The following is a 44,978-nucleotide window of genomic DNA, read 5'->3' on the forward strand; positions in this document are numbered from 1 at the left end:
CTGTCTTGTGGAGTTTCCTTTCAGCCCAGTATTTCTGCCACTTCAGCTCTATTTCGTTGAAGTCGTATCGCTCTTTCATTATTCCTCTTAAAACTTGATCCCGATGTCAGGGAAGAGTGCTGAAAGCTGTCCCATTTTATTTGTCAGGAGCATGATACCAAAGGCGATCAAAATGAGACCGCTGATGATCATAATCGCCCTCATGAATTTGTGTATCTTTCTGGTATAAGTAAAAAACACATTTATGGCAAGGGTTGCCAGTATGAATGGTATTGCAAGTCCGAGGGAATATACAGCAAGGAGTTTCAAGCCATAGGTTGCAGATGCCTGCGAGCTTGCATAAATCAGGATGGTTCCGAGGATCGGGCCTATGCAGGGGGTCCAGCCTGCTGCAAAGCTCATCCCTATAAAGAATGCTCCGAGATGACCTGCAGGGCCTTTATTGATGTGGAACCTCTTTTCCTTCATGAGGAAATCGAACTTTATAAAGCCTGCTATAAAGAAACCGAATATTATTGTGAGGATTCCGCCGCCGATCCTCAGATAATCCTGGTATTTAAGAAGGAGATTGCCGAGCAAAGACGAAGAAGTGCCCAGAGAAACAAAGATCGTCGAAAAACCGAGGATGAATGCGATTGTATTCGGCATTGTTTTGACAACTATTTTTGATATGCGTGGAGAGTGTTTTAGTTCATCCAGAGACACTCCTGTTATAAACGATACATAAGCAGGCACAAGGGGCAAGACGCAAGGCGAAAGAAATGACAATACCCCTGCTAAAAATGCCAGTGTAAAAGAAACGTCTTTCATCGGCTACACTCCATATTTATCTTGCACATTCTTTTGTATCTCCTTTAATTTTCTCGATTGCGTGCGGAATAACATCTATAATCACTTCTAAATTCTCTCTAACCGCAGTCGGGCTGCCCGGAAGATTTATTATTAGGGTCTGCCCCTTCACACCTGCAACAGCCCTTGAGAGCATTGCCCTGTTTGTCTTTTTTAAACTCTCCATCCTCATCGTTTCTGCTATGCCGGGAATCTCCCTTTCAATGACATCAATGGTTGCCTCTGGGGTAACATCCCTTGGAGAAAGCCCTGTTCCGCCTGTGGTAAGGATAAGATCAACCTCATTAACATATTCCAAGAGTCTCTGCTTTATCAAATCCCTTTCGTCAGGCAGTATATCGTAATATTTAACCTCACCCAATCCTTTAAGCATATCGGCAATAGCGGGCCCGCTTTTATCTTCCCTCTCTCCCTTTGCGCCCTTGTCGCTCAATGTAAGAACCGCAATGGTTATCATAAGACTTCTATATTGTCGCCGACCTTAATACTGCCGCCTTTTAAAATCTTAATAAAAATGCCCTCCTTCGGCATAACACAATCCCCTGCCTGATAATATATTGCGCATCTTGCATGGCATTCCTTGCCGATCTGGCTAACTTCACCGACAACCTCGCTGCCGATATTCACTCTTGTGCCGATGGGAAGTGAAAGGAGGTCAATACCCTCTGTTGTTATATTCTCTGCGAAATCTCCTGGCTTTACATCGAGCCCCGTCGCCTGCATCTTCTTTATGCTTTCCAGTGCAAGTAAACTCACCTGCCTGTGCCACGTGGACGAGGCGTGGGCATCCCCTTCTATACCGGAATTTTCGTTTATAATTGCCTCGTCAACAGGCTTCTTTCTGATACCCTTTTTTTCGCTGATGTTTATCGAAACGATTTTGCCTGTCATTGAATCCTCCAAAATCTTTATTTCCTAAAATAACACAAACAGTTAGTGTAAGTCAGCAGTTTGCCCTCTATATCAAGAACAATGTAATGGCCAGAGGGGCCTTTTGAGGGACTTTGGTGATAGTGTCTCGCGAGGTATGGGGAATATCTCGTTAAAGGACTCTCGATTCTTGAGATCCCTAAGGACTTCCCGCGCTTCATGGTAATTCGACACCTCTTTGATGTTTTTCATTCCAATGGCCTTTGCATCTACATTGAGCACGGTCTCATTTTCTTTTACCGCAATAACAGGAATGCCTCTCTGGATCGCTGTTAGTGCAGGAACCCCTCCAAGACACCCGGCAGGAAGGATTACAGCGCATACATCTGAGACCGTCACATCAGCCTCATGGATTGGACAGGGAAGGGGAGCACGGTGGAGCCCTCCAAGTACTGATCCGAGAAATCCATGGGGCGCAACGCACTCTGCCGCTGCACGGGGATCCACTATGTCCCGCTTTAAGAGTTCCTGTGCCTCCTCATTGGCCAACATAGGAGCATGTGCCGCAGGAATACTCCGGAGATGTCCTATGCTGTGGGAGATGATAGCCTCGGTCCCGCCATAAGGGTCAGGGGCTTTCCCGCTATGAAAGAGGTCCATGATCCCCGGAGGAATTTTAATATGTGTTGCAACTGCAATGGTACGCGCACCATCTCCAATAAGCTCATCGGTTGCATCGAATAATACTTCAGGATTGCTCACCTCGCCCACGAGGATTCCGCTCTCGCTGAGGTATGATTTTCCTCCCACAGGCATTTTCGTCCTCACCACTCCCACCACCTCCACCCCGCGCACTGCATTGTATGCTTCAATGGTGCGGAGCATTCCCTTTTCAGCATCGCTGCCAGCTCCAGGGGTATCGAGTATAACCCCTATCGGATTCCTATCGACAATGCGCAGGCCGATTCTCCCTTTTAGGAACTCATCAAGCCAGAACCCTTCAATGTAGAGCGAGTTATTCGGCATGAAGTTGAGGAAACCAGTATTCACTACATTGGGATGGGTGATCACCAATGCACATTCTTGCGAGACCTCTCTCAGGGCCGGCGTCGCGTCTCCAATATAGCCGCCGATGGATGCCCTCACCCCTGTAGGGACAACGAATACAGCGATAAATGGTCGTTGAGGTTTTTCATGCACGACAGATGGAGGAGATGGGCGAAGATCTCCTCTCATATTGCCATTTCCACCTTTAAGGATCGTTGCTTCAATAATGTATCCGTATGCCGTCCTATTTACAATGGCAAATCTAAGTGCTGTTTCATCGGGCTTCAATGTCGTCCTGAAGAACTCATCGACCCTTTCAAGAAGCAGTTCCGGAGGGATGAGCTTTTGGGATGGCATTTCGTAGTGATCAGTGAAGATCCTAAACAATCACCCCTCCACCTATAACCGTGTCTTCATCGTAAAAAACCGCACTCTGACCAGGAGCCGGCGCCCACTGGGGTTCATCATAAATAACCTTTGCCATATTATCATCAAGAATTGAAATAGTTGCAGGCTCATCCTTCATCATGGAGCGCACTTTAACAGTAGCCCTAAAATGCTCCAGTCCCTCTTGCGTGCTAAGCCAATTAACATCTTCCACTACAAACTCCTTCATCATTGCTGCTTCACGCGGCCCCACGTATATAGCATTTTTTGAAGGGTCTATTCTCGTCACAAACAATGGCTTGCCTGTTGCAATACCGAGCCTTTTCCTCTGCCCAATGGTGTACAGATGTAATCCCTTGTGGCTGCCGAGGATATTGCCTGTCTCCACATCAATGATCGGGCCCTCTTTAGACTCTGTCAGATGTTCTAAAAACTTGAAATAATTCCTGTCCTCTATGAAGCATATCTCCTGACTTTCAGGCCTCTTTGCAGCAGGGAGATTAAGCATCCTCGCTATCTCCCGCACCTCATCCTTTCTCTTTTCTCCAAGGGGCAGTTTAAGGCGACTAAGTTCTTCCTGCCTCAAAACATAAAGTACATAAGACTGGTCTTTTTTAGCATCAAGTCCTTTTTTTAATAAACACCCTTGACCTTTGACCCTTGACCCTTGACCCGATTCTACCCTCGCATAATGTCCTGTTGCTATAAAATCAGCACCCTTCTCATCAGCTATTTTCAAGAGATATGGGAACTTTATGTATTTGTTGCAGAGGATGCATGGATTGGGAGTGATCCCCTGCGAATACGCTTCGATAAACGGTTCTATGACCTTCTGGATAAACTCATTCCGCAGATCCACTGCCGCATGTGTTACTCCCATATGTTCAGCGGTCCGTCTTGCATCATTGATGGCCTCGATGGAGCAGCACCCGGTAAAGGTATTTTTCAGCCGGGCCTCGTACAGGATAAAGCTTATTCCTTCGACGCTGTATCCCTGTTCCTTTAAAAGATAGGCGGTGACCGAGGAATCAACGCCTCCGCTCATTCCCACTATTACCTTTTTCATAACATTAGGATATAGCTTTTTGCTTTTGTTCTTCAAATATGTTACAGTGATAAAATCTTTAAATTTAAAAAGGAGAATCGGAATGAAGAGATTTTTATTGGTGCCCATTACCCTTATTGTTGCCCTCGTTTTTGTTGCTTCATGTGCAAAGGAAAGCGGACAGAAAGGCGGCTATGTGCTGAAAATAGACGGCAATGTGTATACTCAGGAGGATGTGCAGGCGGAGATGAATACTCTTCCTGAAATGGCTAAGGAATTCTTCCAGGGGCCTGAAGGCACTGCAAGATTTGTGGACGAACTGGTTAAGAAGGAGCTGCTTTATATAGAGGCAAAGAACAAGGGATTGGACAAAAGCAAGGATTTCCAGAAAAAGGTGGAGGAGTTCAAAAAGATAACCCTCATTAACCAGATACTCGAAAAGGAGATAGAATCAGCAGCAAAGGTTACGGACAAGGATATAAAGGATTACTATGACAAACACAAGGAAGACTTTATGGTGAACACACAGGTTAGGTTGAGCCATATAGTGGTAAAAGCAGACGATGATGCTAAAAAGGTTTATGAGAGGCTCAAAAAGGGAGAGGACTTCGCAAAGGTTGCTTCCGAGGTGTCTCTTGACAAGGCGTCTGCAAAGGCAGGAGGAGACATCGGGAATTTCAAAAGGGGCGAGATGAAGCCGGAGCTGGAAGATGTTGCCTTCAGATTGAAAAAAGGCGAGGTAAGCATGCCCATAAGACTTAAAGACGGCATACATATAATCAAGGTGACAGACGCAAAGGGTTCTATGCTAGAATTTGACAAAGTAAAAGGGCTTATCGGCCAGAGAATGGCTGCTGAAAAGCAAAGGGAAAGCTTTGATAAATTCATCGAGAATCTAAAGAAGAAGCATAAGATTGACATAAACAAGGATGCACTGGCAAAGATAACATTCGCGCCAACGCCGGCACCAGCAGCACCTGCACACAAATAAAATAATTAAGTAAGGGCTTGGCAAACAAGCCCTTACTTTCCTATGCAAAACTCGCTGAATATCTTATTTAAGATATCTTCTGTAGTAACCGCACCTATGATCTCCCCGAGGCTGTCGAGGGATTCCCTTAGAAAAAGTGCTACAACCTCAAGTGGCTCGTTTCTTTTTAATGCATCTTCTGCATCCTTTAGGGATTTCAATGCCCTGTCTATGGATTGCTTGTGTCTGAGGTTTGTTATGATTATATCTTCAGCATCCGAAGCCTTGCCTGCTGTTATGCAGAGGGAATAAATGGCATCCTTTAAATCATCGATACCGTCACCTTTTAAAGCAGAAACTTTTACTATTGGAAAATTAGGGACACATCCCATATTTCTGAAAGCATATGTCGAAAGGTGAATGCAGATATGGGATGTGTCCCTAATTTTCAGTAGGGCTGGACTCTCTATATCGGATTTATTAATTACAATCACTGCCCTTTTATCCTTCACCTTATCGATTACCTCTTTATCCGCTTCGTCAAATGGCCTGCTGGCATCGAGCACTGCCAGCACAATATCCGCACCCTCGATAGCCTTAAGGCTCCTCCTTACGCCCTCAATCTCTGCAAGGTCATGGGTCTCCCTTATTCCTGCAGTATCCATTATCCTTAACGGCAGACCGTTGATGTTCAGGTAATCCTCTATTACATCCCGTGTTGTTCCAGGCATTTCCGTAACTATTGCCCTGTCTTTTTGCAGAAGGCTATTTAGAAGGGAAGACTTCCCCACATTAGGCTTGCCGACAATGGCAGTGGAAACCCCTTCCCTGAAAAATCTCCCTTCATCATATCTCTTTGAGATGCTTAGCAGTTCACGTCCTATGGACTGCATCGAGTCCAGCAGGTCTCCTTTTTCGATGACCTCGATCTCGTCCTCTGGAAAATCTATATACGCCTCTATGTGCATGCAGAGTTCCGTGACTTTATCCCTCATATCAGTTATCTTTGCGGAAAGCCTTCCCTCAAGCTGCCGGAGCGCAAGCCTTTCTGCCTGTTCTGTCTTTGCCCTGATAACATCTATAACAGCCTCTGCCTGTGAGAGGTCTATCCTGCCGTTTAAAAAAGCCCTCTTTGTAAACTCGCCCGGCTCTGCAAGCCTCGCGCCTTCTCTTAAGAGGAGCTGAAGGGTTACGCGCAATGGAAGCATACCGCCGTGGCAGTTGATTTCCACGACATCCTCCCTTGTATATGTCTTTGGAGCTTTCATAACTGTGGCAATGACTTCGTCTATCTTCTCGTTTTTGGCAGGATCAATTACAAATCCATAAACAACAGTGTGGGATTTTGCATCCCTGAGTTTCCTGTCTTTTGGAGAAAAAAATACTTTGTCGGCGATAGGAATTGCATCCTTGCCGCTCAGGCGCACAATGCCTATGCCGCCTTCGCCTATGGGGGTTGATATCGCAACTATTGTGTCTTCGAGATGGTTCATATAAGGGATGGTGCCGGTGGGGAGGGTCGAACTCCCACGGGGTTGCCCCCAACGGATTTTGAGTCCGTCGCGTCTGCCAGTTCCACCACACCGGCTGTCAAATAGTATAACACAAAAACCGCTTACTCCGACGGCTCTATGTGAACCACCACATCAACAACCTCTGAAATCTTGCTCTTTATCTCCTTTTCTACTGTTTCCGCAATTCTATGGGCATTTTCTACTGATAGGGATGGATCAACAAGCACATGCAGGTCAACGAATATATGGCTTTTTGTTCCTCTTGTCCTGATCTCGTGACATTCCATGACCCCATCGACTGTGCATGCAATCTCTTTAATGATGGATATGTTCATCTGAGTCCTGTCTACAAGGGTTTCTGTGGATTCCCTGATTATATCTATACCTGCCTTTGCAATGAATATACCTACAATTACGCCTGTGATGGGATCTGCTATTGGAAATCCTAATTTTATAAAGACGAGACTGACTATAACGCCTATGGACACATATATATCACTCTTTGTGTGCCTTGAATCAGCAATAAGGAATTCGCTGTTCAGCTTCTCTCCCTTTCGTTTTTCGTAGGTGGAGACGAAGATGTTAATCGCCATAGTAATTAACATCACTAAAAAGCTTTCCGCGGCAACTACTGTTAAATGCTTGCCAATTAATGATTCATAGACTTTTTTAAAGACCTCGAAGCATGTCAGGAGCATCAGAAGCCCCACAAAGATGGTGAAGACTGTTTCGTACCTCCTGTGTCCGTAGGGGTGTTTTTCATCGGGTGGATGCGAAGCTATGTATATACCTGCAAGTCCAACAATATTGGATACACCGTCAAACAGGGAATGGAACCCGTCGGAGAATATGGATATGGAATGTGTAATATAGCCGTAAAAGACCTTTGCCGCAGAAACAAGGAGGTTCAATGCAAGGGTGATTAATAATACCTTTCTTATCTCGGATGTCCTGTCCAAACCTCCTCCCAATATTTCTTGAATTGCTTAAATGTCCTGTTATCTATAGCTTCCCTCATTTTTCTGAAAAAGTCGAGATAAAAGTATAGGTTATGGATTGTATTGAGTCTCATGGACAGTATCTCTTTTGAGAGAAAGAGATGTCTCAAATACGCCTTCGAATAGTTTCTGCATGTGTAACAATTGCAGTCAGGGTCCAAAGGATCGGGGTCTGCCTTGAATTCTGTCCTTTTAATGCTTATTCTTCCTCTGCTTGTAAATAGAGTGCCGTTTCTCGCATTTCTTGTGGGCATTACGCAGTCAAACATGTCAAATCCGTTTTCGACTGCAACCAGCACATCCACGAGATCGCCAACTCCCATCAAGTATCTCGGCCTGTCTTCAGGCATCAAAGGTGCGATGAATTCAATGATCTCATACATCTCTTCTTTTGGCTCTCCAACGCTCAATCCTCCTGCTGCATATCCATCAAACCCTATCTCCATAAGCTCTTCGAGGCTTCTCTTTCGTAAATCCTTGTACATGCCTCCCTGAATGATGCCGAAGAGAGACTGAATGGGTGAATGGGTGAATGGGTGAATGGGTGAATTTCCCGAATCTTCGTATCTCTTTATCTCCGTTTCAGCGATTCTCCGTTTCACCGATTCGCAATATTCCTTACACCTCCCTGCCCATTTTGTCGTTAGCTCAAGGGACTTGACTGCATACTCGTATTCTGCGGGATATGGCGTGCATTCATCGAATGCCATTGCAATGTCCGAGCCAAGCATTGCCTGTATCTCCATTGCCTTTTCAGGCCCTATAAAGTGAAGCGAGCCGTCAATGTGCGACCTGAATTCTACGCCGTCCTCCCTGATCCTCCTCAATGAAGAGAGGCTGTAAACCTGAAAACCGCCGCTGTCAGTGAGTATGGGGCCGCTCCAGTTAATGAATTTATGGAGCCCGCCCAGTTGGTGGATTATCTCATGCCCGGGTCTCAGATACAGATGGTATGTATTGCTCAGTATGATTTCAGCGCCTATCTCTTTTAATTCCTCCGGGAACATGGCCTTGACAGTCCCCTGTGTGCCAACAGGCATGAATGCAGGGGTATTAACTACACCTCTTGCAGTCTCTATTGCTCCTGTTCTGGATTTATTATCGATATGTTTAATGTAAAATCTCACTGTTTAAAATCCTAAATACGAATTTCTAAATTCTAAACAAATTCGAAATCAAAAATCCAAATGTTTAAAGCTTTTTTGATTTAATATTGTTTAGAGTTTAGGATTTAGAGTTTGGGATTTTTCTCCTCTATCGGCAGATAGATTGTAAATGTAGAGCCCTTATCGGGAATGCTTTCTGCTATAACATATCCATGGTGGGCCTTTATAATTGAATATACCGTTGCAAGCCCCAATCCTGTGCCTTTGTCAACAGGCTTTGTCGTGAAGAACGGCTCGAAGATATGGCTTAGAGTAGCCTCATCCATGCCTGTCCCTGTATCTGATATCTGTATTGCAACGTATTTTCCGGCTTTGAGATAATGGTATTTAGAATTCCCGTTAACAATATCGGTGACAAATGTTTTCATAGTCAGTTTTCCACCATCGGGCATGGCATCCTTGCTGTTTATGGCTATGTTTAAAAGTGCCTGCTCAAGCTGCATGATGTCGCCTTTAATTGCAGGCAGGCCGTCATTCATTTTCGCTGTAATCTCTATGTTCTTTGGGAACGTACCAGAAAGGAGTCTCTGGAGTTCTGTTATTAATTTATTGATGTCGATAGGCATGACAGACTCTTTTTCCAGCATCCTTTTTCTTGACAGGCCTGCCAGATCCCTCGCAAGCCCGCTTGCCTTCTGGGCAGATGACTCGATGGTTTCTGTGTATTTCAATAGTTCGTCTATGTCTTCTCCTTGTAATGTCTGTTTTCCCCTTTTGGCATCTTCAAGCTTCATGCTGATAAGGGATGCATATCCCAGGACCCCCACAAGCATATTATTGAAATTGTGGGCAACGCCTGTGGCGAGCACCCTTATGCCCTTCAGTTTCTGCTCCTCTATTATCTGCTTCATCAGCCTCTGTCTTTCGGCCGTCATTTCGCTTATGCTTTTGCTTAGAAATTCAAACTCGTATATGCCCTCATATTCAGGCTGTTCACCCGCTTTAAGGGAGGCGATGATTTTATTTATGGGGTATTTTATTGACCTGTTCAGATAGAAAAGAATCAACAAGGCCGTAATTGAAAGTATGGCTCCGGTGGCCATGTATGCAAGCCTTACATTGTTTATCAGGGAGGAGTATTCGGCAGCGTCCTTTATAAATACTATCTGCCAGTCCCATGGCTCAAACTGCATCCGGTATGCATAGTGCTTTTTATCATCGTATTCTAAAGACGAGACTGTGTTATGCTCTGCATTTTTTCCAACAATTTTTAAAAGTCCCGGTGAAAGGCCATAGGCAAGGAGCACTTCATTGTCTTTTTCTGCAATAATGCCTTTAAGATTATTCTGCTGCATGAAGTCCTCTATCATGCCGATGGTTAGACCCCTTTTAATCCTTGCAGCCTTCTCATCGCTTGCTGCGCCTGTTTTTAAAAGCTCGTTCAGATTTCTAGCACAGATATTATAGATCTCGCGGGACATTCCCATAAGGGCATCCTTGATATGTCTGTCTGTAAAATCCGAGACAGAACTGAGGACAAATATGTAAAGTCCAATGCCTGCCAGTATGACCAATGCAATTACAGGCATTATGATTCTGAATGCAAGGCTGCGGGTTATGTTTCTGAGGACTTTCATTTGAATACGGGTTTTGCTGTTCTCAGGTCTTCAGGCCAGACAATCTCCTTTTTGCCCTTCTGCCACTGGATGATAAAATTAAAGTGTTTTATCTGCATTCCTGTCCTGTCAACGCCGTACCTGCCTATAATGGTCATTGTATCCATTGCAGATAGAATATCCCTTAGTCTATTCCTGTCAAGGTTCCCTGACCTTTTCAGTGCAGTCTCCAGTATCTGTCCTGCAGCATAGGCAACTGCAGCATGGTATGAGGGGTCTTCTTTATATGCCTTTGTGTATGAGCTATAAAACTCATGACAGCCGGGAGGGGTTGAACTGCCATGGTGTTCCCACTGGGATGAAGAAAAGACATAATTTGCATCAGCCTTAAGCACATCAAGGAATTTGCGAATGACAGGGCCAACAGAGGCGTAGTATGCCTTTGGCTGCCATTTGATGTTTTTGAGGGAAAGCCGCATATTCACAGCCTCATCAAAATGACCGCACACAATCAAGACCTGCGCCCTTGACGCCTTTACCCTTTGTGCCATATCGTCAAGATTTTTTGTCCCTTTTTTAAAACCCTCAAATAAAAGGACATTAAGTCCAAACCTCAATGCCCATTTTTTTGCGCCGCTGGCAACATCCTTTGAAAAGGAGTCATCCGCATGCACAATGGCAATGTCTCTATAACCATTCATAGCCAACATTTCAAGAAAACCTGCAGCATATTTGCTTGCAGGGGCATAGACGCCAAAGACATATTCATAGCCCTTCTGCCATAGTCTGTCTGAAGATGCACCTGCTACAAGAACAGGATAGCCGTATTGTTCCGTTACCGGCAGTACTGCCTCTGTTATCTCGCTCGAATAGGGTCCAAAGACAAGGTCAACCTTATCCCTCAGGATAAGATGCTCATAAAGCGCCTTTGCAATCCGGGGATCGCCTTTGTCATCATATATAACGAGGCGAACCTTTCTCCCCAGGATGCCGCCTTTGCTGTTTACATGATCCTCCCAGAGCTTGAAGCCCTTCATCTGTATATTGGACATTTCTGAATATTTACCCGTAAGACCAAGTGTGAGGCCGATCTCGATGGGTTCCGATGCGTTGGCAGGCTTTAGTAAAAGGCACGGCAGAAAAATAATAAGTAGAACTAATAAATTTAACCCTTTCATAAAGGTATTATATCAGATTATTTTTGTGAACAAGCTGTTCACACATACTTCACAGAAAAAGTTTTTATAAATCATGGAATTGTTAAAAATTCATTTTTTGCTTGACAAGCACAATATATTGTGGTTTAATTTCTGATGCAATACTAAATATGTGGATTGCAAATGGTTTTTAAATCATTAAGATCATTAAACCAACAAACCATAAATCATAAAAGGGGAGTCCTATGAAGGAAACAGCAGTCGCTCTTAATCTGTCGCAAAATGCCTTAACAGTCCTTGAAAAGAGGTATCTCAAAAAAAACGAGGAAGGAAAGGTCATAGAGACCCCTGCAGATCTCTTCCGCAGGGTTGCAAGGCATGTCGCGTCTGCGGATGGCCTTTATGGCAAGGCAGAGGTGGAGGTAAAGCGTGTTGAGGAAGAATTTTATGAATTGATGTCATCCCTATCATTCCTTCCCAACAGCCCCACGCTTATGAATGCAGGAAGGAGGCTCGGCCAGCTCTCTGCATGCTTTGTCCTGCCTGTGGACGACTCCATGGAATCAATATTCGATGCAGTTAAGTATGCTGCAATTATCCATAAATCAGGCGGCGGAACAGGCTTCAGCTTTTCGAGGTTAAGGCCAAAGGGCGATGTTGTCGGCTCCACAAAGGGCATATCCTCCGGGCCAGTATCATTCATGACAGTCTTTGATGCGGCAACAGAGGCTGTCAAGCAGGGCGGCACGAGGAGGGGCGCCAATATGGGCATGCTCAGGGTTGACCATCCTGATATCCTCGAATTCATCACCTGCAAGGACAGCAACCACAGGCTCAATAACTTTAATATCTCCGTAGGACTTACAGAGGCATTCATGAAGGCAGTCGAAGATGACGGAGAATATGACCTCATTAATCCGAGGACAAAAAAGGTTGTGAGCAGGCTAAAGGCACGGGAGGTCTTTGATAAGATCGTGAAACAGGCATGGAAGAACGGAGAGCCCGGAATAGTATTCCTTGACAGGATAAATGCATCAAACCCAACGCCCATGCTCGGCGAGATAGAGTCCACAAACCCATGCGGCGAGCAGCCCCTAATGCCTTATGAATCATGCAACCTCGGCTCAATAAACCTTGCAAAGATGGTAAGAGAAGTCAAAAGTCAGGAGTCAGGGGTCAAGAGTTATGAAGTTGATTGGGCAAAGCTCAAAGAGACCACATGGAAGGCAGTGCACTTCCTGGATAATGTCATAGATGTCAATAAATATCCATTGAAGGTGATAGACGAGATGACAAAGGCCAACAGGAAGATAGGCCTCGGTGTTATGGGATGGGCTGACATGCTCATCCAGCTTAAGATTCCGTACAACTCAGAAAGTGCAATAAAGCTTGCAGAAAAGGTGATGGGATACATCCAGACAGAGGGAAGGATAGCATCGAGCGCACTTGCAGAGGAAAGGGGAGTATTCCCGAATTACGAACACAGCATATACAACGGCGAGATGGCTGTAAGAAATGCAACAGTAACAACCATAGCGCCAACAGGAAGCCTCTCCATTATTGCCGGGTGCTCATCCGGAATAGAGCCGCTCTTTGCAGTATCCTTTGTCAGGAATGTAATGGAGGGCACAAAGCTCATAGAGGTCAATCCATACTTCGAACAAGAGGCAAAGGCAAGGGGGGTGTGGAGCAGGGAACTCATGGAAAAGATTGCAGATTCTGGCTCTGTAGCGCATTTTGTAGAATTCCCGGAAGAAATGAGGGAAGTATTTGTAACAGCTCATGACATCACACCCACAGACCATATAAAGATGCAGTCTGCATTCCAGAAATATGTGGACAATGCCGTTTCAAAGACCGTGAACTTCCCTCATGCGGCAACGACAAAGGATGTTGAGGATGTCTACATGCTTGCATACAAAACAGGCTGCAAGGGCGTGACCGTTTACAGGGACGGATCGAGAGAGGAGCAGGTTCTTAGCACAAAGAAGGCAGATAAAAAGGCAAAGCAGGAAACAGGCGGAAAGGTTGTGCCCAAAAAGAGGCCGTCTGTCATCAAGGGTGCAACAAGGCTTCTAAAGACAGGCTGTGGTCATCTCTATGTGACGATCAATGAGGATGAAAACGGCAGGCCATTTGAGGTATTCACGAATATCGGCAAGGCTGGCGGCTGTGCATCGAGCCAGTCAGAGGCAATCGGAAGGCTCATATCCCTTTCTCTCAGGTCTAATATCGAGCCTGAAGAGATAGTTAAACAGTTGAAGGGAATATCGTGCCACCAGCCCTCATGGACAGAAGACGGGAAGATACTCTCATGCTCTGATGCAATTGCAAAGGCAATAGAGAAATACGCACATGCTGCAAAAGGCGACAATGGAAACGGCAAGTCCAAATACAATGAGGTTATGCTCATAGGTGCATGCCCTGAGTGCGGCGGCACTGTGGAGCATGAGGGCGGCTGCGCAGTCTGCCATAACTGCGGATTTACTAAGTGTGGGTAGAGGCAGCTTGAAGCATGGTGCGACTGGCTTTCGCAAAATTGAATAGTCCTTTTGCGCCAGTGGTCATGAGTAATAGAATAAAAGCGTTTTCTGTCTGCAAAGGATGGGGGCAGGGTGTTACCTGCCCCCTACCGAGAACCCGGCAATCTTGCTTCGATCCAGCCGCACCCTGCTTCCAAAATATTTTATCTGTAGGAGAAAAATATGAGTAAAAATAACGGTGGTCATAAATTTACCCGCCCCTCTTGGGATGAATACTTTTTAGAGATCGCAAAGGTCGTCTCCTCTCGCTCCACTTGCCTGAGGAGAAGGTATGGCGCTGTAATTGTGAAGGACAATGTCATCGTAAGCACTGGATATAACGGCGCACCAAGAGGCTCTGTGAACTGCGTTGACAGGGGAAGCTGCAGGAGAAAGGAGCTTAATGTTCCTGCCGGAGAACGATATGAGCTGTGCGAAGCAGTCCATGCAGAGCAGAATGCAGTAATCAATGGCTCCCCTGAGAGGATGAAAGAGGCAACTATTTACATAGCAGGATTTGAAGAGGATGAAACCTTTGCAGACGGCAAACCATGTTTGTTATGCCGGCGCATGATACAGAATGCCATGATAAAGGAAGTCGTTTATCTCAAAAAAGACGGCAGCATCGTGAAGGTAGGGGATGTGAGGGATCTGGAGGGAGCAGCTATAATCAGGTAGAAAATGGTGGCAATTATCGCCATAAAAATTGCTGGCTATTTTAGCCTCCTTGTGGTATGATTTGAAAATCAAGGTTAAGGAGGATGAGTTAATGGGGGGAAAAGGCGACTTTTGTTCTTGATGAACAAATAATGGCAGAGGCTAAGGAAATTGTCGGAAAGGGTTTCTTTAAATCCGTGAATGTTTTTGTTGAGACAGCAGTAAAAGATGAAATTGAAAAGATAAAGAAGGAACAAATTAGGACTGCTATCAGAGCAGCCGCTCGGGACCCTCTTTTTCTTGCAGACATTAAAGAAATAGAGAAAGATTTTGAATACGCAGATTTTGAAGTATCAGAAAAATGAATTATAAGTAGAGAATATTTACAGCAGACCTTAGTCCTGTTGTCGGTTCGGAACAAAAGGGCAAAAGACCTGTCCTTATTATTAGCGATGAAGATTTTAATAATGTTATGCCTGTCGTAACAGTTTTGCCTATAACCTCCCTAAAAAAAGACAGAAAAGCTTATCCCAATGAAGTTATGTTAAAAGAAGGAACCGGAGGACTATCTCATAACTCAATTGTTCTTGCTCACCAAATAAGAACGATATCAAAACAAAGGCTGAAAGATTTAATTGGATTTATTAATGATCACAATACGCAAGAGGCTATAAATGAAGCATTGAGAGTGCATTTGAATTTGTGAAGATGTTTTTGGTTGAGAGAATAGAGAAGGAGTTTAAAAAGGCGGGGTAATGACTGTAATGTTTTTATCTTCAATTGATAGAAGTTTAGAGGAAAAGTTTGCCAGTGCCGTTGTATCCTATTTCCAGCAGGAAAATTATAAATTAGGGCTTGGAATTTTCAGATTTTCAGATAGATGCAATATGCAAAATTCTTCTTTACGGCAATGAAAGCGATTCGAACAGTTTCCCCTCATGGCATATAAGCGAAAAGACAATATTTGATGAGTACCACAAAGAAAGCCTTGAAATACTTGACTACCTGCATTTAACTTCTCTTGAACTGCGAAAACAGTTAGGCCAATATGCTACACCAATAAACATAGTCAAGCACATTCTTAAATCTGCCGGCTACTCTCACTCAAAAGATATTTTAGATAAAAAACTGATAGATCCAGCTTGCGGGTCAGGCGCTTTCCTGGCAGAATCAGTCCGTATTTACCTGCACTCTTTGAAAAAAGCCGGTATTCCCATTCACAAATGGTATGCAATGGTCATTTCTGCTGTCTGCGGGATAGATATAGACCCTGCGGCATGTTTCTTCGCACGTCTAAACCTTTCAATGCTGCTTGCTCCGGCTGTGCTTGAATCCGCCGCAAAATACGGCATTAGGGCTATAAAGCCCCTGCCTGTTTATTGTGTCGACACTTTGAAAATAACCGCCTCGGAACTGAAAGGAATGCTCTATACAGAACAGAAGACTATCACCTTAACAAACAGGTTTGATTTTGTTGTGGGGAATCCGCCTTACTTCAAGGTAAAAGACTTGCATGATGATTTAAAGGAGGTGTTCTCGGATTCTGTTTATGGACATCCTAATGCATATGCGCTTTTCCTTCATGCAGGGATTGAGATGTTGAGAGAGAGAGGGGGGGGAGATTAGGTTTTATAATTCCGAGGTCGATGCTCTCAGGCTTATATTTCAAAAACCTTAGAAGTTTCATAGAGCAAAAAACATCGGTAAGAGAAATTGTGTATATATCCGACAGAAAGAAAGTATTTGATGATGTCCTCCACGGCACAATGGTGCTGTGCCTTGAGCGTAATAAGCATCATCGCAGGACTGTTAATATCTCTTACGCTCAAACAACAAAAGAGCTTGAGGACAACATATCCTTTAATGTCGAAAGAGAAAAGGTAATCCAGCGGCTTAACGGCACAACTGTTTGGTTCGTTTCGGACTCTCAGGAGACGTATGATATTATTAATCGCATAATCAAAAGGTATCCCTTGCTGTCAGGACACGAAGTTAACTGTAAGGCAAAAACAGGCCAGATTGTCTGGAACAAGGTGAAGCCTTTGCTGGCAAAGGATGCAAAGAAAGACAGCCTTCCCCTTATATGGGCTACTGATGTAAGCAAATTCGGCTTCTCCTTTAACAGGATGGGTGAAGATCGTCCCTCTTTCTTACGTGTTAATGAGAAAACAAAAGGACTTATTGTAAAAGACCCCTGTATATTGGTGCAAAGGATAACTGCCGATGAGCAGCCTTATAGGATTGTTGCCAGCATTCCTGAAGAATTCTGCAAGAAGAATAAAGATGGCTATTTTGTAGAGAATCATTTAAATATTATTCAGCCTGTTGCGACTCATTCCACCGCTGACCTGTATTTTATTTTAGGCGTTCTTAATTCCGAGATTGCAGATTTCTTCTTTTCGTGCTATGAATGGCAACACTCAAGTATCTGCAACCGAATTAAACCTCCTGCCGATACCGACAGGAAAATACGAGCAAAGCGTAGCTGAAATCGCAAAAGAGATGCAAAAAACCACTGATGAAGGAAAAAGAAATAGACTCCTCAATGAATTGAACCGATTGACAGCAACGGCTTACGGTTTAACAGCAAAGGAGCATGACTTTATAAAAGGAGCGCCTTACTTATAAATACAAAGGCAAAAACAGGAGACATAATGCCTCTTGAAAAAATTAAGGAAGTTTTACACAAGTTAAATTTTGCAGAGAAATATATTTCCGACCAAACAGCTATATGTGTGCAAGCAATGCTCGATGAAACCGAAAGGAAAGGGTTGCTGCCAGGTCATAAAACCCTCAGCGAAGGCGCAAGAATCCATGACATTTTAAACTATGCAAGAAATGTAATAGGCAGAAAAGTTGCCGAGAATACCAGAGAGGCATATAGGAAAACCTCCCTTGCTCCTCTTATGAATTATGGCATTGTGGTCAGGCACCAGCTCACCACCAATGACCCAAATACATATTACCGCCTTCATCCTGACTTTGCACGTTTGTTTTTAGAAAGAGACATTGAAGAGCAAAATAAATTAATCAGCCAGCTTCAGAGGCAACTAACAAAACGGAAAGTTAAGAAAGCATCCCAGAATAAAGAAATTTCAGTTAAAATCAATAATGAACAGAATTTCCTTTAGGCCCTGGTGAACATAATCTACTTGAGAAGTCCATTGTTGAAATATTTGGCCATGCCTTCTTAAACGAACATCAGGTTGTTTATCTTGGTGATACATCTCCAAGGAAAGGCTATCAAAACCGAACACTGATGAGACGGTTGAACCTCCCGATAGATACGACTGCATCTTTGCCAGATGTCATTCTTTTTTTCAGAACTGGAATCCCATCTTGTTATTATTGAAGCAGTAACAAGCAGCGGCCCAGTTAATTCAATCCGTCTCGATCAACTGCATAAGTTTACAAAGGGGCCAAGAAAATTAGGAATTAAAATAACCTATGTTTCTGCCTTCCCTTCTCGTGCTGTATTCAGGAAGTTCGTTGAGGACATTGCATGGGGCAGCAGTGTGTGGATCGAAAACGAGCCGAATAATATTGTGCATTTTGAGGGGATGGAAAAAAGTTGATGAAGGAATAAAATGGGATGTGTCCCTCACGGGCTACTAAGGTTCTTACACGGGATATTATCTCTCCTGTAAAGAGATCGGTGGAAGGGTTGAGCGACCTCATCAAGGAATATGAGAAGGAGCAGATGGAGCGGGAGATATATGCCCTCCTTCCTATAGAATGGCATGAGGAGATGAGAATATACACTGAGAATGAGTTCGCAAGTGTGATCACCCGGGATAGAGGGATGGAGGTCGTCTCCTTTGATGAGATCAACAAGAACTACAACAGTAATGAATTTAATCCCAGAGATGGAGAATTAATTGAAGCTGCAGACCACCTGGCTGCATTCATTGAAGCATACATGTCTATTAAAAATGGCATGATTTCAGAGGAACTCGAAGATGCGAAAAGCTCTTTGAAATCCCGTTACAAGCATTTTGTCAAGGCAGAGATACGATTCGGAGAAATATATGCAGACTTTGAATGACTCATCTTATGATGCCAGATTACCTAAAACTTAAGGAATATTCCTTATGATCGACCGGTTAGACAAAGATTTAAAAGGCATAAGAAACAGACAACTTACTCCTACCATAATCCTCGGCGATAGCCGCAATATGAGCGAGCTTAAGGATGAGAGCGTTCATCTCGTCGTTACTTCACCTCCATATTGGCAGTTGAAGGATTACGGCAACGGCAATCAGATAGGATTTAACGACAGTTATGAAGATTATATCAATAATTTAAATCTTGTCTGGAAGGAATGTTATAGAGTTCTGTATAAGGGTTGTCGTTTATGCATTAACATCGGCGACCAGTTTGCACGGTCTGTTTATTACGGCCGTTACAAGATCATTTCTATCAGGGAAAAGATAATTAGATTCTGCGAGACAATTGGCTTTGATTATATGGGCGCTATTATCTGGCAGAAGGTTACGACATGCAATACAACAGGCGGCGCAACAATCATGGGGTCTTTTCCTTATCCACGAAATGGAATAATCAAGCTCGACTATGAGTTCATCCTGATTTTTAAAAAGCTCGGCGACCCGCCGAAGGTAAGCAGGGATATAAAAGAAAAATCAAAGCTGACTGCTGAGGAATGGAACGAGTATTTTTACGGCCACTGGAATTTTCCGGGCGAAAGACAGGACAAGCATCTTGCAATGTTTCCGGAAGAATTGCCTAAGAGATTAATAAAGATGTTCTCTTTTGTAGGCGATACTGTTCTCGACCCTTTGGGGAGCGGGACAACCTGCCTTGCCGCAAAGAATCTGAACAGGAATTCTATCTGATACGAGATTAATAAGGATTTCCTGCCTGCAATCAAAGAAAAAATAAAGAGAGATATTAGCGTAATAAAGCAAGACAAAAAGTGCATAGATTTTAAGTAAAGAAATCCAAAAACTTCCTTATATCTTCAAAGACCCTGTTAAATTCGATAAAAAGATTGACCCTAAAAAATTAAAATTCGGCTCAAGGATAGATGATTCAGATAATCAGAGAGAGACCTACTATTCTGTCAAAGAAATCATAAGCCCTGAAATGGTTATTCTGGACAATGATTTGAAGGTCAGGCTTATAGGCGTAAAAGAGAATAAGGCGATAAACGGCAAGGCGCTTCAGTTCTTAAAGGAAAAGCTGAAAGGGCAAAAGGTGTTTCTGAAATTTGACGCCACAAAGTATGACAGTGAGGGTAATTTGTTGTGCTATCTTTATTTGAAAAACAAAACCTTTATCAATGCTCATTTGATTAAGAATAAGCTGGCGGGTATTGATACTTCAATGGACTACAAATATAAGAGCAGCTTCTTAAAATATAAAGGGACGATCTGATGCTAAAGGAATGGATAATCCTCGGCGACAGCCGGAACATGAGCGAGATGAATGCTATTGACAGAAGCGATATCATTCCTTACAATAAAAGTAAGGAATGATATCCTTACTGGAGGGCTGTATGCTGACGGCAAAATTAACTTCTAAAGGCCAGATAACAATACCTAAAAAGGTGAGGGAGAAGTTAGGTGTTCAGGCCGGAGAGGGAATAGGCTTTGAGGAAAAAGACGGGGTGTTTTATATCAAAAAATCCTTAAAAAAATCCCCTTTTGACAAATGGGTTGGTAAACTGAAAGGGCGGCAGAGGCAAAAAACCGACGATATTATCAGCGACCTCAGGGGACAATGATCACTGCGGTCGATACCAATATCCTCTTTGACATACTGCTCCCGGATGAAAGCCATGTTTTGAGTTCAAAAAGGCTGCTTGATGAGCATGCATCAAAAGGACAATTAATAATATGCGAAATCGTCTATGCCGAACTTGCCTCTCAATTCGGCTCCGAAAAAGAGACAAAGGCTTTTTTATCCGATACCGGCATCAGGCTCGTTAATTCCAGCGAGAAATCGCTTGTCGCGGCAGGAGAGCGCTGGCGGGCATATGCAAAAAACAGAAAACCTTCTGCATGCCCGCAATGCAATCATCCTGTTCATTTGAGACAACGGGTGTTGAGCAATTTCATTATCGGCGCACACGCCTTTATGCATGCGGAACAGCTTCTTTCGAGGGACAGAGGGTTTTATAGGACATATTTTAAGGATTTGAAGGTAAAAGGATAAGGCAAAAGCGATAAATGTTAACCCTCAGAGGCCATCATCTCATCTGTCTCCACTTCTTTTCAGGCGAGGGTTATGACGCCCCGTTTGTTGAAAATCTGAGAGATGTCCTAAAAAGGGCGGAAGATGAAGAGATAGAGATTATCTCAACTGCTGATAATATCTGCACAAAATGTCTTTATCTTGAGGATTACAGATGCACATATGACGAAAAGGCTGATGAAGAGATAAGAGAGATGGATGAAACAGCCCTCAAGCTTCTCAATCTTACTGCAGGTCAAAAGATAACATGGCAGGATCTAAAAAATCTTATTCCAGACATATTCCTTCAGTGGCATGACAGATACTGCAATGAGTGTGACTGGAAGCAGGCCTGCGAGAAGAGCGATTTTTATCAGGAAATGAAAAGAAGATAAAATGCTCGAAAATATTTTAAAATATTTTAAAATATCCTTTATGAAAGCGAAGAAGAATCTTATTGTTGTGGGCGACAGGGTGCTTGTGGAGGGATAGGGGAGATCTTATGATGGAAATAATATTTTTAGTCGCAGGTTTGGTAATAGGCGGGATAGCCGCATGGTTTGTTGCCAAATCACGTTTGCAGGAAGCCTATTCTCAGAAGATTTCGCAGGTCCAGTCCGATTATTCGGGCAAGATTGCAGAGATCGAGGGAAGGGCAAAGAGCGCAGAGGCAGTTGTCAATGAACTCAGGCAGCAGGTTCAGCAAAGGGAATCGGATATTAATCAGATTAGAAGCGAGCTTGATAATGAGAGGCAGCAAAGGATAGAGACTACAACCAGACTGGACGAGGCGCAGAAGAGGCTTGAGGATTCGTACAAGAACCTTGAGGAGCAGAAGGCGCTCATCGAAGTGATGAAGACCGAGCTGACAGATACGTTCAAGGCACATGCGTCAGCAGCATTAAAGAGCAGCAATGAGGATTTTCTCAAGCTTGCATCAGAGCACCTCGGGAAGATACTTGCAGAGACAAAAGGAAAGCTCGGAGAGCATAGAGAGGCGTTGGACGGAACCATAAAGCCGCTTCAGGAAATGCTCAAGAGATACGAAGAACAGATCCAGCAGATAGAGAAACACAGGCATGAAAGCTTTGGCAGTCTGACTCAGCAAATCCGCTCGCTCTCATCCATGCAGGAGCAGTTGCAGAAGGAGACGAGCAATCTCGTCACTGTTCTTAGAAGGCCAAAGGTGAGCGGCTCATGGGGAGAGATAGGGCTGAGGAGGGTTGCAGAGCTTGCCGGGATGACAGCGTACTGCGATTTCTACGAGCAGGAGTCGGTCTCCACAGATACAGGAAGGCTCAGGCCAGACATGGTTGTGCGCCTCCCGAATGGCAGAGAGATTGTTGTTGATGCAAAGGCGCCTGTTGATGCTTACCTTAATGCAGTCTCCGCATCCTCTGAAGATGAGAGGAAAAAGGCTATAAGCAATTACATAACTCAGGTAAGGAATCATATGAACATCCTCGGATCAAAGGCATACTGGGATCAGTTCAAGCAGTCACCTGAGATTGTTGTGATGTATCTTCCCGGTGAATCGTTTTTCAGCGCTGCTTTGGAGCATGATCATAAGTTGATAGAAGACGGCAGTGCTAAAAAAGTGATACTTTCCACACCGACGACATTTATAGCCCTTCTTAAGGCTATTGCTTACGGCTGGCAGCAGGAGCAGGTTACAAAAAGCGCGCAGGAGATAAATAATTTGGGGAAAGATTTGTATGATAGATTTTCTATTGTGCTTGAGCATTTTGCAGATATAGGAGCTGCAATCGGAAAGGCTGTAGAGTCTTACAACAAAGGGGTGAGTTCCATGGAATCGAGGCTTATCCCTTCTGTAAGGAAGTTCAAGGAGCTTGGGATTTCGAGCCAGAAGGAGATAAAATCTCCTTCTGAAATCAGCCAGAGCACAAAGAATATCGAGCATCTTGCACTGGAATTTGATGATGATAAAAGCAGATAAACGGCATGCACCTAAGTTAAGCGGTTTTATATGTCAGGCACGGCTCAAAGCCTTTAAAAAGTGTTGCTTCAAGTGTATATGAAAGATAATAAATGCATTATCCATCAAGTATCCAATGTAGTAGATGACGGATACAAGATAAATGTTAATACAAGTGCGGCGTTTAAAGTCTTTTCGCCGCACCTGACATATATTTATGGCTAAGAGTCGCTCAATTTGGGATGCATAAATTCATATTTGGAGGTTTCTGTGATTGAGGATTTAAGGAAGTCTGAGACGTGGAGGGTATTCAGGATACAGTCGGAGCTGGTCGATGGATTTGAGACCCTTTTTGAGATTGGTCCAGCAGTTACCATATTCGGCAGTGCAAGACTTACCGAAGATACGTATTATTACCACCAGGCAATAAAAGTAGGAAAGATGCTCTCCAGCGCTGGATTTTCTGTTATCACAGGCGGCGGGGCAGGGATCATGGAGGCTGCGAATAAAGGCGCTAAGATGGGCAATAAGGGAAAGTCGGTTGGGCTTAATATCGAGATCCCGCATGAGCAACATCCCAACAAATATCTGGATGTAAACATTTCCTTCAGATACTTTTTTGTGAGAAAGCTCATGTTCATAAAATATGCCATGGCCTTTGTCATATTTCCCGGCGGGTTCGGCACAATGGACGAACTGTTCGAGGCATTGACCCTTGTGCAGACAGGCAAGATACAGTCATTCCCCATAATACTGTTCGGCTCTGATTACTGGAAGGGACTTATAGAATGGATGAAGCATACCCTTGTTCCTGAAGGCACGATAGGCAGGGAGGACTTTGCCCTTTTCAGTATTGTGGACACGCCTGAAGAGGTCTGCGAACTGCTCAAGGAGCACTACAGGGTATTCGGAGGCCCTGTACCAATTGGAGAGTGTAAGAATACTAAATAACTACTTGGAGTAGTGGAGTGCGCTCCATTACTCCAATACTCCATCACTCCATTTGCAGTTTGTTTGTCACTTTCTTTATCTCTTCCAGTTTTTGTAAGGCCTTTTTGGAGTCTATGCTTTCCTCTGCAATCTCCCTTGCTGTCTTGAAGTCCTGTGCGAGTCCTGCTACAACAATGGCTGCTGCGGAGTTCATGAGAACAATGTCCCGTTTCGGCCCTTTCTCTCCATTTAGTATGGATATTGTTATTCCTGCATTTTCATTTTTGCTGCCTCCTGCAAGATCCTTGCAGTCAGCCTTTTTAAAGCCGAAGTCCTCCGGCGTTATGTAATATGTCTCTACTTTCCCGTCTTTGTATCTCGAAACCCTTGTGCCGTCGCATACGGTTATCTCGTCCAGTCCGTCCTCTCCATGGACAACCATTGCATCAACGGCACCAAGATTTCCGAGCACTGATGCCATGGGCTCGGTCAACCTGTCCGCAAATACCCCTAATATCTGGCGTTTTGCATTTGCAGGATTAGTAAGGGGGCCGAGGATATTGAATATTGTCCTTATGCCTATTTCCCTGCGCGGGCCGATGGCGAACTTCATTGCAGGATGGAACAATGGTGCAAAGAGAAAACCGAAGTTTGTCTCGAAAAGGCATTTCTCAACCTTTTCAGGGGGCAGTTCGATATTTACCCCGAGGGCCTCAAGCACATCAGCGCTACCTGATTGGCTCGATACAGAGCGGTTGCCGTGCTTTGCAACAGGAACGCCAGATGCAGCAACAACAATGGCAGTGGTTGTCGAGATATTAAATGTTCCAGACATGTCTCCGCCTGTGCCGCATGTGTCGATAACACCTTCAGGGGCATTGATCTTAGTTGCCTTCTCCCTCATTATCCTCGCAGCGGCTGTTATCTCTTCTATTGTTTCGCCCTTTATTCTTAAGGCTGTTAGGAATGCGCCTATCTGTGCATCTGTTGCCCTGCCTTCCATTATCTCTGTCATGCATTCTGCCATTTCTGATTCAGAAAGGCTTATGTTCTGGATTATGATGCTTATGGCTTCCTTTATCATCTATCTTCCCCCTCTATGAGCCATCTGCAGTTTTATGAAATTCCTCAAAAGGTCTTTGCCCACAGTGGTAAGTATAGACTCGGGGTGGAATTGCACACCCTCTATTATGAACTCCTTGTGCCTTACTCCCATTATTATCCCGTTGTCTCTGTTTCCGTCGCTCCATGCGGTTATTTCAAGACAGTCCGGGATGGTCTCCCGCTTGATTACGAGCGAATGGTATCTTGTCGCTTCGAACGGATTGGGAAGTCCTTCAAATATTGTCTTGCCATCATGATATACGAGCGATGTCTTTCCATGCATCAGGTTTGGCGCCCTGACAATCTCTCCGCCAAAGGCAGCGCCGATGGACTGATGCCCGAGGCATACGCCCAAAATTGGGATTTTGCCTGCGAAGTGTTTTATAACATCAATGGATATTCCTGCCTCTTTTGGCGTGCATGGCCCGGGAGATATGACAATCCTCTCTGGATTCATCTTTTCTATATCTTCAATGGTTATTTTATCGTTTCTGTATACCAGGACATCCTCGCCCAGCTCTCCAAGATACTGGACGAGGTTGTATGTAAATGAGTCGTAGTTGTCAATCATCAAAAGCATATTGCCTCCCTTAATTCTTTTCAGGGGGTTTTCGCAAGGGGGATGGAATCCCACTTGCGTGCTCCACTGCCTTCATCATTGCCATTGCCTTGTTTAGTGTCTCCATGTATTCGTTCTCAGGCACAGAATCGGCAACTATGCCGGCTCCTGCCTGAACATATACCTTGCCATCTTTTATAATAAGCGTCCTTATTGTGATGCATGTATCCATATTGCCTGAATATCCGAAATATCCCACTGCCCCTGCATATGCCCCTCTCTTTGTGGGTTCCAGTTCTTCTATGATCTCCATTGCCCTGACCTTCGGCGCTCCTGACACAGTGCCGGCAGGGAAACATGCCCTGAATACATCAAAGGCATCGAAACCCTTCTTGAGCCTGCCTTCCACATTCGAAACCATGTGCATCACGTGGCTGTAACGCTCTACAGTCATCAGCTCTGTAACATTTACAGAGCCTATCTCTGCGACCCTTCCCACATCATTCCTGCCGAGGTCAACGAGCATTATATGCTCTGCGATTTCCTTCGGGTCTTTTTTCAAATCATCTTCAAGGGCTTTATCCTCTTCTTCGGTCTCCCCTCTTTTCCTTGTGCCTGCAATTGGCCTCAGAGTTATCTTATCGCCTTCAAGCCTCACAAGGATTTCTGGAGAAGAGCCGACAATCTGTGATTCTCCTATGTCGAGGTAATACATGTACGGCGAAGGGTTTATTATCCTGAGCGAGCGGTAAATGTCAAAAGGAGATGCGCTTGCCTGTTTCTCGAACCTCTGTGACAGGACTACCTGCACGACATCTCCTGACATTACATACTCCTTTGCCTTTTCAACGGCATTCAGAAAATCTTCCTTTGTAAAATTGGAAGAAAAGTTTTCTGTTTGGGCAAGAGGCGATAGGCCATGGGCAATAGGTGCTGAGGAATAAGCCCCTTGCCTTAACTCGTCTATGATTTTATCTATCCTTGCCTCTGCCTCTGCATACGATTCTTTAATATCCTTTCCTTCTGTATGGGTGTTGCACACAACCTTTATCGTTTGCCTGAGATTGTCAAATATGAGGACTATATCGGCAAGCATGAGGAATATATCGGGCATGTCGATCTCGGGTTTGGGATTGTCAGGAACCCTCTCAAAGAACTTCACGGCATCATATCCTATGTATCCAACAAGTCCGCCTGAAAACCTCGGCAGTCCTTTTGTATCAACAGGTCTGAACTTTGAAAGGATGTCCTTTATGACGTTCAGAGGATCGCTGGTTTCTGTTTCTATGACAACCCCTCCGTTTTTTATCTCCACTTTTTTGCCTTTGCATGTTACGGTCATGGAGGGTTCTATGCCGATGAAGGAGTATCTCGCCCATTTTTCACCGCCCACAACGCTTTCGAGGAGAAATGACGGTTTTTTATTCAGCTTGATAAAGGCGCTTACAGGGGTCTCCACATCCCCTAGTATCTCTTTGTAGACGGGGATCAGGTTGCCCTGTCTGGCTAACTCCTTAAATTCATTGAAATTCAAATTCATTTTTTTATTTTAATGGAATCGTGTGTTTTTAGCAATTGATTTGACATAGTTCACATGATTATGATAAGTTTTTCTGTTATCAATTAATTGCGGGTGTAGCTCAGTTGGTAGAGCACAACCTTGCCAAGGTTGGGGTCGCGGGTTCGAATCCCGTCGCCCGCTCCATAAAATCTAAGATGACAGAATACAGATTTCAAAATCAAAAATAAATAATTTAAAGTCTGTCTTCTGATAGACTGGCTTCTATGTTCTGATAATCGGCGGCGTACCCAAGTGGCTAAGGGAGAGGTCTGCAAAACCTCGATGCAGCGGTTCGAATCCGCTCGCCGCCTCCAGAATTAATACCTCATTATCTCCAGATAATCCCTGAAGTCCATCTCTTCTTCTCCCTTTGCAGTGAGAAGTCTTTGTTTTATTTCCTCTATGAATTTCTTCCTGTCACCTTTATAGGCCGGGTCTATTTCTATTGCCCGTGCGATTATTGCCGCAGCATCTCCATATCTGCTTTCCCTGTTATAGGCGAGTGCAAGCCCGTAATACGGCAATGCAAAGAAGGGAGACCTCTTTATGGAATCCTTGAATGCATTTATGGCGGGCTCGTATTGCCCCACCCTGTAATAGGAAATGCCGAGATTGTAGAATGCCGTTTCAGGCGTTCTGTACAGTGGATTTGATAATGCCCTTTTAAATGCATCTATCGCCTCTGTCCACTGCCTTCTCTTTGAATATGTTACACCAAGATTGTTGTATGCCTCTGAAAATTCGGAATCAATGGATACTGCCCTTAGAAACAGGTCCTTTGCCTTTTCGAGTTCATCCAGTTGGAGGTAGACGAGTCCAAGGCTGTTAAGGGTCTCTTTATTGTCGGGGTTGAGCTGATATGCCTTCTGAAGCTCCACAAATGCCATCTGGATATTGCCCTCATTCAGGTGGGAAATGCCCATTTTATAATGGAACTCGGCTTCCTTTCGCTCCTCCACAGGAACAGTGGCGCAGCCGACCAAAAAAGTAAGAAATATAAAACATGGGAGTAATGGAGTAATGGAGTAATGGAGTAATGAAAAGGCCTTTTTCCCCCGCAACACTCCAATGCTCCAATACTCCATTTTCTCTATCTTCTGTTTTCTGTTCTTCATGCCTTCCAGTTTAAATTATTTTGACAATCTTGTCCATAAGGACTGCAGTATCTCCTCGACCTTTGTTATTCTGTCTTTTGACGGTATCACCTGCGTATCAAATTCAAAACCGTCCGGCAGGAAACGAATCCCCCTCTCTTTCTTCTGCAGTTCAAACAATGTCTTTAAGAGTTTATCAAAAAAGTTTTCAGGAATTTTATATTTATCCTCTGCATCGGAGACAAAGAAAAACCTGTATCTGCCGTCTATATCAGAAACCGTAGAGATATATAAGAGCCTTGACAATATTTTTACCTTTATGACATGCATTAGATTATTCACCTCTTCTGGCATGCTGCCGAATCTGTCGAGGAGTTCTTCTTTTAACTCTGTCAGGGCATTCAGGGATTTTACCGACGATATTCTCCTGTAAATGCTCAATCTCAAGGCGATGTCCGGTATGTAGTCCTCGGGTATAAATGCAGAAAGCCTCAGTCTTATCTGGGGTTCTATTTCTTCCTTTATCTCTTCTCCCTTGAGTTCTGAGACAGCCTTTTCCAGCATCTCCATGTACATGTCGAAACCAACTTTGTAGATATGACCTGACTGCTCTGCACCGAGGAGATTTCCTGCCCCTCTTATTTCGAGATCTTTTAGCGCAAGCCTGAAACCTGCGCCTAAATAGCTCATTTCCTGTATTGCCTGAAGCCTCTTTTTTGCATCATCTGTAATGATGTCTTCTCCTGGTATCAGGAAGTATGCATATGCCTGTGTGTTTCCCCTTCCGACCCTTCCCCTGAGCTGGTAGAGGTCTGACAGTCCGAACGTGTCCGCCCTGTCAACGATTATTGTGTTGGCTGTTGTAATGTCGAGGCCTGCACCGATTATTGCAGTGCATACGAGGACATCTGTTTCCTTATTCAGAAAGCCCAGCATGATCCTTTCGAGATCTACCTTCCTCATCTGTCCATGGGCTGTTGCGATCCTCGCATCTGGAACCAGTTTTTTGATATGGACGGATATTTTTTCTATATCTTTTATCCTGTTGTGGACAAAAAATATCTGTCCGTTCCTCTGCATTTCCTTTTCTATTGCCTCTTTTATTATCCTGTCATTGAATGTTGCAACAATGCTTTTCACCGAGAGCCTTTCTTCTGGAGGTGTCTCTATGGTGCACATTTCCCTTATCCCTGACAGGGACATATGCAGCGTCCTCGGAATCGGCGTTGCTGTGAGTGTGAGGATATCGACGCCCTTTTTGAGCTCTTTCAGCCTCTCCTTTTGGGCAACTCCGAACCTGTGCTCTTCGTCTATAATCAGAAGGCCGAGGTTGTGGAGCTGGACTTTTTTGTTCAAGAGCATATGCGTGCCTATAACTATGTCGACCTCTCCTTTTGCAATTGCCGTAATGGAGTTATTCAAATCACCTTTATTTTTAAATCTGCTGAGATAATCTATCCTTACAGGGAATCCCGAAAACCTTGCCTTGAATGTCCTGAAATGCTGCTCTGCAAGCAATGTTGTTGGGACAAGCACAGCCACCTGTTTTCCATCATAGACAGCCCTGAATGCAGCCCTGACAGCCACTTCTGTTTTCCCGTATCCAACATCTCCGCAGAGGAGCATATCCATTGGCATTTCTGAATGCATATGCCTTTTTATCTCTTCTATGGACTTTGTCTGGTCCGGTGTTTCTTCGTAAGGAAAGAAATCATCGAATTCCCTGTGCATGGGAGTGTCCTCGCTGAATTTATAGCCCCTAGCAATCCTCCTCTCAGCATACAGTTTCAGGAGTTTTTCTGCCATCTCCCTGATCCCCTTCTTTACCTTCTGTTTTGTCCTGATCCATGCCTTGCCGCCGAGTTTTTCGAGGGATGGGATGTGTCCTTCTGCTGCGCTGTATTTCTGCAGCCTGTCTATGCTGTGAAACGGGACATATAACCTGCCGTTTGCATACTCTATGGTTATTAAATCCTGTTCATAATCTTCTGCCCTCTGCCTTTGCAATCCGGCGAACCTTCCTATGCCATGGTCTTTGTGCACAACGAAATCGCCGGGTTTTAAATCATCGATGCTGAGGAGGAGCCTCGAGACCTTTGATTTTTTAATGGGCCTGTATGAGGGTCTTTCGCCAAAGATTTCCCTGTCAGTTACTATCAGGAGTTCAGGAAGATTTATTCCTGAAGACAGCCTGCCTGTGGTTATGCAAAACATTCCTTCATAGGATTTTAAGTCCTGCCTGTCTATTATTGGCGCTACAATGCCGCCATCCGACATGATCTCTTTGAGGCGCTCTGCCTGAGCCTTTGAAGACATTACAGCAATAATTTTAGAGTTTGGAGTTAAGAGTTTAGAGTTTTGAACTGTTTGTAAAGCCGCTGGTATGTCGCTTATCTCCTTTCTTTCTTCAGGGAGAATGCCCAGACCTTTGATTGTCATTTCGCCTGCATCAATCCCTTCACCAACAAAGGGGAGATGCGAAATGAGAATGGATTTTTGGAGTGATGGAGTAATGGAGTGATGATCGACAACAAAGACATCGAAATCTCTTAAGCCGGTTAAATCGTCTATCAGATTATGTGTCGGCTCTCCTTCTTCTGCAGGAAAAATTTCTATATCATTTATCTCTTTTATCGACCTCTGTGTTTCGATGTCGAATGTCCTTATGAGGTCTATCTCGTCTCCGAAAAACTCTACCCTCACAGGAGAGGCTTCAGTTGCAGGATATATATCAAAGAGCCATCCCCTCTGACTGTATTCACCCTTTTCCATCACAACGCTCACATTTCTGTAGCCGTGCGATGTGAGCCATGTCTCCAATTTTCCCCTCCCGATTTCAATTCCTTTTTTAAGGGCTAAAATGCTGCTTTCTATATCCGAGATGCTGAAACCGGTCTTGTATGCGTCTTTTGAGGTTATTATTGACCCCGTTAGAAAAAAGGGCTTTTCTAACGGGGTTGACCCTTGACCCTTGACCCTGTGTAGTGCCTTTGCCCTTTCTCCAATGGCTTCTGGACCGGATGGGGGAGGAAAATAGGCGATTGCTGATTGCTGATTGCTGATTGCTGAATTTAAAAACAGAAAGTCATTATAAAGCATTGATGCGGACTCGTCAGAATCTTCGACTACGATAAACGGTTTTTCATTAAATAAGAGCAGCAATGCGAGGTGGGAGATGGAGATATTGTAAATCCTTTTTGTCTCGCTGATTTTCAGACGCTTGCTTATTTGTCCTGCATGGCTTTTTAATAAATGAAATACATTAGGCATGGTTTTATTTTAACTCAAATCTTATATAATATTTCCTATGCTTATACTTATGCTGTCTTTTGCCTTTTATCTCTTTGCAACATGGAAAAGGCATTTCTTATATATCGGTCTTATATTTCAAATCGCCTATCTGATTATGCGTGGGCTTCAACTGGGAAGGCTTCCCCTTGTAGGACCCCACGATACAATTACCTTTCTCTCGGCATCTGTCGTGGCATTCTCAATCCCGTTCAATGTTGTATTAAAGAGGCATCAATTTCAGGGCATCATTGCGGTAATGGGTTCGGTCTTCACTGCATTTGCCCTCGCATCAAAACAGCATAATGCACCCCTTCCGCCTGTTTTAAGGACATTGTGGTTCGAATCCCATGTTGTGCTGGCGTTTCTTTCGTATGCGCTTTTTTGGAATAGCTGCTGTATTAGGTGCCCTTTTCTTGAAAGAACAGGATAATTCTTTTGATGGTCTTCAATACAGGGCGGTGCTTATCGGCTACTGCTTGTTCTCCATATCCATGGTATTCGGCGGTATATGGGCATATCTTGCATGGGGGACTTACTGGCTATAGACACCAAAGGAACTCTGGACAACAATCCTATGGCTGTTTTACAGCCTTTATCTTCATGCGAGATTAAGGCAGTGGTGGATGGGAAGGCCGATGGCCGTTTTAAGCATCGTTGGCTTTGTTGTTGTATTGTTCACATATCTCGGCGTGAGCCTTCTGATGAAGAGCTCGCATAGCTTTTAAGTATATGTTCAGACACATAACACAATTTTTCTTATCCATAAGAACAACCATATGGCTGCTATGGTTCCTCATGGCTTTGCTCTTTGCAGGAGCATTTATAATGCCTGCAAGAGAAGAATTTCAGGCCATCCAATCGATGCCGCTTTTTGAATGGCTGAAGGTGCAGCCAATAAGTGTGACGTGGTGGTTGTGGTGCTCAATCATTATCCTTGCGATTCTCACAATCAATACTATTTTTTGCAGCATTGAATCCATTATTAAAAAGAGAAAGGCAACGCAATGGCTCTTGCTGATATCACCCCAGATAATACATATCGGTTTTCTGTTTATACTCCTTGCCCATCTTTTGAGTTCTACAGGGGGCTTTAAGGGGATCGCAGTTGCAAGGGAAGGGACATTTTTGAAAATGCCGAATGACAGCATAACATTGAATGTCAGAGCTATAAACATAGATGTTGATCAATACGGATACATAAATGACTGGGAAGTGGATGTGGAATATATTTCAGGGCAGAATAAAATCCTTAAAGGCAGGATAAAACCTAATGCACCCTCTCTAAAAGAGGGATTCAATATCAATGTGAAGGATCTTCAGGCGTTTCCAGAAAAGGCTGTTCTCCTACAGGTAAGCAGGGAGCCGGGTGCTTTGTGGGCATTAATTGGCGGGATATTGTTTATGACAGGCATCATTATTCTGATTGTGCTTAAGATGAGGATGGAAAGGTAGTATGATATATCTCATAGTTTAGTAAAGCAGAATCCCGTATTATAAAAATATGAAACCATCCATACCCGAAATAGGGACAGTAATAAGGCTTCAGGGAGACATTGCTACTGTTATGCTCAAAGGCGGAGAGTCATGCAAGGGCTGCGGCCAGGCGAAGATTGGCCTTTGCAAGGCAGGAGGAACTACAATGATGCTTACTGTGAAAACCCCATCGATGCAAAAGTTGGAGACAGCGTTATCGTGGGAATAGACAAAGGAATTAAGACAAAGGGCTATTTCCTTGCTTTTATTATCCCTCTGCTTTCTCTTATCTTCGGCGCATTGGCAGGGCATATCGTCGGCAAACACCTTTCAATACCATCCCTTGAGGTTATGGCCGGATTTATAACCCTCCTCCTTGTATCCTTTTTCTCCTTCAGAAGGTTAAAGATCCTCGATTCATCTTCATCTATGGCAATAAAGTCTGTTATATCCGACAACAGGTTTTCAGGGTCCATAGAGTCTGACGAAATGAGAAGGTATTCCGAATATTTTGTTTAAATTACTCCACAGGCGTTACAACTGCCATTACAACGAGCCTTTCACCCTTATCAGCCCTGAATCCGTGAGGAACCAACGGGTCGCAGAGTATGGCAGTCTTTTCATCCGCAACGATCTCCTCGTCTCCGACGATAAATGTCCCCTTGCCTTCAACGCAGTACATCATCAACCTTAACGGCGCCTTGTGAGGCTGCAATGCTTGCCCTGCCTCAAGGCACATCAATGCAACACGCATCTCGGGCTTGTCAGAAAGCATTTCCCTTGAGATCTTGTCAGGGTAAAATTTTATAAGCTTTTTAAGATCGATTACTTCCATAGAATCCTCCTCTTTAAGTTGTTTTTATAAATTTAGCATTGAATAGATCATAAAACAATGATATTCATCATAATGCCTAAAGATTTTTATGATTTAAATCATGGTGCTATAATTTGATTATATCTATATTAAAAACTAAGGAAGGTTTTTATGGATAACACACAGAGAGATTATGAGATTTCAGATGAAGACCTCAGGGCTGCCCTCAAAGAAATAAAGACATACGTGGATATTACCGAGGAAGACCTGAAGAAGATTTATTCCATCGCCTTAAGGCATGCAAAGGAAAGGCTCGCCTCCAAAATCCCTGTCAGTGATGTAATGACGAAAAATGTGATAACTGTTAAAAAGGATGCGGATATTCATGAAGTATCAAGACTCCTTTCAGAAAATAAAGTCAGCGGTCTGCCTGTTGTGGATGACGAAAATCACGTTATCGGTGTTGTTACAGAGGCGGATGTCCTTTCTATGACTGGAATGAAGCACGGGCACACATTTAAGGACATCATAAGGCATATCCTTGGAGAGCCTCTGCCGGAGCGAAAGGCTGGCAGCAGGGTGGAAGATGTGATGACATCTCCTGCAATAACAACAAAACCTGATGCAGATATAAGGGAAGTGGCAAGGATTCTTGATGAAAGGAGGATCAAGCGACTTCCTGTAGTGAATGAAGAAAACAAACTCATAGGAATAATCTCGAGGGCAGACATAGTTAGAGCAACAGGAAAAAATGAATATAAGCGAATACTTTTCAAAGATGAAGGGCGGTGCAAAGAGCCCTCCAGGAGTCGGTTTAACAGAGATGCTCTGGTCATGGCTCGGCGCTGTGATAGGTATCGGCATTTGCGGCTATCTCTCCTCAAAGTATTTTGAGCCGAGGGATTTGACATTGATAATTGGCTCATTTGGTGCGTCTGCAGTGCTTGTTTATGGCGCAATCAAAAGCCCCCTTGCCCAGCCGAGAAACCTTATCGGAGGCCATATAATATCAGGGCTTGTTGGCGTTGCATGCTATCAATTGTTCGGTGATGTTATATGGATGGCCGCTGCCCTCGGCGTATCCCTTGCCATTGTGGCGATGCTTGCTACAAAGACGGTTCACCCGCCTGGCGGTGCAACTGCATTGATTGCCGTTATAGGAGGCAAAAAGATACATGACCTCGGTTTTTTGTACGCATTTTTACCTGCCGGAGCAGGTGCTCTTATTTTATTAGTTGTTGCGCTTCTGGTTAATAATATTTCTAAGAACAGAAGGTATCCGGAATACTGGCTTTAACTTTCAATCATTTAATCTGTCCCAGAAGTTCTTTGTCAGTGCTCTCTTTTCATTCAGAGAGCTTAGGATTTTTTTTTCGTCCATATCCATAAAGTTAGCAAGGCTCTGCACGATGGTGCTACCCTCTTTTAGAAGGGATTCATTCCTTAGCCTGAGCATGGTTTCGATGGTCCTGTAAAACATATAAGTCTCTTTTAACATTATTGCATCGCTATTCTTCAGTATGCCGCTTTTGTCGAGGCGGTTAACTGCATCAAGGGTTCCCTGAACAAGTATCTGCGGGTTGTCCCTGCATTTTTTAAGCTGCAGATACTGAATGATAAACCCAAGCTCCTCAAGGCCGCCGCTTCCAAGCTTTATATCATAAGTGCCGGGGACTTCCTTTGATAGTTCTTTTTGAATCCTTTCCCTCATTTTTTTTATGTCGCTTGCTGTTATTTCACTGCCCCTTTCCATTAAAACCTCTCTTCTCAGCTCCATGAATTTGAAATTTGAAATTTGAAACTTGAAATTACAGATGGGTCTTGCCTTTAAAAGTGCCTGAAGTTCCCAAACCTGTGCATGCTTCAGGTAATAATCCCTGAGGCCTTTCAGAGAGCTTACAAGCGGCCCCTTGCTGCCTTCGGGTCTCAGGCGGGTGTCAACCCTGTATGCTATCCCATCCTTTGTGTATGACATGCAGAGCCGCAGCAACTGCTCTGCTGCCTTTATATCTGCTTCTGCTGGTTCGTCAGATGTTATAAATATCAAATCGAGATCGGAGTTGAAAATAATCTCCCTGCCTCCCAGTTTCCCGAAGGCAACAATATTCAATGAGGTCCCGTGCCGTTCAAGCAGTGCTGATAAGATTACATCCGCTGCTTTGCTCAGGGTCTTCATGAGTTCTATGACATCTATTTTCCTGTCCATGAAAAGAAGTCCGAGTTTTATCTCCACAAACCTTCTGAGCAGTCTTATGGCCGTGGTTTCACCGTGTCTTTCTATCAGGATATTTAATTCATTCTTCAACTCCCTCGATGACTTTTTCCTTATCTCGCCTTCGACAATGGACTCGATGTATTCAGGACTGCCCATAAGCATCTTTGACAGATATTCGCTTTGCGAGAAGATAAAATTTAGTACGGAGATCATTTCAGGTCTTTGTGTTATGGCTTCAAGATAGGATTCCTTTGAGGCCAAAATGCTCGAAAAATCGACTAACTGGAGCAGGGCGAGGTCAGGGTTTATACCCTTGATCGCTTCATCCACAAATCTCGGAAGAATATCCTCGAGGAGCCTCCTTCCCCTTATTGTCTGGAAGGAGTATATATTGTTCCTTATCCTGGTGAGATGGTGCATGGCCCTTTTCATATCCGTTATCTTCGTCTTTGAAAGCTCTTCTGCCATGAGGTGTTCAACAGGTGTTTCCATATCCCAGAAAATGCTGCTCAATAAGCCGTGAGGCGGTTCTTTTCTGGATTCCAAAAGTGAATCGTATATTGTCCTTACTTTATGTCTTCTCCTGTTAAGCTCTGATAAAAATGCCGACCTGTCTGGAAATCCCATCTTTTTTCCGAGGATATCCAGTTCCATGTCGCTGGATGGAAGGGCATGTGTCTGGATGTCGTTCAATTGTTGGAGCCTGTGTTCAAGTGTTCTTAAGAATATATAATTGTCCAAAAGCTGGCCGAAGTCTTCATAACCTATAAATCCCTTTTGCAGGAGTTTATGTAAGGCCTTGAATGTACTCCGCTCCCTTAAAGACGGCTCTTTGCCTCCATAGATCAACTGGAATATCTGTATGAAAAATTCTATTTCCCGTATGCCTCCATAGCCCCGTTTTATATCCCTGCTCAACGTTCCTGCTTTTATCTGCTCAACCTGTGACTTCATCCTCCTGATTTCGTCAATGGCCTCAAAGTCAAGGTATTTTCTGTAGACAAAGGGCCTTATTGTATTCAAAAACTCCTGTCCTAACTGCATGTCTCCTGCTATCGGCCTTGCCCTGAGAAGTGCAGCCCTTTCCCATAACTGCCCCCATGATTCATAGTATTCCTCGTAACCTCTTAACGACAGGACTAAACTGCCGCGCTGCCCCTGAGGTCTTAATCTCAAATCAACCCTGTAGGCAAAGCCGTCCTCTGTATTTGCGGAAAGAAACCGTGTGTATTCCTCAACAAGCTTTGTGTAATACTCGAAGGCAGAAATTTTGTTTATGGTCATGCCATGAATGGTTGATATGCCGCTTGTTTCTCCTTCTTCTTTATAAACAAAGATTATGTCCACATCAGAACTGTAATTAAGCTCCAGAGCACCCAGCTTTCCGAGGGCTATTACAGCAAGGGAATTGTTTTCAGGAGCACCATATCTCAGCTTGAGAAAGGGTTCTGCAAAATCTAATGATTCCCATAAAATTGCATCGGCAAGATTGCTCATATCAAGCATTATCTCCTGAAGCTCTGCCAGCCTAAGAATATCCTTCAGTGTGACAATCAAAAATTTATTTTTCCTGAAATTGCGAATTGCCTTCATGCCATCATTTATGGAATTACAAGAGGAAAGTGATTCCTTTAATTCAATCCGTAGCTGTTTAGTGTCAAAGGATATATTGAGATTATCAATGGCATAAAACAATGCCTCGGGACTTTTGATGCAGTAATTGGCGAGGAACTGGCTGTATGAGAAGATAGTGGAAACTTCAGTTATGCGGGCATTCAATTTTTCTGCATATTCTGGATTTTCCGACAGGAATGATTGTATGTTCTTTTTTGCCCTTTCAGGATCAGGGAGATCATAGTTCATAGCTGATGGTTGATAGCTCATGGTAATAAAAATAATACCATGAACTACGAGATGCGAGCTAACTGAAATTTATGCGCTTAATCTCGCCATAACCTCGGATCAAGGGCGTCCCTCAATCCTTCTCCAAAGAGGTTGTAGCTGAGCACAGTGATAAGAATTGCAATGCCAGGGAAAAGGGATAGCCACCATGCTATCTCTATATTGTCCTTCCCTGATGTGAGCATATTGCCCCAGCTGGGTGTAGGAGGCTGAACCCCTATGCCGAGAAAACTTAAAGCCGATTCCACCAGTATTGCGCTTGCCACGCCAAGAATAGCAGAAACGAACACGGGAGCCATGCTGTTTACCATGATGTGTCTTAAGATTATTCTCATATCGCTTGCCCCCAGCGCCTTTGCAGCAAGGACAAATTCCCTCTCTTTCAATGATAGAAATTCTGCCCTTACAAGTCGTGCTACTCCCATCCATGATGTAAACCCTATAACTATCATAATGTTCCAGATACTCGGCCCGACAAAGGCAATGACAGCAAGGACCAGAAAGAATGTCGGAATAGAAAGCATTATATCAATAAACCGCATCATTGCTCTGTCGGTCCAGCCGCCATAGTATCCTGATACCGCACCGAGCAGCATGCCTGTAATTGTTGCTATGCCTGCGGCAATAAAGCCGACTGCCAGTGATATCCGGCTGCCATACAGCATTCGTGATAAAACATCCCTGCCGAGATCATCGGTTCCAAGGGGATGCCTCGCGCCCGGAGGCTCAAGGATGTGTTTTCTGTCAATATCGTTGGGATTAAAGGGAGAAATGAAAGGCGCAAGCACCGCAATAACAAAAAGGACAACCACGATAACTCCACCTGCCACTGCAAGTTTATTCCTTTTAAACCTCTTCCAAAATATCTTCATATCTTACTTCACCCTTATCCTCGGGTCTGCGAGCATGTAGCCGATATCTGCCAGCAGGTTTCCTATCAATGTCAATATTGCCCCGATTGTCAAAATACCCATTATCAGCGGATAATCCCTTGTCATTACACCCATAAAGAAGAGCTGGCCCATGCCCGGAATGCCGAATATATTTTCGAATATAACACTTCCGCCGATGAGTCCGGGGACAGAAAGTCCGAGCAATGTGATGATAGGCAAAAGCGCATTTCTCAGGGCATGTCCGTATATAACCCTCTTTTCGGATAATCCCTTTGCCCTCGCTGTTGTAACATAATCCTGTCTCAGCACCTCAAGCATGCTGCCCCTCATGTATCTTGAAAGACCCGCAAGACCTCCAAAGGAGGAGACAAAGACAGGGAGCAAAAGATGAAGGGTCCTATCCCATATCTTCTCCATGAGTGTCAGCGAGTCATAGTTCATGGACTTAAGCCCTGATATTGGAAGCCAGCCAAGATGCACCCCAAAAAGCATCATCAGCAGGAGGGCAAGCCAGAATGAAGGTATGGCGAAGCCTATGAAGACAGATGTGGTTGTAATCTTGTCATACAGTGAATATTGATGAGTTGCAGAAGATATGCCGACCGGTATCGCAATGATAAAGATTATAAGCATGGAAAGCACATTGATCAGGAACGTGATAAACAGCCTTCTTTCAAGGAGAGGCTTTTTCGTATCCCATATCCTTTCCATAACAGGTCTTCTGTCGCCTGAGAAGGATTCGCCGAAATCCAGTTTTACAATCCTTTTAAGCCACATGCCGTATTGAACTATTATTGGCTTATCGAGCCCATAGTATTTTTCGAGCTTCAGCCTTGCCTCGGGCGTGATTTTGGGATTCAGCTCTGTGAGTATGTCTGTGGGCTTTCCAGGGGCAAGGTGGATAATAAAAAATGAAAGCAGTGTAATCCCAAAGAGTGTTGGGATCATCTCGAGGAGTCGTTTAATGAGATAGGTCAGCATCTTCAGGGCTCTATTCTGTATCTCTGGAGTTTTTCCGGCACATACCATTTAGGGAGATTATAACTTATACCTATAGGCGAAGGCTTGATGCCTTTAACCCTCGAATGTACGATCGGAATTGCATCAGGCACGTACAGAAAGACATACGGCAGGTCATCGGCAAGTATTTCCTGGATTTTATAGTATGCCTTTTTTCTTTCTTCTATATCGAATGTCCTCCGGCCTTTTTCGAGGAGCGTGTCTACCAATGGATTGCTATAGCTGACAAAATTAAATTCCTTTTCCCTCGTTTTGCCGGAGTGCCAGATATCATACTGGTCAGGGTCAAGGCCGATGCTCCAGCCGAGTATGACCGCCTCAAACCGTCTTTTATCGATAAACTCGTTGATGAGTGTGCTCCATTCAAGCAATCTGATCTCCACTTTTATGCCTACCTTTGCAAGTCTCCATTGAATAATAGTAGCTGTATTGATTCTCAGGCGGTTGCCCATATTGGTAAGAATAGTGAATTGGAATGGCTTGCCGTCCTTTTCTATAATTCCATCTCCATCGGTATCTTCCCATCCTGCTTCTTTCAGAAGCCTTTTTGCCTTCCCGGGGTCGAATTCATATTTTTTTACATCTGGATTGTACGGCCATGTGTTTGGAACATAAGGACCCGTAGCAGGGCTGCCAAGTCCAAAGAGAACAACATCAATGATTTCGCTTTTATCTATGGCATGCGCTATTGCCTGCCTCACACGCTTATCTTTGAACCATGGATGCCTGAGATTAAAACCCATATAGGTATAGCTGAATGCAGGGTAGCGGAATTTCTGAAAGTTTTTTCTGAAGAAATCGGTATCGGTCTGTTTCGTATACTGAATCGGCGTAAGTCCCATCATATCGATTCCCCCTGCCTGCAGCTCTAAAAAAAGCGTTGCCGGGTCAGGTATCACCCTGTAGATATATCTGTCTATATATGGCCTCCCATCGAAATAACTCCTGTTTGAGTCAAGCACCACCTCCTGACCCGAAACCCATTTCTTAAGCTTGTAAGGACCTGTCCCGATGGGATTTCTTCCAAAATCGCTTTTTGTTATATCCTTGCCTTCAAGTAGATGTTTGGGAAGAACAACCAGATTCCCCCACGATGTGAGTGCAGGCGCAAACGGTTTTTTATACGTAACCCTGAATGTGTATCTGTCAAGGACTTCGAACTTCTTGACCTGCATGTAATCCTCTTTGTAAGGCGTTGGTGTTTTTTCATCAATAATGGTCTTGTACCCAAACATCACATCGTCTGCTGTAAATTCGACTCCGTCAGCCCATTTGACTCCCTTTTTCAAGCGAAAGACAATAACCATGCCGTCGGATGAGATAGTCCATGACTCTGCAAGGTCCCCTATAACGCTCAGGTCTGTGTGATATTTTACAATGCCGTTAAAAATCATTCCTGCCACGCTATGAGAAGCGCTATCGCCCGCAAGCATGGGAATGAGAGTGCTTGGCTCGCCTATGGTACCTTCTATAACGGCATCGCCATATGTTGCAGTTTCCTTGGGTTCTGTCTCTCTTCCCACAAGGTCTCTATGCGTAAGGTGAATAACGGTGAATGTTATAAGGGTTATTCCGAATATAAGTGGAATCATCAATAAAAGGCGTTTGAAGATATATGAAAGCATATATGTAAATTAATGGATGAAAGGATTAAAGTCAATATTACTGGGTTATTTTTATAATCCCACGTTGTATGGCAAATTTTAACAATCCGGAGCGGCCGTGTATGTCGAGCTTTTCGCTTATATTTGTCTGATGTGCAATGACTGTTTTTACGCTTATGTTTAACAGTTCTGCCATCTTTTTATGAGTATATCCCTCTGCTATCAGTTTCAAGACCTGCTTTTCCCTGTCGGTCAGTTTTTCATAAGGGTCTTCCACCATTGTCTGCCTGTCTTTGCCAAGATAGCCTGCAACAACCTCCGAAGTAATTGATGAATGGAGATATAATTCTCCCCTGTTGATGGCCCTTAAAGCTGCAATGAGGTCGCTTCCCACTGTCTTTTTAAGCAGGTATCCTGATACGCCGGCCTTTAAAAACCTTGATATGTATTCCCTATAGTATGTCAACATCTTAATTCACCTCCTTTCTCTGAATTTTCTCTCTTTCTTGATTAAAGGATAGACGATAATTAAACGGAATAAAATTGGAAGAACTTCCTATTTTGGTAGGAATTTTTTCGTATTTGGAGGTGAAAGTTATATGAGAGGCTACCGGATCATGCTTTCTGCAATCTTCAGCAGCTCCGGCGGGCTTGTCTTTGCCGTAACGGTCATTCTGTATTTATCCTCATCCCAGGAAATCCTGCTGCACGGCTCTTCGTTTTTGCACATGCCTGCCTCAAGCGCTACAGTCCGGCCCTTTAAAGGGTAACTGATTTTTTCTTTGATCTGAACCATTTTTATCTTCTCATCGGCTTTAAAGTTTTTGGAGCCTGCCTGGGATATAATGAGGGCAACATCTCCACTCCTGGCATGTTTAAACTCCATTACCACTGCGGTGAAGGGCTTTTTCTGTGCAAATATCTCTGACGGAGGCCATACAAAGCTCTGGGGGAAGTAATAAGGAATAAGGATTTCCCTGATGTTTAAATTTGATTTCACATCTTCGATGCTGTGATACCTCCTCATTGTATCTTTCTGGATCATCATGGGGAGATAGTTGAAAATCTTCAATGCTGCAATGAGTATTGCAACAGTTAAAACAAAATAAAAGAAATTGAGAAATTTTTTATTCATTTATTTTCCCTCCGAGATCCAGCGATAAGGATAAGTCAGAGACCCATCCTTATCGCTGGATTTGGATATCATACAACAAAATAGTTTATTCCCATGATTAAAATGACCGTTAACAAAAGCTTAAGCCATTCTCCGCTTGTTTTATGAATGCCTCCCTTTTCCAGTCTGTGGATCCTGGCCTCTATGTGGGCGTTATGGCTGTATTCTTCGATGGAATCCCTCATCTCCGAGAGTTTTTTTAGCTTTAGTGGATTGGCATCTTCGTTTTTATGATAGAGCTTTTTAAGGGCCCCGGACAAGGCATGGGGTTTTTGGGTTAAACTTACTGCCATATCATCGCATATCTTTTCTTCTTCCTGAACGAGCCTTCTGAATTCCAGAAGAGCCACAGGATTAAAGAACATGATTACCCTGAAGAGGAATACGGCTATGAGCAGAGGTTTTTTGTTTCTTGCTATGTGCGCCATCTCATGGGCGATGGCTGCCTGCAACTGCTCTTTGTTGAGAGTTTTTATGAGTCCTGTTGATATGAATACAGCGGCATTTCTGCCTGTTGTTGAAAAAAAGCACATAATCGTCATCCTCCAGTACGAGGATATCGGGCTTTTCGGCAGCCAAGTCAGCTAATGCCTCATTGACGACTGGATGTTCTTCATACCCTTCTGCTTCCACATCCGGATTTTTTTGATTCAAATGTATTTTTTAAAACCGGAATCAGTTCCTGAAATAGAAAGATTGCTGCTGTGATGAGCAGTATGGAAATGAAAAATATCCATAACGGCATGATTTCAAAAATTTCTAAATTGAGCCATCGGTTGATATCGAAAAGTGATTCCATCCTGAATGCTATGGAGTTTCTGTCAGGGTTTATTGCCTGATAACGGGGGAATGAAAAAACAGGCAGTAAGACCACTATGAGATGGAATCGCTGTCTTATTAAGGGATCGTTGATGTGCCAGATGTGCATTGCCCTGTTCACGACAACGAAGGCTATTATCGAATGGCAGAATGCCTGTGTCATAAACATGCCCAGATAGGAATTGAACAGGGAATTAAAAAAGCTGGTCATTCGTTATAGATTTCTCTCATCTCATCCGTATAACTTCCATCTTCATTATATATGAAAAAAGGCCTTTCTGTTTTAAGTCCTGCACGGCCTCCTTTTACTGCCTCTATCAATACCATTTTCGCTTCGGTAGAAATATTGGAATATATAAAGCGCAGACGTTTAGGCTCCATATTGTTCTCTTTCATGGCATCCATTATCTCTGTCAGCCTCTCTGGCAGATGTATAATGCAGAGTCTTCCGTGATGTTTTAAGAGCGTGGAGCTTGCTGTTACCAGATCTTTTAAAGAAAGTTTAATCTCGTGTCTTGCTATTGCCTTTTCATCACCGATGCTCAGACGGCCTGTTTTCACCTTTCTGAAAGGAGGATTTGAGACGACAAGGTCAAAAGCGGGGTAATGGAGTGATGGAGTGTTGGAGTGATGGGGAGGGTATGATAAATTTTTAATATCTGCTATTACTACTTTAACCCTATTACCGAGATTGTTTAGAACGACATTTTTCCCTGCGAGTTTTGCGAGGCTTTTTTGGAGTTCTATTAGTATGACTTCAGCATCCGGATATTTCTTTGCGAGGAGAATGCCTATAATTCCTGAGCCTGCGCCTAAATCAGCGATCTTTTTGACCCTCGGCAAATTAATGAATGAGAAAAGAAGGAGTGCATCCACTGAAAAGCGATAGCCGTTTTTGTTTTGATATATCTGGATGTCCCTTATGCTGTCGAGGGTAAGCATGAGTTTTATATAAGCAAGTGTGCAAATTACACAAATTCTTTCGATGTCTGTATAAAGATTAACACATGTCGCCTTTAGAGGACAATCGAGTAATTCCAGATTTTAAGGAGGGGATGAAATATGCTATCCTATGAATAATGCCTTGAAAAGGGAGGTGTTTATGTCTCGCCAGAGCGAACAGGTGCTTGCCGAAGCACTGAGTTTACCGCCGATTGAGCGCGCCGAGATTGTGGAAAAGCTTCTATCCGGTTTTGAGTTTTCGGAGCGACGGACCATTGATGAACTGTGGGCGAAAGAGGCTGAAAGCCGCATAGACGCCTACGAACAGGGCGAAATTGCTACAATCCCTGCAAAGGAAGTGTTTGAAAAAATAGAGCAGCGGAAAGGCTGATGAATATAACATTCCTTGCCCCAGCCGAAGCCGAATTGCTTGACGCGGTTGCTTATTACAATACTCAAAGTGAAGGACTGGGATACGAATTTGCCGCCAAAGTAAAGAGGACGATAGAACGGATTATCCAGTATCCTGAAGCATGGTTTCAGCTCTCAAAGCGCACCCGCCGTTGCCGGACAAACAGATTTCCATACGGCGTTATTTATCAGGTTAGAAGTGGTACATTGCTCATTTTTTTGCAGTCTTCTCTCTCATCTTTGATTGCTTTTTAGAAGTGGTACATTGCTCATTGTGGCGGTAATGCATTTGAGCAGAAACCCGCA

General features: G+C 43.9%; 49 protein-coding genes, 3 tRNA genes and 2 pseudogenes. 28 read left to right on the forward strand and 26 right to left on the reverse strand.

Annotation, left to right across the window (positions count from 1 at the left end; all coding sequences use genetic code 11):
- Positions 1-87 precede the first annotated feature (87 nt).
- The 5 genes from V7L97_RS02750 to mnmA form a co-directional block, all read right to left on the reverse strand.
- Positions 88-810: a cytochrome c biogenesis CcdA family protein gene (locus V7L97_RS02750; RefSeq protein ID WP_333653240.1), complete on the reverse strand. Its 723-nt coding sequence runs from the start codon at positions 808-810 to the stop codon at positions 88-90.
- A 16-nt stretch (positions 811-826) separates the two neighbouring features.
- A complete protein-coding gene (locus V7L97_RS02755) occupies positions 827-1,306 on the reverse strand; it encodes a MogA/MoaB family molybdenum cofactor biosynthesis protein (protein WP_333653242.1) in 480 nt (159 codons plus the stop codon).
- Positions 1,303-1,740, reverse strand: coding sequence for an MOSC domain-containing protein (locus tag V7L97_RS02760; protein ID WP_333653244.1), 438 nt, complete (start codon positions 1,738-1,740; stop codon positions 1,303-1,305). Before V7L97_RS02760 ends, V7L97_RS02755 begins: the two co-directional genes overlap by 4 nt.
- Positions 1,741-1,812: 72 nt before the next feature.
- Complete coding sequence (locus V7L97_RS02765; protein ID WP_333653245.1) at positions 1,813-3,153, reverse strand: DUF3326 domain-containing protein; 1,341 nt, start codon at positions 3,151-3,153, stop codon at positions 1,813-1,815.
- Positions 3,146-4,327, reverse strand: a complete 1,182-nt coding sequence (gene mnmA / locus V7L97_RS02770; RefSeq protein WP_333653247.1) for a tRNA 2-thiouridine(34) synthase MnmA — start codon at positions 4,325-4,327, stop codon at positions 3,146-3,148. The genes V7L97_RS02765 and mnmA overlap by 8 nt, the downstream gene beginning before the upstream one ends.
- Here mnmA and V7L97_RS02775 point away from each other — a divergent pair.
- On the forward strand, positions 4,302-5,189 hold the full coding sequence (locus V7L97_RS02775; RefSeq protein WP_333653249.1) for a peptidylprolyl isomerase: 888 nt from the start codon (positions 4,302-4,304) through the stop codon (positions 5,187-5,189). The two genes, mnmA and V7L97_RS02775, sit on opposite strands and share 26 nt — an antisense overlap.
- Before the next feature lie 32 nt (positions 5,190-5,221).
- Here the strand turns inward: V7L97_RS02775 and mnmE are convergent, their stop codons facing one another.
- The 6 genes from mnmE to V7L97_RS02805 all read right to left on the reverse strand — a co-directional run bounded on the left by mnmE (position 5,222) and on the right by V7L97_RS02805 (position 11,580).
- Complete coding sequence (gene mnmE, locus V7L97_RS02780; protein ID WP_333653251.1) at positions 5,222-6,661, reverse strand: tRNA uridine-5-carboxymethylaminomethyl(34) synthesis GTPase MnmE; 1,440 nt, start codon at positions 6,659-6,661, stop codon at positions 5,222-5,224.
- An 8-nt stretch (positions 6,662-6,669) separates the two neighbouring features.
- A tRNA-Leu gene (locus V7L97_RS02785) sits at positions 6,670-6,756 on the reverse strand.
- 27 nt (positions 6,757-6,783) lie between these two features.
- Positions 6,784-7,641, reverse strand: a complete 858-nt coding sequence (locus V7L97_RS02790) for a cation diffusion facilitator family transporter (protein ID WP_333653253.1) — start codon at positions 7,639-7,641, stop codon at positions 6,784-6,786.
- A complete protein-coding gene (gene tgt, locus V7L97_RS02795) occupies positions 7,620-8,807 on the reverse strand; it encodes a tRNA guanosine(34) transglycosylase Tgt (protein WP_333653255.1) in 1,188 nt (395 codons plus the stop codon). Before tgt ends, V7L97_RS02790 begins: the two co-directional genes overlap by 22 nt.
- Positions 8,808-8,911: 104 nt before the next feature.
- Positions 8,912-10,423, reverse strand: coding sequence for a two-component system sensor histidine kinase NtrB (locus V7L97_RS02800; protein ID WP_333653256.1), 1,512 nt, complete (start codon positions 10,421-10,423; stop codon positions 8,912-8,914).
- Complete coding sequence (locus V7L97_RS02805) at positions 10,420-11,580, reverse strand: amino acid ABC transporter substrate-binding protein (protein ID WP_333653257.1); 1,161 nt, start codon at positions 11,578-11,580, stop codon at positions 10,420-10,422. Before V7L97_RS02805 ends, V7L97_RS02800 begins: the two co-directional genes overlap by 4 nt.
- 224 nt (positions 11,581-11,804) lie before the next feature.
- Here V7L97_RS02805 and V7L97_RS02810 point away from each other — a divergent pair, with 224 nt between their 5' ends.
- The 16 genes and pseudogenes from V7L97_RS02810 to V7L97_RS02885 all read left to right on the forward strand — a co-directional run bounded on the left by V7L97_RS02810 (position 11,805) and on the right by V7L97_RS02885 (position 23,817).
- The gene (locus V7L97_RS02810) at positions 11,805-14,060 is read left to right on the forward strand and encodes a vitamin B12-dependent ribonucleotide reductase (protein WP_333653258.1); all 2,256 of its coding nucleotides are present in this window, start codon (positions 11,805-11,807) and stop codon (positions 14,058-14,060) included.
- A 204-nt stretch (positions 14,061-14,264) separates the two neighbouring features.
- On the forward strand, positions 14,265-14,759 hold the full coding sequence (locus V7L97_RS02815; RefSeq protein WP_333653260.1) for a deoxycytidylate deaminase: 495 nt from the start codon (positions 14,265-14,267) through the stop codon (positions 14,757-14,759).
- Between the two features lie 131 nt (positions 14,760-14,890).
- Complete coding sequence (locus V7L97_RS02820) at positions 14,891-15,103, forward strand: hypothetical protein (RefSeq protein WP_333653261.1); 213 nt, start codon at positions 14,891-14,893, stop codon at positions 15,101-15,103.
- A gap of 14 nt (positions 15,104-15,117) precedes the next feature.
- Entirely contained in the window at positions 15,118-15,444 is a 327-nt protein-coding gene (locus V7L97_RS02825) for a type II toxin-antitoxin system PemK/MazF family toxin (RefSeq protein ID WP_333653320.1), read from the forward strand.
- 149 nt (positions 15,445-15,593) lie between these two features.
- Positions 15,594-16,364 carry an Eco57I restriction-modification methylase domain-containing protein gene (locus V7L97_RS02830; RefSeq protein ID WP_333653263.1) on the forward strand — a complete coding sequence of 257 codons (771 nt, stop codon included), beginning with the start codon at positions 15,594-15,596 and terminating at the stop codon, positions 16,362-16,364.
- Positions 16,365-16,384: 20 nt separating this feature from the next.
- The gene (locus V7L97_RS02835; protein ID WP_333653265.1) at positions 16,385-17,227 is read left to right on the forward strand and encodes a hypothetical protein; all 843 of its coding nucleotides are present in this window, start codon (positions 16,385-16,387) and stop codon (positions 17,225-17,227) included.
- Positions 17,228-17,392: 165 nt separating this feature from the next.
- Positions 17,393-17,869 carry a hypothetical protein gene (locus V7L97_RS02840; RefSeq protein ID WP_333653266.1) on the forward strand — a complete coding sequence of 159 codons (477 nt, stop codon included), beginning with the start codon at positions 17,393-17,395 and terminating at the stop codon, positions 17,867-17,869.
- Positions 17,870-17,910: 41 nt separating this feature from the next.
- Positions 17,911-18,090 carry a BsuBI/PstI family type II restriction endonuclease gene (locus tag V7L97_RS12840; RefSeq protein WP_442891735.1) on the forward strand — a complete coding sequence of 60 codons (180 nt, stop codon included), beginning with the start codon at positions 17,911-17,913 and terminating at the stop codon, positions 18,088-18,090.
- On the forward strand, positions 18,044-18,313 hold the full coding sequence (locus V7L97_RS02845; RefSeq protein ID WP_333653267.1) for a BsuBI/PstI family type II restriction endonuclease: 270 nt from the start codon (positions 18,044-18,046) through the stop codon (positions 18,311-18,313). Before V7L97_RS12840 ends, V7L97_RS02845 begins: the two co-directional genes overlap by 47 nt.
- A 17-nt stretch (positions 18,314-18,330) precedes the next feature.
- Positions 18,331-18,783, forward strand: a complete 453-nt coding sequence (locus V7L97_RS02850) for an HD domain-containing protein (RefSeq protein WP_333653268.1) — start codon at positions 18,331-18,333, stop codon at positions 18,781-18,783.
- A gap of 130 nt (positions 18,784-18,913) precedes the next feature.
- A pseudogene (locus V7L97_RS12845) lies at positions 18,914-20,132 on the forward strand (DNA methyltransferase).
- A gap of 121 nt (positions 20,133-20,253) precedes the next feature.
- On the forward strand, positions 20,254-20,481 hold the full coding sequence (locus tag V7L97_RS02865) for an AbrB/MazE/SpoVT family DNA-binding domain-containing protein (protein ID WP_333653274.1): 228 nt from the start codon (positions 20,254-20,256) through the stop codon (positions 20,479-20,481).
- Positions 20,478-20,912 carry a type II toxin-antitoxin system VapC family toxin gene (locus V7L97_RS02870; protein ID WP_333653275.1) on the forward strand — a complete coding sequence of 145 codons (435 nt, stop codon included), beginning with the start codon at positions 20,478-20,480 and terminating at the stop codon, positions 20,910-20,912. The genes V7L97_RS02865 and V7L97_RS02870 overlap by 4 nt, the downstream gene beginning before the upstream one ends.
- A 14-nt stretch (positions 20,913-20,926) precedes the next feature.
- The gene (locus tag V7L97_RS02875; RefSeq protein WP_333653276.1) at positions 20,927-21,325 is read left to right on the forward strand and encodes a DUF1284 domain-containing protein; all 399 of its coding nucleotides are present in this window, start codon (positions 20,927-20,929) and stop codon (positions 21,323-21,325) included.
- A gap of 107 nt (positions 21,326-21,432) precedes the next feature.
- Complete coding sequence (gene rmuC / locus V7L97_RS02880) at positions 21,433-22,887, forward strand: DNA recombination protein RmuC (protein ID WP_333653277.1); 1,455 nt, start codon at positions 21,433-21,435, stop codon at positions 22,885-22,887.
- Between the two features lie 249 nt (positions 22,888-23,136).
- Positions 23,137-23,817 (forward strand): TIGR00730 family Rossman fold protein, encoded by a 681-nt coding sequence (locus V7L97_RS02885; RefSeq protein ID WP_333653278.1) that lies wholly within the window; start codon positions 23,137-23,139, stop codon positions 23,815-23,817.
- Between the two features lie 43 nt (positions 23,818-23,860).
- Here V7L97_RS02885 and trpD read toward each other — a convergent pair whose 3' ends face one another.
- The 3 genes from trpD to trpE are packed head-to-tail and all read right to left on the reverse strand — an operon-like array spanning position 23,861 to position 26,999.
- On the reverse strand, positions 23,861-24,880 hold the full coding sequence (gene trpD / locus V7L97_RS02890) for an anthranilate phosphoribosyltransferase (RefSeq protein WP_333653279.1): 1,020 nt from the start codon (positions 24,878-24,880) through the stop codon (positions 23,861-23,863).
- Complete coding sequence (gene pabA, locus V7L97_RS02895) at positions 24,881-25,480, reverse strand: aminodeoxychorismate/anthranilate synthase component II (protein ID WP_333653280.1); 600 nt, start codon at positions 25,478-25,480, stop codon at positions 24,881-24,883.
- Positions 25,481-25,490: 10 nt separating this feature from the next.
- Entirely contained in the window at positions 25,491-26,999 is a 1,509-nt protein-coding gene (trpE, locus tag V7L97_RS02900) for an anthranilate synthase component I (RefSeq protein ID WP_333653282.1), read from the reverse strand.
- Between the two features lie 89 nt (positions 27,000-27,088).
- On the opposite strand from trpE, the gene V7L97_RS02905 reads away from it, so the two are divergent.
- Together V7L97_RS02905 and V7L97_RS02910 are read left to right on the forward strand one after the other, a co-directional pair.
- Positions 27,089-27,164: transfer RNA gene (locus tag V7L97_RS02905), tRNA-Gly, on the forward strand.
- 94 nt (positions 27,165-27,258) lie between these two features.
- Positions 27,259-27,334, forward strand: a tRNA-Cys gene (locus V7L97_RS02910).
- A gap of 3 nt (positions 27,335-27,337) precedes the next feature.
- On the opposite strand, the gene V7L97_RS02915 is transcribed toward V7L97_RS02910, so the two are convergent.
- Together V7L97_RS02915 and mfd are read right to left on the reverse strand one after the other, a co-directional pair.
- Positions 27,338-28,135: a tetratricopeptide repeat protein gene (locus V7L97_RS02915; RefSeq protein ID WP_333653283.1), complete on the reverse strand. Its 798-nt coding sequence runs from the start codon at positions 28,133-28,135 to the stop codon at positions 27,338-27,340.
- A gap of 15 nt (positions 28,136-28,150) precedes the next feature.
- Positions 28,151-31,384 carry a transcription-repair coupling factor gene (gene mfd / locus V7L97_RS02920; protein WP_333653285.1) on the reverse strand — a complete coding sequence of 1,078 codons (3,234 nt, stop codon included), beginning with the start codon at positions 31,382-31,384 and terminating at the stop codon, positions 28,151-28,153.
- 37 nt (positions 31,385-31,421) lie between these two features.
- On the opposite strand from mfd, the gene V7L97_RS02925 reads away from it, so the two are divergent.
- The 5 genes and pseudogenes from V7L97_RS02925 (at position 31,422) to V7L97_RS02945 (ending at position 33,397) form a co-directional block, all read left to right on the forward strand.
- The gene (locus tag V7L97_RS02925; RefSeq protein WP_333653287.1) at positions 31,422-31,835 is read left to right on the forward strand and encodes a hypothetical protein; all 414 of its coding nucleotides are present in this window, start codon (positions 31,422-31,424) and stop codon (positions 31,833-31,835) included.
- Positions 31,819-32,130 (forward strand): annotated as a pseudogene (gene ccsA / locus V7L97_RS02930) (cytochrome c biogenesis protein CcsA). Before V7L97_RS02925 ends, ccsA begins: the two are co-directional and overlap by 17 nt.
- Before the next feature lie 100 nt (positions 32,131-32,230).
- Positions 32,231-32,857: a hypothetical protein gene (locus V7L97_RS02935; RefSeq protein ID WP_333653289.1), complete on the forward strand. Its 627-nt coding sequence runs from the start codon at positions 32,231-32,233 to the stop codon at positions 32,855-32,857.
- 49 nt (positions 32,858-32,906) lie between these two features.
- Positions 32,907-33,107: a hypothetical protein gene (locus tag V7L97_RS02940; RefSeq protein WP_333653291.1), complete on the forward strand. Its 201-nt coding sequence runs from the start codon at positions 32,907-32,909 to the stop codon at positions 33,105-33,107.
- Positions 33,098-33,397, forward strand: a complete 300-nt coding sequence (locus V7L97_RS02945; protein WP_333653292.1) for a hypothetical protein — start codon at positions 33,098-33,100, stop codon at positions 33,395-33,397. Before V7L97_RS02940 ends, V7L97_RS02945 begins: the two co-directional genes overlap by 10 nt.
- Position 33,398: 1 nt before the next feature.
- Here the strand turns inward: V7L97_RS02945 and V7L97_RS02950 are convergent, their stop codons facing one another.
- Positions 33,399-33,713 carry a cupin domain-containing protein gene (locus tag V7L97_RS02950; RefSeq protein ID WP_333653295.1) on the reverse strand — a complete coding sequence of 105 codons (315 nt, stop codon included), beginning with the start codon at positions 33,711-33,713 and terminating at the stop codon, positions 33,399-33,401.
- Between the two features lie 150 nt (positions 33,714-33,863).
- Between V7L97_RS02950 and V7L97_RS02955 the strand changes: the two genes are divergently transcribed.
- Positions 33,864-34,586, forward strand: a complete 723-nt coding sequence (locus V7L97_RS02955; RefSeq protein ID WP_333653296.1) for a CBS domain-containing protein — start codon at positions 33,864-33,866, stop codon at positions 34,584-34,586.
- Positions 34,516-34,989, forward strand: a complete 474-nt coding sequence (locus V7L97_RS02960; protein WP_333653297.1) for an HPP family protein — start codon at positions 34,516-34,518, stop codon at positions 34,987-34,989. Before V7L97_RS02955 ends, V7L97_RS02960 begins: the two co-directional genes overlap by 71 nt.
- Before the next feature lie 3 nt (positions 34,990-34,992).
- On the opposite strand, the gene glnE is transcribed toward V7L97_RS02960, so the two are convergent.
- From glnE to V7L97_RS03005, 9 genes are all read right to left on the reverse strand, one after another.
- Positions 34,993-37,770: a bifunctional [glutamate--ammonia ligase]-adenylyl-L-tyrosine phosphorylase/[glutamate--ammonia-ligase] adenylyltransferase gene (glnE, locus tag V7L97_RS02965; RefSeq protein WP_333653298.1), complete on the reverse strand. Its 2,778-nt coding sequence runs from the start codon at positions 37,768-37,770 to the stop codon at positions 34,993-34,995.
- A gap of 77 nt (positions 37,771-37,847) precedes the next feature.
- Positions 37,848-38,681: an oligopeptide ABC transporter permease gene (gene opp4C, locus V7L97_RS02970; RefSeq protein WP_333653300.1), complete on the reverse strand. Its 834-nt coding sequence runs from the start codon at positions 38,679-38,681 to the stop codon at positions 37,848-37,850.
- A 3-nt stretch (positions 38,682-38,684) separates the two neighbouring features.
- The gene (locus tag V7L97_RS02975; protein ID WP_333653302.1) at positions 38,685-39,683 is read right to left on the reverse strand and encodes an ABC transporter permease; all 999 of its coding nucleotides are present in this window, start codon (positions 39,681-39,683) and stop codon (positions 38,685-38,687) included.
- Positions 39,684-39,685: 2 nt separating this feature from the next.
- Positions 39,686-41,314 carry a peptide-binding protein gene (locus V7L97_RS02980; RefSeq protein WP_333653303.1) on the reverse strand — a complete coding sequence of 543 codons (1,629 nt, stop codon included), beginning with the start codon at positions 41,312-41,314 and terminating at the stop codon, positions 39,686-39,688.
- Between the two features lie 70 nt (positions 41,315-41,384).
- Positions 41,385-41,795 carry a response regulator transcription factor gene (locus V7L97_RS02985; RefSeq protein WP_333653304.1) on the reverse strand — a complete coding sequence of 137 codons (411 nt, stop codon included), beginning with the start codon at positions 41,793-41,795 and terminating at the stop codon, positions 41,385-41,387.
- Between the two features lie 138 nt (positions 41,796-41,933).
- Positions 41,934-42,461 carry a hypothetical protein gene (locus V7L97_RS02990; protein WP_333653305.1) on the reverse strand — a complete coding sequence of 176 codons (528 nt, stop codon included), beginning with the start codon at positions 42,459-42,461 and terminating at the stop codon, positions 41,934-41,936.
- Between the two features lie 68 nt (positions 42,462-42,529).
- Positions 42,530-43,033 (reverse strand): M56 family metallopeptidase, encoded by a 504-nt coding sequence (locus V7L97_RS02995; RefSeq protein ID WP_333653306.1) that lies wholly within the window; start codon positions 43,031-43,033, stop codon positions 42,530-42,532.
- A gap of 80 nt (positions 43,034-43,113) precedes the next feature.
- Positions 43,114-43,530, reverse strand: coding sequence for a hypothetical protein (locus tag V7L97_RS03000; protein ID WP_333653307.1), 417 nt, complete (start codon positions 43,528-43,530; stop codon positions 43,114-43,116).
- Complete coding sequence (locus V7L97_RS03005) at positions 43,527-44,261, reverse strand: tRNA1(Val) (adenine(37)-N6)-methyltransferase (protein ID WP_333653308.1); 735 nt, start codon at positions 44,259-44,261, stop codon at positions 43,527-43,529. Before V7L97_RS03005 ends, V7L97_RS03000 begins: the two co-directional genes overlap by 4 nt.
- A gap of 160 nt (positions 44,262-44,421) precedes the next feature.
- Between V7L97_RS03005 and V7L97_RS03010 the strand changes: the two genes are divergently transcribed.
- Together V7L97_RS03010 and V7L97_RS12850 are read left to right on the forward strand one after the other, a co-directional pair.
- Positions 44,422-44,652, forward strand: a complete 231-nt coding sequence (locus V7L97_RS03010; protein WP_333653309.1) for an addiction module protein — start codon at positions 44,422-44,424, stop codon at positions 44,650-44,652.
- A complete protein-coding gene (locus V7L97_RS12850; protein WP_442891734.1) occupies positions 44,652-44,927 on the forward strand; it encodes a type II toxin-antitoxin system RelE/ParE family toxin in 276 nt (91 codons plus the stop codon). Before V7L97_RS03010 ends, V7L97_RS12850 begins: the two co-directional genes overlap by 1 nt.
- Positions 44,928-44,978 lie beyond the last annotated feature (51 nt).

The organism is Dissulfurispira sp. (assembly GCF_036745535.1).
Classification (GTDB): domain Bacteria; phylum Nitrospirota; class Thermodesulfovibrionia; order Thermodesulfovibrionales; family Dissulfurispiraceae; genus Dissulfurispira.

Excerpts from the sequence above, each read along its gene's own strand:
- V7L97_RS02755 (WP_333653242.1), bottom strand. The coding sequence starts at position 1,306 with ATGATAACCATTGCGGTTCTTACATTGAGCGACAAGGGCGCAAAGGGA.
- V7L97_RS02775 (WP_333653249.1), top strand. The coding sequence starts at position 4,302 with ATGAAGAGATTTTTATTGGTGCCCATTACCCTTATTGTTGCCCTCGTT.
- V7L97_RS02820 (WP_333653261.1), top strand. The coding sequence starts at position 14,891 with ATGGCAGAGGCTAAGGAAATTGTCGGAAAGGGTTTCTTTAAATCCGTG.
- V7L97_RS03010 (WP_333653309.1), top strand. The coding sequence starts at position 44,422 with ATGTCTCGCCAGAGCGAACAGGTGCTTGCCGAAGCACTGAGTTTACCG.
- V7L97_RS02955 (WP_333653296.1), top strand. The coding sequence starts at position 33,864 with ATGGATAACACACAGAGAGATTATGAGATTTCAGATGAAGACCTCAGG.
- glnE (WP_333653298.1), bottom strand. The coding sequence starts at position 37,770 with ATGAACTATGATCTCCCTGATCCTGAAAGGGCAAAAAAGAACATACAA.
- V7L97_RS02940 (WP_333653291.1), top strand. The coding sequence starts at position 32,907 with ATGAAACCATCCATACCCGAAATAGGGACAGTAATAAGGCTTCAGGGA.
- V7L97_RS02925 (WP_333653287.1), top strand. The coding sequence starts at position 31,422 with ATGCTTATACTTATGCTGTCTTTTGCCTTTTATCTCTTTGCAACATGG.
- V7L97_RS02760 (WP_333653244.1), bottom strand. The coding sequence starts at position 1,740 with ATGACAGGCAAAATCGTTTCGATAAACATCAGCGAAAAAAAGGGTATC.
- trpE (WP_333653282.1), bottom strand. The coding sequence starts at position 26,999 with ATGAATTTGAATTTCAATGAATTTAAGGAGTTAGCCAGACAGGGCAAC.
- V7L97_RS02875 (WP_333653276.1), top strand. The coding sequence starts at position 20,927 with ATGTTAACCCTCAGAGGCCATCATCTCATCTGTCTCCACTTCTTTTCA.
- opp4C (WP_333653300.1), bottom strand. The coding sequence starts at position 38,681 with ATGAAGATATTTTGGAAGAGGTTTAAAAGGAATAAACTTGCAGTGGCA.
- mnmA (WP_333653247.1), bottom strand. The coding sequence starts at position 4,327 with ATGGGCACCAATAAAAATCTCTTCATTCCGATTCTCCTTTTTAAATTT.
- V7L97_RS02935 (WP_333653289.1), top strand. The coding sequence starts at position 32,231 with ATGCCTGCAAGAGAAGAATTTCAGGCCATCCAATCGATGCCGCTTTTT.
- V7L97_RS02845 (WP_333653267.1), top strand. The coding sequence starts at position 18,044 with ATGTCATTCTTTTTTTCAGAACTGGAATCCCATCTTGTTATTATTGAA.
- V7L97_RS02750 (WP_333653240.1), bottom strand. The coding sequence starts at position 810 with ATGAAAGACGTTTCTTTTACACTGGCATTTTTAGCAGGGGTATTGTCA.
- V7L97_RS02990 (WP_333653305.1), bottom strand. The coding sequence starts at position 42,461 with ATGAATAAAAAATTTCTCAATTTCTTTTATTTTGTTTTAACTGTTGCA.
- V7L97_RS02800 (WP_333653256.1), bottom strand. The coding sequence starts at position 10,423 with ATGAAAGTCCTCAGAAACATAACCCGCAGCCTTGCATTCAGAATCATA.
- rmuC (WP_333653277.1), top strand. The coding sequence starts at position 21,433 with ATGATGGAAATAATATTTTTAGTCGCAGGTTTGGTAATAGGCGGGATA.
- V7L97_RS02865 (WP_333653274.1), top strand. The coding sequence starts at position 20,254 with ATGCTGACGGCAAAATTAACTTCTAAAGGCCAGATAACAATACCTAAA.
- V7L97_RS12850 (WP_442891734.1), top strand. The coding sequence starts at position 44,652 with ATGAATATAACATTCCTTGCCCCAGCCGAAGCCGAATTGCTTGACGCG.
- trpD (WP_333653279.1), bottom strand. The coding sequence starts at position 24,880 with ATGATAAAGGAAGCCATAAGCATCATAATCCAGAACATAAGCCTTTCT.
- V7L97_RS02985 (WP_333653304.1), bottom strand. The coding sequence starts at position 41,795 with ATGTTGACATACTATAGGGAATACATATCAAGGTTTTTAAAGGCCGGC.
- V7L97_RS02870 (WP_333653275.1), top strand. The coding sequence starts at position 20,478 with ATGATCACTGCGGTCGATACCAATATCCTCTTTGACATACTGCTCCCG.
- V7L97_RS02810 (WP_333653258.1), top strand. The coding sequence starts at position 11,805 with ATGAAGGAAACAGCAGTCGCTCTTAATCTGTCGCAAAATGCCTTAACA.
- V7L97_RS02995 (WP_333653306.1), bottom strand. The coding sequence starts at position 43,033 with ATGTGCTTTTTTTCAACAACAGGCAGAAATGCCGCTGTATTCATATCA.
- mnmE (WP_333653251.1), bottom strand. The coding sequence starts at position 6,661 with ATGAACCATCTCGAAGACACAATAGTTGCGATATCAACCCCCATAGGC.
- V7L97_RS03000 (WP_333653307.1), bottom strand. The coding sequence starts at position 43,530 with ATGACCAGCTTTTTTAATTCCCTGTTCAATTCCTATCTGGGCATGTTT.
- V7L97_RS02815 (WP_333653260.1), top strand. The coding sequence starts at position 14,265 with ATGAGTAAAAATAACGGTGGTCATAAATTTACCCGCCCCTCTTGGGAT.
- V7L97_RS02840 (WP_333653266.1), top strand. The coding sequence starts at position 17,393 with ATGCCTCTTGAAAAAATTAAGGAAGTTTTACACAAGTTAAATTTTGCA.
- V7L97_RS02835 (WP_333653265.1), top strand. The coding sequence starts at position 16,385 with ATGCTCTCAGGCTTATATTTCAAAAACCTTAGAAGTTTCATAGAGCAA.
- V7L97_RS02975 (WP_333653302.1), bottom strand. The coding sequence starts at position 39,683 with ATGCTGACCTATCTCATTAAACGACTCCTCGAGATGATCCCAACACTC.
- V7L97_RS02850 (WP_333653268.1), top strand. The coding sequence starts at position 18,331 with ATGTGTCCCTCACGGGCTACTAAGGTTCTTACACGGGATATTATCTCT.
- V7L97_RS02980 (WP_333653303.1), bottom strand. The coding sequence starts at position 41,314 with ATGATTCCACTTATATTCGGAATAACCCTTATAACATTCACCGTTATT.
- V7L97_RS02950 (WP_333653295.1), bottom strand. The coding sequence starts at position 33,713 with ATGGAAGTAATCGATCTTAAAAAGCTTATAAAATTTTACCCTGACAAG.
- V7L97_RS03005 (WP_333653308.1), bottom strand. The coding sequence starts at position 44,261 with ATGCTTACCCTCGACAGCATAAGGGACATCCAGATATATCAAAACAAA.
- V7L97_RS02915 (WP_333653283.1), bottom strand. The coding sequence starts at position 28,135 with ATGAAGAACAGAAAACAGAAGATAGAGAAAATGGAGTATTGGAGCATT.
- mfd (WP_333653285.1), bottom strand. The coding sequence starts at position 31,384 with ATGCCTAATGTATTTCATTTATTAAAAAGCCATGCAGGACAAATAAGC.
- pabA (WP_333653280.1), bottom strand. The coding sequence starts at position 25,480 with ATGCTTTTGATGATTGACAACTACGACTCATTTACATACAACCTCGTC.
- V7L97_RS02960 (WP_333653297.1), top strand. The coding sequence starts at position 34,516 with ATGCTCTGGTCATGGCTCGGCGCTGTGATAGGTATCGGCATTTGCGGC.
- V7L97_RS02805 (WP_333653257.1), bottom strand. The coding sequence starts at position 11,580 with ATGAAAGGGTTAAATTTATTAGTTCTACTTATTATTTTTCTGCCGTGC.